The sequence below is a fragment of the Acinetobacter sp. YH12069 genome (assembly GCF_013419675.1).
Lineage (GTDB): Bacteria > Pseudomonadota > Gammaproteobacteria > Pseudomonadales > Moraxellaceae > Acinetobacter > Acinetobacter amyesii.
In genome coordinates, this window is record NZ_VOZS01000008.1 from 1 (window position 1) to 57,671 (window position 57,671).

General features: G+C 41.4%; 55 protein-coding genes, 1 tRNA gene, 6 pseudogenes and 1 other annotated feature. Of the genes and pseudogenes, 45 read left to right on the forward strand and 17 right to left on the reverse strand.

Features of this window, described 5'->3' with window-relative positions; translation table 11 throughout:
- Window positions 1-128 precede the first annotated feature (128 nt).
- The 3 genes and pseudogenes from FTU16_RS07105 to FTU16_RS07115 form a co-directional block, all read left to right on the forward strand.
- Window positions 129-614: pseudogene (locus tag FTU16_RS07105) on the forward strand (IS3 family transposase); the annotation flags it as partial.
- A 135-nt stretch (window positions 615-749) separates the two neighbouring features.
- Window positions 750-1,415, forward strand: coding sequence for a flagellar biosynthesis protein (locus FTU16_RS07110; RefSeq protein WP_180003145.1), 666 nt, complete (start codon window positions 750-752; stop codon window positions 1,413-1,415).
- Between the two features lie 163 nt (window positions 1,416-1,578).
- Window positions 1,579-1,961: pseudogene (locus FTU16_RS07115) on the forward strand (transposase); the annotation flags it as partial.
- On the opposite strand, the pseudogene FTU16_RS07120 reads toward FTU16_RS07115, so the two are convergent.
- Window positions 1,960-2,823: pseudogene (locus tag FTU16_RS07120) on the reverse strand (IS3 family transposase); the annotation flags it as partial. The pseudogenes FTU16_RS07115 and FTU16_RS07120 overlap by 2 nt on opposite strands.
- A 205-nt stretch (window positions 2,824-3,028) precedes the next feature.
- Here FTU16_RS07120 and FTU16_RS07125 point away from each other — a divergent pair.
- The 22 genes and pseudogenes from FTU16_RS07125 to FTU16_RS07230 form a co-directional block, all read left to right on the forward strand.
- The gene (locus FTU16_RS07125; RefSeq protein ID WP_180007391.1) at window positions 3,029-3,649 is read left to right on the forward strand and encodes a beta-ketoacyl synthase chain length factor; all 621 of its coding nucleotides are present in this window, start codon (window positions 3,029-3,031) and stop codon (window positions 3,647-3,649) included.
- Complete coding sequence (locus FTU16_RS07130) at window positions 3,643-4,455, forward strand: 1-acyl-sn-glycerol-3-phosphate acyltransferase (RefSeq protein WP_005090856.1); 813 nt, start codon at window positions 3,643-3,645, stop codon at window positions 4,453-4,455. The genes FTU16_RS07125 and FTU16_RS07130 overlap by 7 nt, the downstream gene beginning before the upstream one ends.
- Window positions 4,439-4,699 carry a phosphopantetheine-binding protein gene (locus tag FTU16_RS07135; protein WP_005090854.1) on the forward strand — a complete coding sequence of 87 codons (261 nt, stop codon included), beginning with the start codon at window positions 4,439-4,441 and terminating at the stop codon, window positions 4,697-4,699. Before FTU16_RS07130 ends, FTU16_RS07135 begins: the two co-directional genes overlap by 17 nt.
- 9 nt (window positions 4,700-4,708) lie before the next feature.
- The gene (locus FTU16_RS07140) at window positions 4,709-4,957 is read left to right on the forward strand and encodes an acyl carrier protein (RefSeq protein ID WP_005090852.1); all 249 of its coding nucleotides are present in this window, start codon (window positions 4,709-4,711) and stop codon (window positions 4,955-4,957) included.
- Entirely contained in the window at window positions 4,954-5,508 is a 555-nt protein-coding gene (locus FTU16_RS07145; RefSeq protein WP_005090850.1) for a septation protein IspZ, read from the forward strand. The genes FTU16_RS07140 and FTU16_RS07145 overlap by 4 nt, the downstream gene beginning before the upstream one ends.
- A 78-nt stretch (window positions 5,509-5,586) precedes the next feature.
- The gene (locus tag FTU16_RS07150; RefSeq protein WP_180007370.1) at window positions 5,587-7,248 is read left to right on the forward strand and encodes an AMP-binding protein; all 1,662 of its coding nucleotides are present in this window, start codon (window positions 5,587-5,589) and stop codon (window positions 7,246-7,248) included.
- A gap of 14 nt (window positions 7,249-7,262) precedes the next feature.
- A complete protein-coding gene (locus FTU16_RS07155; RefSeq protein ID WP_168369547.1) occupies window positions 7,263-7,997 on the forward strand; it encodes a glycosyltransferase family 2 protein in 735 nt (244 codons plus the stop codon).
- Between the two features lie 17 nt (window positions 7,998-8,014).
- The gene (locus tag FTU16_RS07160) at window positions 8,015-8,929 is read left to right on the forward strand and encodes an acyltransferase (protein WP_168369546.1); all 915 of its coding nucleotides are present in this window, start codon (window positions 8,015-8,017) and stop codon (window positions 8,927-8,929) included.
- Between the two features lie 5 nt (window positions 8,930-8,934).
- The gene (hutH, locus tag FTU16_RS07165) at window positions 8,935-10,467 is read left to right on the forward strand and encodes a histidine ammonia-lyase (RefSeq protein WP_168369545.1); all 1,533 of its coding nucleotides are present in this window, start codon (window positions 8,935-8,937) and stop codon (window positions 10,465-10,467) included.
- Between the two features lie 9 nt (window positions 10,468-10,476).
- Window positions 10,477-10,896: a thioesterase family protein gene (locus tag FTU16_RS07170; protein WP_005012597.1), complete on the forward strand. Its 420-nt coding sequence runs from the start codon at window positions 10,477-10,479 to the stop codon at window positions 10,894-10,896.
- 7 nt (window positions 10,897-10,903) lie between these two features.
- Entirely contained in the window at window positions 10,904-11,545 is a 642-nt protein-coding gene (locus tag FTU16_RS07175) for an outer membrane lipoprotein carrier protein LolA (protein ID WP_168369544.1), read from the forward strand.
- Complete coding sequence (locus FTU16_RS07180; protein ID WP_180003140.1) at window positions 11,520-13,844, forward strand: MMPL family transporter; 2,325 nt, start codon at window positions 11,520-11,522, stop codon at window positions 13,842-13,844. The genes FTU16_RS07175 and FTU16_RS07180 overlap by 26 nt, the downstream gene beginning before the upstream one ends.
- A gap of 18 nt (window positions 13,845-13,862) precedes the next feature.
- Complete coding sequence (locus tag FTU16_RS07185; protein WP_168369542.1) at window positions 13,863-15,164, forward strand: NAD(P)/FAD-dependent oxidoreductase; 1,302 nt, start codon at window positions 13,863-13,865, stop codon at window positions 15,162-15,164.
- Window positions 15,154-15,711: a DUF3261 domain-containing protein gene (locus FTU16_RS07190; RefSeq protein WP_168369541.1), complete on the forward strand. Its 558-nt coding sequence runs from the start codon at window positions 15,154-15,156 to the stop codon at window positions 15,709-15,711. The genes FTU16_RS07185 and FTU16_RS07190 overlap by 11 nt, the downstream gene beginning before the upstream one ends.
- Complete coding sequence (locus tag FTU16_RS07195; protein WP_168369540.1) at window positions 15,704-16,900, forward strand: beta-ketoacyl-[acyl-carrier-protein] synthase family protein; 1,197 nt, start codon at window positions 15,704-15,706, stop codon at window positions 16,898-16,900. The genes FTU16_RS07190 and FTU16_RS07195 overlap by 8 nt, the downstream gene beginning before the upstream one ends.
- The gene (locus tag FTU16_RS07200) at window positions 16,897-17,334 is read left to right on the forward strand and encodes a 3-hydroxylacyl-ACP dehydratase (protein ID WP_180003139.1); all 438 of its coding nucleotides are present in this window, start codon (window positions 16,897-16,899) and stop codon (window positions 17,332-17,334) included. Before FTU16_RS07195 ends, FTU16_RS07200 begins: the two co-directional genes overlap by 4 nt.
- On the forward strand, window positions 17,331-18,056 hold the full coding sequence (locus FTU16_RS07205; protein WP_180003138.1) for a 3-ketoacyl-ACP reductase FabG2: 726 nt from the start codon (window positions 17,331-17,333) through the stop codon (window positions 18,054-18,056). Before FTU16_RS07200 ends, FTU16_RS07205 begins: the two co-directional genes overlap by 4 nt.
- Entirely contained in the window at window positions 18,056-19,288 is a 1,233-nt protein-coding gene (locus FTU16_RS07210) for a beta-ketoacyl-ACP synthase (RefSeq protein WP_180003137.1), read from the forward strand. The genes FTU16_RS07205 and FTU16_RS07210 overlap by 1 nt, the downstream gene beginning before the upstream one ends.
- A gap of 57 nt (window positions 19,289-19,345) precedes the next feature.
- The gene (locus tag FTU16_RS07215; RefSeq protein WP_227515218.1) at window positions 19,346-19,708 is read left to right on the forward strand and encodes a hypothetical protein; all 363 of its coding nucleotides are present in this window, start codon (window positions 19,346-19,348) and stop codon (window positions 19,706-19,708) included.
- A 17-nt stretch (window positions 19,709-19,725) separates the two neighbouring features.
- A complete protein-coding gene (locus FTU16_RS07220; protein ID WP_005090826.1) occupies window positions 19,726-20,160 on the forward strand; it encodes a hypothetical protein in 435 nt (144 codons plus the stop codon).
- Between the two features lie 34 nt (window positions 20,161-20,194).
- Window positions 20,195-20,320: pseudogene (locus FTU16_RS07225) on the forward strand (transposase); the annotation flags it as partial.
- Window positions 20,321-20,406: 86 nt separating this feature from the next.
- Window positions 20,407-20,814, forward strand: a pseudogene (locus FTU16_RS07230) (helix-turn-helix domain-containing protein); the annotation flags it as partial.
- Between the two features lie 38 nt (window positions 20,815-20,852).
- Here FTU16_RS07230 and FTU16_RS07235 read toward each other — a convergent pair.
- From FTU16_RS07235 to FTU16_RS07245, 3 genes and pseudogenes are all read right to left on the reverse strand, one after another.
- Window positions 20,853-21,639: pseudogene (locus FTU16_RS07235) on the reverse strand (integrase core domain-containing protein).
- Window positions 21,251-21,364 (reverse strand) — a sequence feature (AL1L pseudoknot). (Overlaps the previous pseudogene by 114 nt.)
- Complete coding sequence (locus FTU16_RS07240) at window positions 21,608-21,928, reverse strand: hypothetical protein (protein WP_180003135.1); 321 nt, start codon at window positions 21,926-21,928, stop codon at window positions 21,608-21,610. Before FTU16_RS07240 ends, FTU16_RS07235 begins: the two are co-directional and overlap by 32 nt.
- A 596-nt stretch (window positions 21,929-22,524) precedes the next feature.
- A tRNA-Ile gene (locus FTU16_RS07245) sits at window positions 22,525-22,601 on the reverse strand.
- A 368-nt stretch (window positions 22,602-22,969) separates the two neighbouring features.
- On the opposite strand from FTU16_RS07245, the gene FTU16_RS07250 reads away from it, so the two are divergent.
- Both FTU16_RS07250 and FTU16_RS07255 read left to right on the forward strand, forming a co-directional pair.
- Window positions 22,970-25,174: an OsmC domain/YcaO domain-containing protein gene (locus tag FTU16_RS07250; RefSeq protein WP_180162993.1), complete on the forward strand. Its 2,205-nt coding sequence runs from the start codon at window positions 22,970-22,972 to the stop codon at window positions 25,172-25,174.
- 536 nt (window positions 25,175-25,710) lie between these two features.
- Window positions 25,711-25,935 carry a hypothetical protein gene (locus FTU16_RS07255; protein ID WP_168379636.1) on the forward strand — a complete coding sequence of 75 codons (225 nt, stop codon included), beginning with the start codon at window positions 25,711-25,713 and terminating at the stop codon, window positions 25,933-25,935.
- A gap of 125 nt (window positions 25,936-26,060) precedes the next feature.
- Here the strand turns inward: FTU16_RS07255 and bioB are convergent, their stop codons facing one another.
- Both bioB and queG read right to left on the reverse strand, forming a co-directional pair.
- Complete coding sequence (gene bioB / locus FTU16_RS07260) at window positions 26,061-27,053, reverse strand: biotin synthase BioB (RefSeq protein ID WP_180162994.1); 993 nt, start codon at window positions 27,051-27,053, stop codon at window positions 26,061-26,063.
- Window positions 27,054-27,330: 277 nt separating this feature from the next.
- Window positions 27,331-28,425: a tRNA epoxyqueuosine(34) reductase QueG gene (gene queG / locus FTU16_RS07265; protein ID WP_180162995.1), complete on the reverse strand. Its 1,095-nt coding sequence runs from the start codon at window positions 28,423-28,425 to the stop codon at window positions 27,331-27,333.
- Between the two features lie 20 nt (window positions 28,426-28,445).
- On the opposite strand from queG, the gene FTU16_RS07270 reads away from it, so the two are divergent.
- Entirely contained in the window at window positions 28,446-29,933 is a 1,488-nt protein-coding gene (locus FTU16_RS07270; protein ID WP_180162996.1) for an NAD(P)H-hydrate dehydratase, read from the forward strand.
- Window position 29,934: 1 nt separating this feature from the next.
- Window positions 29,935-30,210 carry an acylphosphatase gene (locus FTU16_RS07275; protein ID WP_180012138.1) on the forward strand — a complete coding sequence of 92 codons (276 nt, stop codon included), beginning with the start codon at window positions 29,935-29,937 and terminating at the stop codon, window positions 30,208-30,210.
- 70 nt (window positions 30,211-30,280) lie between these two features.
- Here FTU16_RS07275 and ruvC read toward each other — a convergent pair whose 3' ends face one another.
- On the reverse strand, window positions 30,281-30,826 hold the full coding sequence (gene ruvC, locus FTU16_RS07280) for a crossover junction endodeoxyribonuclease RuvC (RefSeq protein ID WP_078189034.1): 546 nt from the start codon (window positions 30,824-30,826) through the stop codon (window positions 30,281-30,283).
- Between the two features lie 131 nt (window positions 30,827-30,957).
- Here ruvC and FTU16_RS07285 point away from each other — a divergent pair, with 131 nt between their 5' ends.
- Window positions 30,958-31,530 carry an FxsA family protein gene (locus FTU16_RS07285; protein WP_078192890.1) on the forward strand — a complete coding sequence of 191 codons (573 nt, stop codon included), beginning with the start codon at window positions 30,958-30,960 and terminating at the stop codon, window positions 31,528-31,530.
- A 145-nt stretch (window positions 31,531-31,675) separates the two neighbouring features.
- Window positions 31,676-32,323 (forward strand): LysE family transporter, encoded by a 648-nt coding sequence (locus FTU16_RS07290; RefSeq protein WP_180003124.1) that lies wholly within the window; start codon window positions 31,676-31,678, stop codon window positions 32,321-32,323.
- Between the two features lie 69 nt (window positions 32,324-32,392).
- On the opposite strand, the gene FTU16_RS07295 is transcribed toward FTU16_RS07290, so the two are convergent.
- From FTU16_RS07295 to ahpF, 3 genes are all read right to left on the reverse strand, one after another.
- Window positions 32,393-32,587, reverse strand: a complete 195-nt coding sequence (locus tag FTU16_RS07295) for a hypothetical protein (RefSeq protein ID WP_180162997.1) — start codon at window positions 32,585-32,587, stop codon at window positions 32,393-32,395.
- A gap of 236 nt (window positions 32,588-32,823) precedes the next feature.
- Complete coding sequence (locus FTU16_RS07300; protein WP_078192893.1) at window positions 32,824-33,066, reverse strand: hypothetical protein; 243 nt, start codon at window positions 33,064-33,066, stop codon at window positions 32,824-32,826.
- 266 nt (window positions 33,067-33,332) lie between these two features.
- Window positions 33,333-34,898: an alkyl hydroperoxide reductase subunit F gene (gene ahpF, locus FTU16_RS07305; protein WP_180162998.1), complete on the reverse strand. Its 1,566-nt coding sequence runs from the start codon at window positions 34,896-34,898 to the stop codon at window positions 33,333-33,335.
- 283 nt (window positions 34,899-35,181) lie between these two features.
- Here ahpF and FTU16_RS07310 point away from each other — a divergent pair, with 283 nt between their 5' ends.
- Together FTU16_RS07310 and FTU16_RS07315 are read left to right on the forward strand one after the other, a co-directional pair.
- Complete coding sequence (locus FTU16_RS07310; protein ID WP_180155291.1) at window positions 35,182-35,400, forward strand: DUF1653 domain-containing protein; 219 nt, start codon at window positions 35,182-35,184, stop codon at window positions 35,398-35,400.
- Window positions 35,401-35,457: 57 nt separating this feature from the next.
- Entirely contained in the window at window positions 35,458-36,051 is a 594-nt protein-coding gene (locus tag FTU16_RS07315; protein WP_180162999.1) for an O-methyltransferase, read from the forward strand.
- A gap of 86 nt (window positions 36,052-36,137) precedes the next feature.
- On the opposite strand, the gene FTU16_RS07320 is transcribed toward FTU16_RS07315, so the two are convergent.
- The 3 genes from FTU16_RS07320 to ahpC all read right to left on the reverse strand — a co-directional run bounded on the left by FTU16_RS07320 (window position 36,138) and on the right by ahpC (window position 37,893).
- Window positions 36,138-36,344 (reverse strand): KTSC domain-containing protein, encoded by a 207-nt coding sequence (locus tag FTU16_RS07320; RefSeq protein WP_078189026.1) that lies wholly within the window; start codon window positions 36,342-36,344, stop codon window positions 36,138-36,140.
- A 217-nt stretch (window positions 36,345-36,561) separates the two neighbouring features.
- A complete protein-coding gene (locus FTU16_RS07325; RefSeq protein ID WP_180163000.1) occupies window positions 36,562-37,038 on the reverse strand; it encodes a hypothetical protein in 477 nt (158 codons plus the stop codon).
- Window positions 37,039-37,329: 291 nt separating this feature from the next.
- Window positions 37,330-37,893: an alkyl hydroperoxide reductase subunit C gene (gene ahpC / locus FTU16_RS07330; protein WP_078193727.1), complete on the reverse strand. Its 564-nt coding sequence runs from the start codon at window positions 37,891-37,893 to the stop codon at window positions 37,330-37,332.
- Between the two features lie 356 nt (window positions 37,894-38,249).
- On the opposite strand from ahpC, the gene FTU16_RS07335 reads away from it, so the two are divergent.
- The 11 genes from FTU16_RS07335 to FTU16_RS07385 all read left to right on the forward strand — a co-directional run bounded on the left by FTU16_RS07335 (window position 38,250) and on the right by FTU16_RS07385 (window position 54,197).
- Window positions 38,250-38,693, forward strand: a complete 444-nt coding sequence (locus tag FTU16_RS07335) for a hypothetical protein (protein ID WP_180163001.1) — start codon at window positions 38,250-38,252, stop codon at window positions 38,691-38,693.
- Between the two features lie 535 nt (window positions 38,694-39,228).
- Entirely contained in the window at window positions 39,229-43,116 is a 3,888-nt protein-coding gene (gene hrpA / locus FTU16_RS07340) for an ATP-dependent RNA helicase HrpA (protein WP_218955630.1), read from the forward strand.
- A 30-nt stretch (window positions 43,117-43,146) separates the two neighbouring features.
- Window positions 43,147-44,262 carry a beta-ketoacyl-ACP synthase III gene (locus tag FTU16_RS07345; RefSeq protein ID WP_078189024.1) on the forward strand — a complete coding sequence of 372 codons (1,116 nt, stop codon included), beginning with the start codon at window positions 43,147-43,149 and terminating at the stop codon, window positions 44,260-44,262.
- Window positions 44,263-44,273: 11 nt separating this feature from the next.
- Entirely contained in the window at window positions 44,274-45,041 is a 768-nt protein-coding gene (locus tag FTU16_RS07350; RefSeq protein WP_180163003.1) for a 1-acyl-sn-glycerol-3-phosphate acyltransferase, read from the forward strand.
- A gap of 211 nt (window positions 45,042-45,252) precedes the next feature.
- A complete protein-coding gene (locus tag FTU16_RS07355) occupies window positions 45,253-47,268 on the forward strand; it encodes a hypothetical protein (RefSeq protein WP_180163004.1) in 2,016 nt (671 codons plus the stop codon).
- 96 nt (window positions 47,269-47,364) lie between these two features.
- Entirely contained in the window at window positions 47,365-49,080 is a 1,716-nt protein-coding gene (locus FTU16_RS07360) for an AAA family ATPase (RefSeq protein WP_180163005.1), read from the forward strand.
- A 148-nt stretch (window positions 49,081-49,228) separates the two neighbouring features.
- Window positions 49,229-50,215: an ion transporter gene (locus FTU16_RS07365; protein WP_180007353.1), complete on the forward strand. Its 987-nt coding sequence runs from the start codon at window positions 49,229-49,231 to the stop codon at window positions 50,213-50,215.
- A 181-nt stretch (window positions 50,216-50,396) separates the two neighbouring features.
- Window positions 50,397-51,317: a LysR family transcriptional regulator gene (locus tag FTU16_RS07370; protein WP_078189020.1), complete on the forward strand. Its 921-nt coding sequence runs from the start codon at window positions 50,397-50,399 to the stop codon at window positions 51,315-51,317.
- Window positions 51,318-51,326: 9 nt separating this feature from the next.
- Window positions 51,327-51,653, forward strand: a complete 327-nt coding sequence (locus FTU16_RS07375; RefSeq protein WP_180022512.1) for a gamma-glutamylcyclotransferase — start codon at window positions 51,327-51,329, stop codon at window positions 51,651-51,653.
- Between the two features lie 254 nt (window positions 51,654-51,907).
- A complete protein-coding gene (locus FTU16_RS07380; protein WP_180163006.1) occupies window positions 51,908-52,918 on the forward strand; it encodes a sensor domain-containing diguanylate cyclase in 1,011 nt (336 codons plus the stop codon).
- Between the two features lie 103 nt (window positions 52,919-53,021).
- Entirely contained in the window at window positions 53,022-54,197 is a 1,176-nt protein-coding gene (locus FTU16_RS07385) for a CynX/NimT family MFS transporter (RefSeq protein ID WP_257227103.1), read from the forward strand.
- Between the two features lie 32 nt (window positions 54,198-54,229).
- Here the strand turns inward: FTU16_RS07385 and FTU16_RS07390 are convergent, their stop codons facing one another.
- Entirely contained in the window at window positions 54,230-54,685 is a 456-nt protein-coding gene (locus FTU16_RS07390) for a DUF441 domain-containing protein (protein WP_180163008.1), read from the reverse strand.
- Window positions 54,686-54,836: 151 nt separating this feature from the next.
- Between FTU16_RS07390 and FTU16_RS07395 the strand changes: the two genes are divergently transcribed.
- Complete coding sequence (locus FTU16_RS07395) at window positions 54,837-55,556, forward strand: pseudouridine synthase (RefSeq protein WP_180163009.1); 720 nt, start codon at window positions 54,837-54,839, stop codon at window positions 55,554-55,556.
- 137 nt (window positions 55,557-55,693) lie between these two features.
- Here the strand turns inward: FTU16_RS07395 and FTU16_RS07400 are convergent, their stop codons facing one another.
- From FTU16_RS07400 to FTU16_RS07410, 3 genes are all read right to left on the reverse strand, one after another.
- Window positions 55,694-56,137, reverse strand: a complete 444-nt coding sequence (locus FTU16_RS07400) for a GNAT family N-acetyltransferase (RefSeq protein ID WP_168378877.1) — start codon at window positions 56,135-56,137, stop codon at window positions 55,694-55,696.
- A 98-nt stretch (window positions 56,138-56,235) separates the two neighbouring features.
- Entirely contained in the window at window positions 56,236-56,583 is a 348-nt protein-coding gene (locus tag FTU16_RS07405; RefSeq protein WP_180163010.1) for a type II toxin-antitoxin system RelB/DinJ family antitoxin, read from the reverse strand.
- 112 nt (window positions 56,584-56,695) lie between these two features.
- Complete coding sequence (locus FTU16_RS07410; protein ID WP_180040217.1) at window positions 56,696-57,601, reverse strand: pseudouridine synthase; 906 nt, start codon at window positions 57,599-57,601, stop codon at window positions 56,696-56,698.
- Window positions 57,602-57,671 lie beyond the last annotated feature (70 nt).

Sequence of the window (57,671 nt, forward strand, 5' to 3'; positions counted from 1 at the left end):
AAATGCCTTTGTGCACTGGAAAATGGGATGTTTACCATCGGTTGGATAATGGGAGCCGGATGAGCTGAGAGGTTCACGTCCGGTTCTGCGAGGGGCTAAGGGTGAGATTCCTTTGGTCTACTCACCCCTATAGTCAAACAAATTCAGGCTGGGTCTATACTGCCTTTATTATTGATGTGTTCTCACGAGCAATTGTTGGATGGAAAGTATCTACACGGATGAATACAGATATGGTACTCGATGCACTTGAGCAAGCATTGCACGATCGAGGCATGCCAAAGAATGTGATTCATCATTCCGATAGAGGTGTTCAATATCTTTCCATTCGCTATACCAATCGTTTAGAAGCTGCAAATTTACGAGCATCAGTCGGTACAACTGGTGATTCATACGATAATGCTCTGGCTGAAACGGTGAATGGCTTATACAAAACAGAGGTGATTGAATATTTAAAAGCAGATTGGCAAGGTTTAGCAGATGTACAACTTGCGACACTAAACTGGGTAGATTGGTTCAATAAAAAGCGTGTACACAGTGCACTGGGTTATGTATCACCTTTTGAGTTTGAAGCAATGTACTATGATAAGATTAACCCGTTAGGTCAGGTGGCCTAACTTAAATAAAACAGTCTCCGACAAACCCGGTACGGTTCACTTTCCCACTAATACGAATAATTATCTTTCAATCTTTGCGCTATTTCTTTATATTTATGAAGTTTTACCTAACTATATAAATATTGAGGGATTTTTGTGAAACATTTTTTTCTTATACTAACTTTTGGGTTGTTAATCACTACACTTTCAGGATGTGCAACATCTCGTGGACTTATCCAAGTTCCAACCTCTAATCAAGTTTCTACACAAGAGGCCAGTAATTCTAAAAAAGTGATTATTGCACTTGTTGAAGATGAAAGGTCTTTTCAAGATAAACCACCAACTGCTGATATCCCATCTTTAAAAGGTGGTTTAGCAAAGGCTACGGCTGAAGAAAAAGCAAAAGCTGTAGCTCGAAAGCGTAACGGTTATGGAAAAGCTTTAGGTGATATTCTTTTAGAGAAAGAAACGGTTTCTGAATTATTAAAGAAACGTACAACTCTAGCACTTAAGAAATCAGGCTATGAAGTTCTTGAAGATAATGCTGCCAATCGGGCGAATGCAGACCTAGTTTTGAATATTAAAATTAATAAATTCTGGTCTTGGTTCCAGCCAGGATTTGCATCTATTAAAATCCATTCTGAAATTGATACCGATATCTTCAATACGAAGAAATCGCCAGCTGAACCTATTCACGTTTACAGCAAAGTTGTTAGATCAGCACAGGTAGCCAATGGTACAAAATGGATTGAAAATATTGATAATGTTTTGAATGACTATGAAGCTAAATTAATTTTATCTTTGCCTAGAGTTACCCCCTAATAAATCATTTTAGATCCAAATTATAGACTCTTAGAATAAAGCTCTTTTAGAAGAGCTTTATCATTTTATCTATCTGTTAGATTTCCCAGTCTACATTCAACTTCACATAGGCTTTGTTGCACAAACCTATCTGTAAAGGCTTTTTCAGCAATATAATTTTCAAATGAAGAAGCTTACATACAAAATCTACCGCACAACCAATTGGTCAGCATATAACCAAGCACTCTTTAATCGTGGGAATATTGACATTTGGTTCGATCCAAAAACACAATGGCATGCAGAACCGCAAGGCAAATAAGGTCTAAGTAAAACTTACTCCGACATAGCGATTCAATGTATTTGATGATCAAATCTCTATTTAGACTCACTTTACACAGGGTTACTGGCTTTGTTCAAAACTTAATTAAACTTTGCGGATTGGATTGGACAGCACCAGATTACAGTATGCTTTGTAGAAGACAAAAGCATATTGATATTGCAATTAGTTATCAGAAAAACAGTGATGGGCTTCATCTACTCGTAGACTCTACAGGCATGAAGTTTGTGAATGTACAATGAGGTCCTTAGCTGGTTTTTGATTGTGAATAGCCATATTCGATGCATCACAAACAAGCTTGGCTGTCATACGCTCATTTAAGCTGTAGCCAACCACTTGTTTCGTGTAAACGTCTTTTACAACTATTAAGTACAACAAGCCTTCAGTCGTCCATATATACGTAATATCACTCAATCACGCTTGGTTTGGTTTAATCATTGAGAATTGTTGCTCAAGCAAATTTGGATAGATCGCTCAGTTATGGTCACTGTTCGTCGTTCTTTTGAAACGTTTGTGGTACTTACAATGCAGCTGATTTAACTTTTTTATCTGACATACTGCATATGTACTAATTTTTACGACCTGAGCCTGTAAATGCTTGGTTAAGCGAATATAGTCATAGCTCTGTTTCGTTTATTTGTGCGCTATTTTGACCAAATTTGTTTGTTGATTTCGCTGAACTAATCGTTTATTCACACCTCGTTTTAGCCAATTATAAAAGTGTGAAACTAATACATGAAGTAATCGTGCCATCAAAATAATCGGCAATCAGTGTTTTTGCGATTTCATATAGGCGTACCTTACTGACGTACTTTGGCAAAGTACGCTGCTGCCTTTTTTAGAAATTTACGTTCCATTTCAGCGGATTTAAGCTGTTTGTTTAAGTTGCTTATTTTCTTCGAGCAAAGCGTTTAGGTCAGGTGAATACTGTTTAGTACCAGCTAAAGTCCCTGCCTTTGCCTTATTGTTCCAATGCGAAAGGGTCTGCATGGAAATGCCGAGTTCTCTAACTGTTTCGGATACATTGCCTTGATTGGCTTCTAATGCTTTGATGGCTTCAGATTTAAGTTCTACCGTATACGTCTTGTGTTTCTAGCTCATGGTAAACTCCTGATGAGTATGTATAGTTTACCAAGTTAAAACCTCCTGTTTTTTCAGCATACAGCAATTGATAATTGAATGGATTTCACAGTTTTATTTTTGAAAACAACATGGTTTTGTTATTTTTTGTGAAAAATTTAACTCGGTGTTATAATTACACACCTGATAATTGTCAATTTTTTAATTACTGATCATGATGATGCAACTCCACGTGTCCCACTTAAATCTAAGTTCGATTGATCAAGTGTTATCAGCTATACAACACATTCCTGCGATGCAACGCCGGCGCTTATCGCGCCTAGCAAAGCTGGCTATGAATAGTGCAATACAGACTTTAAATACACACAAAGTCGATTATATTGTTTGGGTGTCGCAATATGGTGATGAAGCCAAAACGCTGAATATATTAGAAGATGTCTTGAGAGGGCAAACGCCTTCACCGACTCAATTTTCAACCTCGGTACATAATGCAATTTCAGGCTTATATTCTATTTTATGTCAGGATGCGACACCTGCGACCAGTTTGGCAGGTTCGTGGAATGATGGGTTGATTGAAGCTTATGCATGGTTAAAAACAAGGCCAGAAGCCTGTCAGGTTTTGCTGGTGTATTATGATGAAGCCTTGCCTGAAATGTATATCGAGCATCAGCCATTTTCTGCTTTTGCGATGGCAGCGATGATTTCATTAGCGCCTGCAAATTTGATATTGATGCCAAAGCATACGAATGCAACGCCAGCCTATCAGCAAGCTTTAGCATTTAACACGTTTTGGACTAATCCTGAGCAAACTGAATCTGAAGCGTGGACGAAATGCTGAAATTAAATCGAATCAAGCAAAAAGCCAACTATGCATGGCGGGTTGGGGCGACAGGATTTAGCTTTGCCAGCTTTGGCTTAGGCGGTGTGGCGATTGGCGGTTTGGTTGCCCCTCTGGTTAAGCTGAGTTCGTCTGATCTGGATGTCCGAAAACAGCGCACTCAAAAGGTGATTAAACACAGTTTTAAAGGTTTCACCGAAATGATGGTGAAACTGGGCATTATGACTTATACGGTTGAAGGTTTAGAGAAATTAAAAAACAGTCAACAGGAGTTGGTGATTGCCAATCATCCGACACTGATTGACGTGGTGGTTTTAATTGGTTTAATGGAGCAAGCAAACTGTGTCGTTAAGCAGGCACTGTGGTCAAATCCATTTACCAAAGGTCCTGTGCAAAGTGCGGGCTATATTTTAAATGCGGGTTCTGAACAATTTATTCAGGACTGTGTACACAAATTGCAGCAGGATCATGCCGCGTCCTTGTTGATCTTTCCTGAGGGAACAAGAACAGCAAAAGGTGAGCAGTTGAACGAGTTTCAGCGCGGCGCAGCCAATATTGCACTAAGGGCAGGGGTACCGATTCGGCCTGTGCTAATTAGCTGTACGCCCTCGACACTCACCAAAAACGAAAAATGGTATCACATTCCAGAACAGCCTTTTCATATCCATGTAAAAGTCTTGGATGCGATCCAAGTGGAAGACGTATTGGATGACGTAACGGTTAATCCAAAAAATGTACGTCAATTAAATCAACAATTACAATGGTTTTTTAACCAAGAGTTATCCCTAAATGACGAATCTTGCTGATGAATTAAAGCAAATGATTATTGATGTCCTTGCCCTTGAAGACATCAGTATTGAAGACATTGATACAGACGCGCCTTTGTTTGGCGATGGTCTAGGTTTGGACTCGATTGATGCCCTTGAATTAGGCTTGGCATTGAAAAAACGTTATGGCATTCATTTGAATGCAGAGTCTGCAGAAACCAAAGAACATTTTAAATCAATTCAAAGCTTAGTGGCTTTGGTTGAAGCACAGAAAACAGCATAAGAGGTTGCTATGCTTGCACAAGAAACCGTGTTAGAAAAATTACGTGAATGGATGGAAGAGTTGTTTGAAATTGCGCCTGAAGATGTGCAATTAGAGTCAAACCTAGCTTCAGACCTCGATGTTGACAGTATTGATGCCATTGATTTGGTGGTAAAAATTAAAGAGTTGACAGGCAAACAAGTCAACCCTGAAGATTTTAAAAATGTGCGCACCATTCAAGATGTGGTGGTCGTGATTCAGAATATGTCAGTTGCATGAACAACATCTTAAAAGGGGTAGCAGGGATCGGTTTGATCCTCTATCCTTTTTTTGTCGCTTATGCTTTGGCACATGGACAGTATGTCTGGGTCAGTGCGGTATTGATTGTACTGGGCATTTTACGTCTCTTGAGTAAGGGCAATGCCCTGCTGTGGCCATTGACAGGTTTTGCCATTTTATGTGGCGGGCTGAGTTTGATTTTAAAAGATCATGCGTGGCTTAAACTCTATCCTGTCTTTATGAGTCTTGGGGCGCTGTTTATTTTTGCCAGCACCTTGATTCGACCGCCTTCAATGATTGAGCGTTTTGCACGTTTGGCAGAGCCTAATCTGCCAGAAGAAGGAGTCGAATGGACCCGTCAAGTGACCAAAGTTTGGTGTGGTTTTTTTTGCATCAATGCGGTCATTGCCCTGATCACTGTTTTCTTTGCACCGATGAAAATTTGGGTGATGTATAACGGCTTGATCTCTTATGTCTTGATGGGTGGACTGTTACTGGGTGAGTTTGTGTTGCGTAAACGCCAGCAACGACTGCATCAGGCACAGAAATAACAGCATTTCCGTCAGGGCAACTGAAACAGTGGCCTCGAACTATAGCGATTAGAAATACGGTTTTTAAAAACAAATTTTATGTCTTGTCATTTTCAACACCATCTCCATTCATCGCGTCCCTTGTGTATTCAGGCGGACTCAAGTTTTGTGTCCTTTCACACTTTTTGGTTGGATGTAGCTGAGCAGGCTACGCAAATTCAGCAGTTGGAACAGCCAGTATGGGCGCTTTGGGAACAAGACAGTTATGAGTTTTTGGTATTGTTGTTTGCAGCCTTGCAAGCAGCTAAGCAAGTGCTGTTGCCGCCGCATCGGGTCAGCGACTTAGAAAAAGAATTGGCTGAACAGCAGATTTATTTTTTAAAACGTTTGCCGTCGACAGCCGCGTCAACCTTTGAGCTTCAATTTGATGCTGCCTTTCTCAATCAGGCACAGCTGTATTTCTATACTTCGGGTTCAACAGGGCAGCCGAAAAAGATTCCGCGCACCTTGCAACAATTGTTCAATGAAGTCTGTGGTTTGGAAGCCAGTTTTGATTTGCCTGAGCGGGCAGTTGCGATTGCCACGGTGAGTCATCAACATATTTATGGTTTGTTGTTTAAGTTGTTGTGGCCCTTAGCCAGTGGACGCAGTTTCTATCAAAAACAACAGGCTTTCCCTGAAGATGTGGTCGATCTTCAAAAGAAAATTGCCCATCTGCAACTGCCCAATTACCTGATTTCAAGTCCTGCATTGTTGAAGCGCTGGACCACAGATGTAGTGTTGCAAGACTGCCATCGGGTCTATTCCTCTGGTGGAAAGTTGGATGCAGGCGTGCGTCCTTTGCTGAACCGTCCGATTACTGAAGTGTTTGGTAGTTCTGAAACAGGCGGGATTGCTCACCGTCAGGCGGATGATGCACTATGGACACCCTTTGCCAATGTCGAAATTAACTGCGCCGAGCAGCAAGAGTTAGCCGTTAAAACCAACCATGCCTATAGCGAGGATTGGATTCTGACGGGAGATAAAGTGCAGGTTATGGATGCAGATAATCCCAAAAGTTCGTTTCAGTTGTTGGGGCGTTTGGACCGCATTGTCAAACTCGAAGAAAAGCGGTTAAGTCTCGATGCGATTGAAGCAAAAATCGCTGAGTTGGCAGAAATACAGCAGTGCCATGTTTTAATTCATGAAAAAGAACAGCGTCAGATGTTGGCGGTGGTGGCAGTGTTAACGGATGATGCAAGGGCGCTGCTCATTGAAAAGGGTAAAGCTGCCTTTACCGCACAGCTGAAAAAACACTTACAACTGAAATTGGAAAGTATCGCGATTCCGCGGCAGTGGCGGTTTTTAACGCAAATGCCACAAAATGCACAATCGAAGCTGAACAAACAGTATTTAAAATCACTCTTTCAGCCGATGACTCTGCCTGTGGTATTGACACAGCAGTCACAGGATATGCAGATCACTTATGCTTTGGAGTTTGTGCCTGAGCTGGAATGCTTTAAAGGGCATTTTCCGAACTTCCCGATTTATCCGGGCGTAGGGCAAATTGGATTTATTCAACATTTTGCCAAACAAAACTGGGCAGATTTACTGTGGTGCAATGGTTTTGAGCAGTTAAAATTTCAAGGACTGATCCAACCCTATCAAACGCTGGAACTGGTGCTCAGCCGTAAAGCACATAAGATCAGTTTTGAGCTGAAAAATCATGACAAAATATTGGCATCAGGACGTTTGCTGTTTGCTGTCCCTGTAGACGTTTAAGCCGAGAGACAAAAATGAAACACTGCTTTGTGATTCCTGTGTATAACCATCCGCATTATTTGGCTGCGTTACTGTCACATTTAAGCGCTTTTGAGTTACCCATTATTATGGTGAATGATGGCAGTGATGCTGATTGTACAACAGTGTTACATCAGCTTGAGCAGGACTACCCAAGGGTCGATTTGGTTGAACATACCCACAATCAAGGGAAGGGGCAGGCGGTGATCACGGGTCTCAAGCATGCCTTTCAATGTGGCTATAGCCATGCTTTGCAACTGGATGCGGATGGACAACATGATTGGCAGGATGTGCAACGCTTTTTAGACACCTCTATCCAGCATCCCGAAGCCATGATTATTGGTCAGCCGATCTTTGATGCGACTGTTCCAAAAAAACGTCTCTATGGACGTTATGCAACCCATATTTGGGTGTGGATTAACAGTCTGTCTTTTGACATTAAAGACAGCATGTGTGGCTTTCGTGTTTATCCTTTGGCGCAGACGGTGAACATTCTAAATACAGCCAAGTTTCAACCGCGGATGGGCTTTGACTCGGAAATTTTGGTGCGTTTGAAATGGGATAATGTGCCGTTTATCAATTTGCCCACGCATGTCGTTTACCCTGAAGGTGGCATTTCACATTTTGATGTTTGGCGTGACAATTTGGGCATGGCGCGCGCGCATAGTCGCTTGTTAGGTGGCATGCTGCTGCGGTTCCCCAAACTGATTTATCAGAAAGTTAAAGGCTAAGGCGGTCAGAGAAGCATATGCAGAAATGGAGCGCCGTGAAAGAGCGGGGCGGGATGTTGCCGCTGATGCTGATGCTGGGTTTCTACCGTTTGGGTGGGCGCTGGCTGTGTCGGGTCATCTTGTACTTTGTGATTTTATGGTACTGGCTCTTTTCCAATACCGCGCGTCAGGCTTCTCTGTTGTACTTAAAAAAACTGCATCATTTTGCAGGTGCACAGTCACCGTTTCAGGCTGAGCCGCAGCTTTGGCATAGCTATACGCATTTGATGCAATTTGGCGAATGTATTTTAGATAAAATTGAGGGCTGGCTCGGGCATATTCCTGAGCAGAACTTAAAGCTGCATGGTCATGCGCATTTTCGTTCGCACTATCAAAAAGGTGCGGTGATTGTGGTGTCACACTTTGGCAATATTGAATTGCTTCGTGCCGTCAAAGCAGAGCATCCGCAGAGAATTAATGTGTTGGTCTATCAAAAACATGCCACCAAATTCAATGAGTTTTTAAAAAAGCTGAATGAACATGCCGATGTCAATTTGGTTTCGGTGGATGAGTTGGGAATTGAAACAGCACTGATTTTACAGGATAGGTTGGATCAAGGTGAATGGGTGATTGTGGCTGCAGACCGCGTACCTGTGCAGTCAGATCGGGTACAATCGGTTGCGTTTTTAGGTGAGCAGGCGCTGTGGCCACAAGGTGCATGGATTTTGGCCAGTTTGTTGAAAGCTCCTGTGCTGGCAGTGTTTTGCTATCGAGTTGATACACATTTTGAAGTGCATATTCACCCAGTGGCGGAGCAGTTAAATTGGCCACGTAAAGAGCGTTTACAGGCCATGCAGCAGACCACACGACAGTATGTGGAACTTTTGGAACAGCATTGCATACGCGCGCCCTTTCAATGGTTTAATTTTTATAATTTTTGGAATAAAGGATAAGTCTTGTGTTAATTGTTGGGGAAACTCCGCTCAGTATTGAAGATGTTGTGGCTGTAGCGCGTAAAGAAAAACAGGTGGCATTGCCTGCCTCTGCTGAATGGACAGCATTGATTCAACGTGGCGCAGATTTCCTCGATCAGCTGTTGCAAGACGAAGGCGTCATTTATGGCGTGACCACGGGCTATGGAGACTCGTGCTTGGTTGAAATTCCGGCCCATCAAGTGCATGAGCTACCACTACATTTGTCGCGTTTTCATGGCTGTGGCATGGGACAAAACTTAGACTTAATTACCGCACGTGCTGTCGTGGTGGTGCGTTTATGTTCATTGGCGCGCGGCTATTCGGGTGTTTCGCATGCCTTGTTACAGCGTTTGGTCTGGATGCTGAATGAAGATGTCATTCCGGTGATTCCCTCAGAAGGTTCGGTGGGTGCCAGTGGTGACTTGACGCCTTTGTCTTATATTGCTGGGGCCTTGGTCGGTGAGCGCGATGTGTACTATCAAGACCAGATCGTACCGATTGCACAAGTGTATGCCGAAAAAGGTTTGGAGCCTTTGGTGATGCGTCCTAAAGAAGGTTTAGCCCTGATGAATGGTACAGCGGTTATGACCGCGATTGCCTGTTTGAATTATAAAAAAGCCGAACAGATTTCTTTTGCCAGTACTTTGATTACCGCCCTGAATGTTTTGGCTTTAGAAGGGAATCCAAGCCATTTTGATGAAGTCTTGTTTGCGCAGAAACCACATCCGGGACAACAACATATTGCAGCTCAGTTACGTGACTGGTTAAACAGTGACGTGCAGACCGAACACCAAAGTTCGCGCCTGCAAGACCGTTATTCACTGCGCTGTGCACCGCATGTGATTGGGGTGTTTGAAGATTCTAAAGTCTGGCTGCGTCAGTTTATTGAAAATGAGCTGAATTCAAGTAACGACAACCCATTGATTGACCCAGTGAACCTGCGGGTACTGCATGGTGGACATTTCTATGGCGGACATATTGCCCAAGCCATGGACAGCCTGAAAATTATGATCGCGAATATTGCTGACTTGATGGATCGTCAGTTTGCGCAGTTGGTCGACTATAAAATGAACAATGGTTTGCCGCGCAATTTAACCGGTTCAAGCCCTGAGCGTTTGCCGTTGAATCATGGCTTTAAAGCGGTGCAAATTGGGGTTTCGGCATGGACAGCAGAAGCCTTGAAACAAACCCTCGCTGCGTCGATTTTCTCACGCTCAACCGAATGTCATAATCAAGACAAAGTCAGTATGGGTACCATTGCTGCGCGTGATGCCAGTCGAGTGATTACCCTGACTGAACAAGTGATTGCGGCACTCAGCTGTGCAGCGGTTCAGGCGGTCAAACTCAAAGGGGTAGATACAGAACTCAGCCCTGTTTTAACAGCATTTCAACACTGGGTGCTTCAGAGCTTCACCTATGTAGTGGAAGATCGTCCTTTGCAACAAGAGCTTCAGGCATTGGTTCATCGCTTTGAGGATTTAGAACTGTTAGACAGCATTGCTGTTCAATATTCATAGGAAATGAGCATGCATGCTGATGTAATCATTGAAGTGCCTTTTCATGATGTCGACACCATGAATGTGGTGTGGCACGGGCATTATTTAAAATATTTTGAAATTGCACGCTGCAAATTGCTGGATCAATTTCACTATAACTATAACCAAATGCGTGACTCGGGCTATGCATGGCCAGTGATTGAAAGTCATGTGCGTTATGTACAAGGCATTGAGTTTGAGCAAAAAATTCGTGTGCGCGCCGTTTTGAAAGAATGGGAAAATCGCTTAAAAATCGAATATCTGATTTTCGATGCAGTTTCAGGCAGAAAGCTGACCAAGGGTTATACCTCGCAAGTGGCGGTACATATTGAAAAACGTGAAATGTGCTTCCAGTCACCACAGGTGTTGCTGGACTGTTTAAATGCATGGCCTGAATTTAAAGCGGAGTAATGCAAGCATGATTCGATACAAATTTTTTAAGCCGATTTTGGTTGCGTGTACAGCCAGTATGATGACTGTGCTTGCTCCCGCAGTGAATGCACAAAATACTGAATTGAAACAGGTGTTTGCTCAGCTCGGTGCAACGCCTGTGGTGCGTGCCCAATTTGAGCAGCAGAAAAAACTGGCCGCTCTGAATAAAACCTATGTGTCCAAAGGCACGGTGCTGTTCAGCAAAAACCAAGGGGTGCTGTGGCAGATTCAAAGTCCAGTCAAAGCCGATTTGGTGGTGACACCGCGTAAGCTGGTACAAAAGACGCAGCGCACGTCCAGTCAAATTGAAGTCGATAAGACTCCTTATGGCTCTGTAGCGACGATGTTTTTGCAGTTGATGTCGGGCAATGAAGCGGCACTCGCTAAAAACTTTAACGTGGTGTCTGCCAATTACAGTCCGACGCAGTGGAATGTCAGCTTAACGCCGAAAAGCAGTCTATTTAAAAAGCTTTTTGTCCAAGTCGATGCGCAAGGTCAGCGTTATGTGGACCGTATTACGATTTTGGAACAAGCCAATAATCGCACCATCATTCGTTTTAGCCAGCAAACGGCTCAACCTCAAACTTTAACGGCTGCGGAAAATGCGCTTTTCCAATTGGCAAAATAAATTTAGCGCCCTGTGGTTGTTGCTGTTGTGTGTCATTGCTTTGGCACTGGGCGTGGCTTGGCTGAATAAAGGCATTAAGATTGAGACCAATATTTTTGCTTTGTTGCCTGAGGCCCATCAAGATGCTCATCTGGAACAAGCACAGCAATATGTCAGTCGGCAGTTAAATGACAAAGTTTTTGTGGTGTTGGATGCCAAAACAGATCAGCAATTAGAACAGGCAACGCAAGTACTCAAAACCCAAGCCGACCAAAGTCAGCTGTTTTTACCCGTTCGTCCGCAGCTTGATCCTGATCAATTTGCCCAAGCGCTGTATCAACATAAGGCGGGGTTGTTATCCAAGACAGATCAACAGATTGTGCAGAAGCAGGATGATGTCGCACTGACAGAGCAAGGCTTATTACAACTGATGAGTCCGGGCATGCCAATCACGGCTGAAATTCTCAAGCAAGATCCCTTGCTGCTGTTTCCCCGTTATGCAGTGGGTTTAAGTGCCTTACAAAATAATGCCGATATCAATTTAGAGCAGGGCTTTGCGACCATTCGTGATGAGCAGGGCATCTCGCGCCTGATGGTGCTTCAGCTCAATAGCAGTCCCTATAACATTGCCTACCAAGAGCAGACTGCTGCATTTATTCAGAATATCAATCGGCAGCTCAACCAGTTGCAGGTTAAACCGCACTGGACAGGCACGTTATTGTTTGCACAGTTTGGCACCAATTCTGCCAAAGAGGAAATCTCGACTATTGGCGTGGGTTCGACCATCGGAATATTACTACTGGTCTGGTTTGGCTTCCGTTCGATACGCCCGATGCTGACGGAAATGGTTGCAGTAGGTACCGGCAGTCTGGTGGCCTTTGCGGTGACGTATTGGGTTTTCGGTGAAATTCACCTGATGACACTGGTCTTTGGCGCCAGTCTGATAGGGGTTTGTGTCGATTTTTCATTTTACTTTATGGCCATGCAGTCTCAGCACCGACAGGTGGATGGATTTGCAGTTTTAAAACCATTATTGCCAAGCCTATTTGTGGGTTTGATGACTACATTGTTGGCTTATGTAGTGCTGAGTTTTACCCCATTTCCGGGTTTTAAGCAGATTGCGGTCTTTTCCATGGTTGGACTGAGCGCCGCATGGGTGACCAGTATTTTATTGTTGCCACGTTTGCCTGCGCTGAATGCGGAACCTGCGATACGTGCTTTGGGCTTTATTGGCAAAGCACGCAGTTATGTGCAGAGTCGAAATACGCTGCGTTATGGCATGATTGCACTGATTCTACTGGTGATGGGTAGTAGTCTCGCCTTGCTGAAAAGCAATGATGACATCCGTAATTTACAAAGTATGGATGCCACCTTAAAGCAGGAAGATCAATATATTCGTTCGCGTTTTATGCAACAGCAAAGCAGTGAATACTTTGTGGTACAGGGCAGAACCCCAGCAGAGTTGGAGCAGCGCGAACAGCAACTACTGGCAGAGCTTGCGCCCTTACAACAGGCTGGCAAGTTGGATGCTGTACAAGCTTTAGGGCAGTGGATTCCCTCGCTTGAGCAGCAGAAGCACAATATCGCGATGTTGCAGGCGATTCCCAAGCCAGCTTTAGTGAAATATGCGCAAGCGCTACAGCTCAACGCAGCGGATGTTTTAAACTGGCAAGCCCATTTAAAAGACCAACCGTTGTTGACCGAAGCAGTCATTAAAGATCATCCTCTGCATTTTCTGCAGATGAGTCCGACACAACGTTTGGTGATGCTGCAAAATGTGCATGATGTCAAAGCCGTACAGCAGCTTGAGAATGCTGATGTACAACTGTTACGTCCCGTTCATCAACTGTCTGAATTGTTTAAACAGCACCGTGAGCAGGCACAGTGGCTATTACTCAGCGCTTTGGTGATTTTAGCCATTGGCTTAGGGACACTATATGGCAAAAAATCCATTCTGCCTTTGGTGTTGCCTGTCAGCATGGCCTTAATGACCACGTTTGCGATTCAAGCATGGCTGGGTGTCGAGATTAATTTATTCAGCATTATGGGTACCTTCCTAATCATTGGGATTGGGGTGGACTATGCGATTTTCTACCGCCACGGACATGATCATCCGCAGGTGGTGGGGATGGCTTTATTCCTGTGCATGATGTCGACGTTTTTTAGTTTTGGTTTGCTGTCCTTTAGTCATACCTATGCCATTCACAGTTTTGGCTTAACAGTGTTGCTGGGCGTTATTTTTTCATTTATTTATGCCACACTTTTTACATCCTCCGATGCAAAACATGTGGTGGTTCAACAATATCAGCCAAAGAGCTGAGTCAAAGGGTACAGTGCAATGAGCACCATGCAACAGACAGATGTTTTAATTATTGGGGCGGGACCATCAGGCAGCTCGGCTGCAGCTTTGTTGCGCCAAAAAGGTTACCAAGTCACGGTCATTGAAAAGCAATATTTTCCGCGTTTTTCCATCGGCGAGTCTTTATTGCCGCAGTGTATGGTGTTTTTAGAAGAAGCGGGTTTATTGGAAACGGTGCGTGCACATGCCGACGAATATGCCTTTCAGTTTAAAAATGGCGCGGCTTTTTTAAGAGGCAGACAGCGTAGTTTTTATGACTTTACCCAAAAATTTAGTGAAGGCCCAGGCACTACATGGCAGGTCCGACGTGCCAACTTTGACCAGCTTTTGGCACAGCAAGCCGAAAAAATGGGCGCGGACATCCGTTTTGGCCATGAAGTCTTGGCCGTCGATGTCACATCCACACAGCCGATTTTGACGGTCAAAGATGAGCAAGGCAACAGCTACCAAATTCAAGGCAAGTTCCTGTTAGATGCCAGTGGTTTTGGCCGTATTTTGCCGAAGTTTCTCGACTTAGAAAGCCCGTCGGACTTTCCTGTGCGCCGTGCAGTCTTTACCCATATTGAAGATGGTTTGTTGGATGACCCTGAGTTTGACCGTGAGAAAATTTTAATTACTGTGCATGAAAAAGATCATCGTGCGTGGTATTGGCTGATTCCCTTTGCTGATGGGCGCTCTTCATTTGGCATCGTGGCGGAGCAAGATTTCTTTGAAAAATATGGTTATGACGGCAGTGCAGATTATGACCTTGAGGCCTTGCAGAAACGTATTTTAGCCGATGATGCCAGTTTGTCACATGTACTGCGTCACGCCAAACATGATACTTCTGTCCGTACTTTGGTGGGCTACTCTGCCGATGTGAAACATTTGGCTTCCAACAACTATGCACTACTGGGCAATGCCGGTGAGTTCCTTGATCCTGTCTTTTCTTCGGGAGTGACTATTGCTTTGAAATCGTCCAGTCTAGCCGTACCATTGGTCGAGCAAGTGCTGCAAGGTCAGGCAGTAGACTGGATGGAGCAATATGAAAAGCCACTACGTAAAGGCATTCAAGTATTTCGTGCCTATGTCGAGTCATGGTATTCGGGGGAGTTTCAGGATGTGGTGTTCTCCACTCATCAGGATGAAAAAATCCGCCGTATGATTGCTTCCTTACTGGCAGGTTATGCGTGGGATGCAAGCAACCCGATTCATCGTAATGCCAAGCAACGCTTGAGCACTTTGGCCGAATATTGCCGAGAAGAACAACCGCAAAAAGAGTCGTTGACTGATGAAACTTAAGCTGCGTTTGAAAACCGTCAGTTGGGTTTTAGCCAGTGCTCTGCTCTGTAGTGCCTGCCAAAGCTGGATTCCCAAGGCGCAGGGACTCGCGACCCCGCAGTGGGCTGCGCAAAATTATCAACGTCAAGATCAAATCGAAGTGCAGTGGAAAACCCAGAGTTTCAGCTTTTTACTGTATCAGCAACAACGGGGGCAGTCGCTTGATATGTTAGCGCTCAGCCTCACAGGGCAACAGTTGTTTAAACTCAGTTTTGATGGTCAAAAGGTCGAAGTTGAACAGCGGATTGATCCAATGAAACGGTTGCCTTTTGATTATGTGGTGCGTGATATTCTGTATGCCACTTATCCAAATTTTGCTGCCTTACATACTGCTCAAAATGCTGTCGTGCAGAAAGACGATACCATTTATATACAGCAGCAACCCGTGTTGAAAATTCAGCAAAATGAAGGAGCAATTGAACTGGATAATCTGCAAGTGCCTTATCAAATGGTGATCAGCACGGTGAGCAATACTTTAGAAGATGATCAAGGTGACCATCATGACTAAAAATCTACAGCATGTTTCAGCCATGGGTATTCAGTTCAGTGTGGCGCTGTCGGCTTTGGGGCAAAATGCCACTGAGCTTCAGCATGCCTTAACAAGCACAGAAAATACTTTGTCACAACGAGAGGATTTGATCGCGGGGCGTTCGGTCTGGGTCGGTGCATCGGATCAAGCCTTGGTTCAAGCAGTGCCTGAAAGCTTGAGCAGTGCAGATTCACGGAATCTACGCTTTGCCCTGACGGCTTTGGCGCACATTGAAACTGAAATTCATGCTTATACAGCACAGTTTGCTAAACAACGTCTTGCTGTGATTATCGGCACGTCAACCTCAGGCATCGCAGATAATGAGCCTGTCTTAAAAGTCCAGTTTCAACAGTCTGTACCGCAGTCTGTACAGCACCAAAAGCAAGAAATGGGCAGTTTAGCGAAAGCCTTACAACAGTATTTGGGCTGGGAAGGGCCTGCCTATACCATTTCTACCGCTTGCTCCTCGGCAGCTAAAGCGCTGGCGGCGGGGCAACGTCTGCTGAATGCAGATCTGGCCGATGCTGTCTTAGTCGGTGGAGTCGATACCTTGTGCAAGCTGACTTTAAATGGTTTTGATAGTTTAGAAAGCTTATCGAGCGGAATTTGTCAGCCCTGTGGTGCCAACCGTGACGGCATCAATATTGGCGAAGCTGCAGGACTATTTTTACTGTCCAAAGCACCTGCAGCTGTGATGTTGCTGTCGAGTGGTGAGTCAATGGATGCATGGCATATTTCAGCACCGCATCCAGAAGGACGAGGGGCTGCGGAGGCGATGCAAAAAGCTTTAGATATGGCACAGCTTGAAGCAGGCGATATTGGGTATTTAAATTTGCATGGGACTTCTACACCGCAAAATGATGTGATGGAGATTAAGGCGGTGCAGACTGTTTTTGCAGATTATCCAGTTGCACTTAGTAGCACCAAACATAAAACGGGACATTGTCTGGGGGCGGCGGGTGCAATCGAAGCCTTTATTTGCCAGCAGGTTTTATTAGATCAATCTTGGTTGCCGCTGCATCATGCAGGTGAATTGGACGATGCTTTGGCTGGGCAAAATTATGTGTTTACACCGCATTTAGCTGCACCGATTCGCTATGCGATGAGTAATTCTTTTGCTTTTGGTGGGAGCAACATCAGTTTAATTTTCGGGACGGTTTTGTCATGATGGACGCAGTACAGTTTATTCCACATGCGAAACCGATGGTTTTCGTGAGTCATTTGATTGAAGCCAATGATACATTTGCGATTGCAGAACTTCATATCACAGCTGATTTGATGTTTTGTGAGCCAAATGGCTTGCCCACATGGAGCAGTATTGAGCTGATGGCGCAGACCATTAGTGCCTATGCAGGCTATAAAGGGCAAACCAAGGGTTGGCCACCGAAAATTGGCTTTTTATTGGGAACGCGTAAAATGCAGTTGCCTTGTGCCTATTTTAGTTTGGGCACAACCGTGCGGATTCGAGTAGAACAAAGTTATCTGCACGAGGGTTTGGGGCAGTTTCATTGTGAAATTGAATATCAAGAACATCGGTTCAGCGCCATGTTGAGCGTATTTGAGCCTGAAAATATGAATGAAATCATCGGAAAATTAGTGTGAACAGAAGAATTTTAGTCACGGGTTCGAGTCGTGGGATAGGTAAAGCGATTGCTTTGGAGTTGGCAAAGGCAGGCTTTGATGTCACGGTCCATGCCCGTTCAAGACAGTCTGAGGCCGAAGCGGTGGCTCAGGAAATTCAAGCGCTTGGACAGGCCAGTCATGTACTGATGTTCGATGTGAATGAGCGTGAAAAAATTGCCGCTATTTTAGAGCAAGATATAGCACAGCATGGTCCTTTTTACGGTGCAGTGCTGAATGCAGGATTAACCCGTGATGGTGCTTTCCCCGCACTGACTGATGAAGACTGGGATGATGTGGTCTCGACCTCTCTGAACGGTTTTTATAATGTGTTGAAACCATTGATGATGCCAATGATCCGCTTTAAAAAGGGTGGACGTATTGTGACATTATCTTCAGTGTCTGGAATTATGGGGAACCGTGGTCAGGTCAATTATAGTGCTGCCAAAGCAGGCTTAATTGGTGCGACCAAAGCATTGGCACTAGAGTTGGCAAAACGCAAAATTACGGTGAACTGTGTGGCTCCGGGCTTGATAGAAACCGAAATGGTCACAGAGGAAGTCAAAGAACATGCCTTGAAAATGATTCCGATGCAACGTATGGGGCAGGTGGAAGAAGTCGCTAAAGCGGTAAAGTTTTTATGTAGTGATGATGCCAGTTATATCACCCGCCAAGTGCTTTCAATTAATGGAGGCCTGATCTAATGAAACGTGTTGTTGTAACAGGCATGTCTGGGATTACTTCTTTGGGTGAAACCGCAGAGCAAATTTTTGAGCAGTTTACACTCGGTAAAAGTGGCATTCGCTATATGCCCGATTGGGAGATCTATCCTGATTTACGTAGTAAATTAGCTGGTCCAGTTGAGTCATTTACTGTACCGAAGCATTTTAACCGTAAAGTTACTCGTGGTATGGGGCGTGTTGCCTTAATGTCCACGGTATGTGCTGAAAAAGCATTGGAAGACGCAGGTTTACTCCATGCTGATATCTTAAGAAGTGGCGATGCAGGCGTGGCTTTTGGTTCTTCTGCGGGCAGTGTGGATGCTGTGCGTGAGTTTGGTACCATGTTGCTTGAGCATGATATGAGTCAACTCAATGCCACGACCTACATTCGTATGATGTCACATACCAGCGCGGTCAATATGACGGTGTATTTTGGGCTAAAAGGTTTAACGCTGCCGACCTCAAGTGCGTGTACTTCCGGTTCGATGGCCATTGGACAAGCTTATGAAGCGATTAAATACGGCAAGCAAACTGTGATGATTGCAGGTGGAGCAGAAGAGCTCAGCGCTGCGGGTTCAGCTGTGTTTGATGTACTGTTAGCGACCAGCGTTCAAAATGATCATCCAGAGAAAACTCCGCGTCCCTTTGATGCAAATCGGGATGGTTTGGTTGTTGGTGAAGGTGCAGGCTGTTTGATTTTAGAAGAATATGAACATGCTCAAGCACGTGGAGCGACTATTTATGCTGAGATCATCGGTTATGGTAGCAATACTGATGGTCAGCATGTGACGCGACCTGATTCTGAGATGATGGGACGCTGTATGCAATTGGCACTGAAAGATGCACAGCTTACTGCTGCGGATATTGATTATGTTAATGCACATGGCACTTCGACTGATCAGGGTGATATTGCTGAATCACAAGCAACTGTGCGTATATTGGGTCAAAAGCCAATCAGTTCATTAAAAAGCTATTTTGGTCATACTTTAGGTGCATGTGGTGCAATTGAAGCATGGCTCAGCATTGAAATGATGCAACGTAATCAATTCGTGCCAACTTTAAACTTAGATAACATTGACCCTGCGTGTGCGGAATTAGATTATATTTGTGGTGATATTCGCCCGATGTCAGCAAAAATTATTATGACGAATAATTTTGCCTTTGGTGGCATTAATACATCATTAATTTTCAAAAATAATATAGACCATAACTGAAACAGAGGGTAAAAAATGGGGTTTAAAAAAACACTATCTATCTTATCAGCAGTGAGTATGCTGGGATTAACAGCTTGTAGTACTGTAAAAATTTCTGATTATCCGCAGCGGCAATTAATGACAGCAAAATATGCGACTGCGGCTGATATTGTGAACAATATTCGACTTGGTGTTGGGCAAAATGCGCGCACTGGTTGGGTAGTTGAACAGGCAGATCAGACAAAGGTAGTTGCGGGTTTAACCCGTCGTAGCCATTATTTACAAGTAACCTATCTCATCTCAGGTAATCAAGTCAGTTCACAAATTACAGGTAGCCGTAATCTCGATCAACGTGGTAATAAAATTCATAAAAATGCGATGGCATGGAAGGCACGTTTAGATAATTCGGTATTTACACAACTTTCAAAAACGTTAAATTAAATAAGAGAGCAATTACTATGAATATTAAGCAATTTGGCTTCACAGCTATTCTGGGGCTAGCTGCATTTACATCAGCACATGCAGCTGACCAAATGCATGATTTCAATTTCCAAGAAGCTGTAAGCCGTGCTGTTGCTGATGGGGTTTTGGATGGTTCAGTAAAATTTTATTTGGCGGGAACCAAGTCGGGCGGTAAGGTGATTGAAAAAGGCTTAGTGACCAATAAAAAGACCAATGGTTTTGCCAAATCTGCGGAAAGTTCATGTGATCATGTACTTCGTTCGGCATTGATTCAATTTCAAAATACAGCCAAAGCCAAAGGCGCCAATGCGGTGACCAATCTGGTGAGTTTCTATAAGTCCAATGAAACACGTAGCACCACGACTTACCAATGTGCGAAAGGTACGGCATTAGCAGGGGTGGCATTAAAAGGTGACTTAGTAAAGTTCTAATATGGTCTGATAGCATGGTCTTTCTAGAAACAAGAGAAAGACCTTATCTGACTGGATTGGTCGCTGCGGTGTGGAACTGGAACCTTTGGCCAATGCTTTAAAAGAGGTGGTGCTGCAACAGCAGGTGCTGCATGCCGATCAAGCGCCGGTCACCATTGTTAGCGGCAGTGTAAAAATGACCCCCTAATGGCATTTAAAAACTGCCCCCCCCTTGGTTAATATAGCGGTCATTTTGGACTGCTCAACATGTTAACTTTGGAGCAAGCAGTGACAATCCAAATACTTCATCAGCAAGGTAAATCTATTAAAGCTATTACTCGTGAACTGGGGGTGTCCAGAAATACCGTACGTAAATATTTACGGCAAAACACCACACCTCAGTATCAGCGTATACAGCCTAGAATAAGTATCCTTGACCCATATAAAGCCTATTTACTCCAACGTGTAAACGCAGCTCATCCTGAATGGATTCCTGCTGTTGTGCTCTACCAGGAAATTTTAGGGTTGGGATATCCAGGAAAGATCAGGATCTTGAGGGAATATCTTGCAACATTAAAACCAGCTGCTCAACCGGAACCGATCATTCGTTTTCAAACCCAACCTGGCCAACAAATGCAGGTAGATTTCACGACAATTCGACGCAACAACACGACTGAACCGTACTGGGTTTGTCGGAGACTTTTTTATTTAAGTTAGGCCACCTGACCTAACGTGTTAACCTTATCATAGTACATTGCTTCAAACTCAAAAGGCGATACATAACCTAGTGCACTATGTACACGCTCTTTATTGAACCAATCTACCCAATTTAGTGTCGCAAGTTGTACATGTGCTAAACCTTGCCAATCTGCTTTTAGATATTCAATCACCTCTGTTTTGTATAAGCCATTCACCGTTTCAGCCAAAGCATTATCGTATGAATCACCCGTTGTACCGACTGATGCTCGTAAATTTGCTGCTTCAAAACGATTGGTATAGCGAATAGAAAGATATTGAACACTTCTATCGGAATGATGAATCACATTCTTTGGCATGCCTCGATCGTGCAATGCTTCTCATCACAGAGATCTAGAGTCCGATAATAGGTTGAAGGGGCGATCGGTAAAATTCTACAAATCGCCTCGACTCCGTACAGCTCTTTATTATGGATAAAATCCACCATTATTTGTGAGGGCGGTCGAGCTCCGCCTGGGCGAAAAAAGCGGCTGCTTTGCGTAGAATTTCATTGGCACGCTTTAATTCTTTAATTTCACGTTCCATTTGCTTCATTTTTTCTTGGTCAGATATCTGTTGTACTTTGGCAGGATTTAGTTGATCCATATGCTTTAAATACCAAACACGCAATGTTTCAGGAGTACAACCGATTTTAGGAGCAATAGCTGTGATTGCTGCCCAAGTAGAAGGATAATCTTTTTCAGATTCAATTAGTAATTGAACCGCTCTTTCTCTAATTTCGGGGGTATAGTTTGGTTTTTTCATCGGAATAGTCTCTCAGAATATTGAGTCTCCGACAAACCCGGTACGGTTCATTTTCAATTCCAAACATATCATGTTCTTCATGACCACTTGGAAGATCAAGAATTTCGATTTCCTTGTTAAAAATTTCTTTGAGGCTTTGCATTAAAAGCTCTGTTTTACCAGACTGCATCATAAAATCTGTACTAAGTATTGTAATTTTCTCAATATCGCTTTTATTTTCTAGAAAATAACGTGCAGATTCTAAATTTGCTTCAGGATGTCCCGTTGTGCTTAGTAAAAGTATGCTCATATCGATTTTTATAATAAAAATAATGCATTGAGTATGGTAAAGGATTGCAGCACAAGTTAGAAGCTTTAATAGAAGAAGGAGTGTGCTGTGATGCTTTATCTCAACATGCTAGCTCATATTGCTTCCTTTTAGTAATTTAATCTCTGTTGCACTTCATTTGAGAATCTAAGAGTTTAAAAAATATCTTGATGAAAAAACCTTATCTTAATGTGACATTAGTCGAGACGCTTAAAAAATGGTGGAGTTCTAAAAGTTATGCTGGCTTCAGTTGTCAATAAAATTATAGAAAATATTCTGATGGAAAACATCTTATTTTCAAGGCTTCACGACATTTGATTGGTAATTAAAATAGCATCAGCATACTTTTTGAAACACTACCAAAAAATTGAGCCATTTTTATTCAGTGGTAGAAAGGCTTTGTTGTACAAAGATTTAAAAATTAAAGTTTTAACTACGCTATCCAAATTTAAGATACAGCTAGGGGGTACCTAAATTTGTTCTCTAATAAAGTTGATTGATTTCGCTTACCATTTGCTTACCAGAATCAAGAAACAAAAAACCCCTCACGATTAATGCACGTAAGGGGTTGTTTTATATGGTGGGCCCACACAGACTTGAACTGTGGACCAACGGATTATGAGTCCGCTGCTCTAACCAACTGAGCTATAGGCCCTATATTCTGAATGTGTTATTTATCAACAAGTTCAGACGCAAAGCATACTAGCGAAGATTTTTTTAAAAGACAAGCCTTTTTCTTCACGGCTGCACACTAACACAACAAATTGGCTGTAGTTGCAGCAGTTGAGCTTGGATTAGACCAAAATGCACAAAGTGCCGAATCCTATCGTGATGTAAATCACGACAAAAGTTATCAAACAGTCAAAATAACCTTATAATAATGCCCATTCTTGTCAGTACCGTGCTCAACAGCGCATAGATTGGTACTGGCCTCACATTTTTAAGTCAATGTCCTACAGTTATTCGGCTTATGTTTTCATTTTTATGTGTTGCACTGACACATAAGAATATTTAGGTGCCCACATGGAAATTAAGGTTAATTATCTCGATAACCTTCGACAAGAAGCCAAATTTGATGACTTCACGGTAATTGCCGACCAACCTATTCGCTATAAAGGCGATGGCTCTGCTCCCGGACCATTCGACTATTTTTTAGCTTCATCAGCATTATGTGCAGCTTATTTTGTAAAAGTGTATTGTGCAGCACGAGACATTCCGACAGATAATATTCGTTTATCTCAAAATAATATTGTTGATCCTGAAAACCGCTACAAGCAAATTTTCAAAATCCAAGTTGAACTGCCTGCGGATATTTCTGAAAAGGACCGTCAAGGCATTTTTCGTTCAATTGACCGCTGTACGGTTAAAAAAGTGATTCAGACGGGTCCTGAGTTTGTCATTGAAGAAGTTGAAAGCATTGATGCAGATGCACAAGCTTTACTTATGCCAAATTTAGCGTCAGAAAGTACCACGTTTATTCCGGGTAAAGATCTGCCATTAGAAGAAACTATTGCCAATATGTCAGGTATTTTGGCTGGTTTAGGCATGAAGATCGAAATCGCATCATGGCGTAATATCGTACCGAATGTTTGGTCACTACATATTCGTGATGCACAATCGCCAATGTGTTTTACCAATGGTAAAGGTTCTACTAAAGAAAGTGCCTTAGCTTCGGCTTTGGGTGAATTTATTGAACGTCTCAATTGCAACTTCTTCTATAACGACCAGTTCTGGGGTGAAGAGATTGCCAATGCTGACTTTGTGCATTATCCAGATGAAAAATGGTTCCAACCCGGCCCAGAAGGCGAGTTACCTACTGAAATCTTAGATGACTACACACGTGAAATTTATAACCCAGAAAATGAGTTATTAGGTACACATCTATATGACACCAATTCAGGAAATATAGCACGCGGTATTTGCTCTCTTCCATTTGTCCGTCAGTCCGACGGTGAAACAGTGTATTTCCCATCAAACTTGATTGAAAATTTATACTTGTCAAACGGGATGAGTGCAGGGAATACCTTGGCTGAGGCTCAAGTGCAATGCTTATCTGAAATCTTTGAGCGTGCAGTAAAACGTGAGATTTTAGAAGGTGAATTGGCTTTACCAGATGTCCCTGAAGAGGTTTTAGCCAAATATCCAAGTATTGTTGCAGGTATTCAAGGCTTAGAAGAACAAGGTTTTCCTGTATTGGTAAAAGATGCTTCACTTGGTGGTCAGTACCCTGTGATGTGTGTAACCTTAATGAACCCACGTACAGGTGGGGTATTTGCATCTTTTGGTGCGCACCCTAAACTCGAAGTGGCTTTAGAGCGTAGCTTAACCGAACTTTTACAAGGCCGTAGCTTTGAAGGTCTAAACGATCTACCAAAACCAACGTTTAGCTCAAATGCAGTCACTGAGCCAAATAACTTTGTAGAACACTTTATTGACTCAAGTGGTTTGGTGTCTTGGAAATTCTTTAGCGCACAATCAGACTATGATTTTGTAGAGTGGGATTTCACAGCAAAAGGTGAAAATGCCAATGCGGAAGAAGCTGCAGCGATGTTTGCGATTCTAGAAGACATGGGCAAAGAAGCGTATATGGCGGTCTATCAGCATCTTGGTGCTACGGCATGTCGTATTTTAGTTCCGGGTTATTCTGAAGTATATTTGGTTGAAGACTTGGTTTGGGATAACACCAACAAAGCTTTGGACTTCCGTGAAGATATTTTAAACATTCATCGTCTAGATGAAGACGAGTTAGTGTCACTGGTTGAGCGCTTAGAAGAGCTTGAAGTGGATGACTACACGGATATTGTGACGCTCATCGGGATTGAGTTTGATGACAATACCGTATGGGGTCAATTAACGGTTCTTGAGCTCAAACTACTGATCTATATTGCGCTACAAGAGTTTGAAGAAGCAAAAGAGTTGGTCGAAACCTTCCTTCAATACAACACCAATACGGTCGAACGTGGTTTGTTCTATCAATGTATGAATGTGGTTTTAGAAGTTGAATTGGACGATGACTTAGATCTCAATGACTATGAACATAATTTCCGTCGTATGTTTGGTGACGAACGTATGGATGCAGTGATTGGTTCAATGGATGGCAGTCTTCGCTTCTACGGTTTAACTGAAACCAATATGCAACTTGAAGGTTTAGATCGTCATTTACGTCTGATTGATAGCTATAAAAAATTGCATGCTGCACGTGCGAAGTTTGCCAGTCAGAACGTTTAAATCTGGGCTTGTGAATAACGTTACTCATGTGATCATCTATTTGAAAAAACTCTCCTAAGGGGGAGTTTTTTTGTGCGAAATTTGCTGAAAATTAATCTATATCTGTGATGTTGATATTAATAAAAATCCTTATAACTCAGGTGAATATAAGGGAGGCTTAAAAATAACCGATTATCCGAAATTGTGTCATTTTAAAGTAAAGATATTTGACTCATTGGAAAAATATGATAATAAATTAGCTATGGCGTGTTTAGGCATGTTCATAATATTTCAGGACGAAATATTCAGAAGCACATTAATAAATAAATGGGAGTTTTAACAACATGCTTCAATTATTCAGAAAACTATTTTGCATGCATATTTACGAATACGAGCAAATGGAAGAAATCGGTTCGCACAAGGAATGTCGTAAGTGCGGTGTGACAAAGTAATGCAGAGTCTAAGCCGAAAAAAAAGTGAGCGAAAGCTCACTTTTTTAATGCCGGTCAATATTGAAATCATTAAAATAGAATCACATCCACAGTTTTCATGCAGATATGAGTAAAGATTTTCAAGCCGAGCGTTATACCGTCGATGCCAATATGGCAGATACCATTGCATGGTTATTACAACATCAGGATTGCTTTGAATCTTTTCATTATGATGCGATTCAGCAGCAATTGGTGGTTCAACATGCTAATGGTCAAGACGTCATCCGTGAAGGGGATTATTTAAATGCAGGCTATGGCATTTTAATAACAGCACATAACTTCGCTAAGTAAACGATATATTTTCCCTACTCATGGTGATTTAGCCATTTCATTAATTCGCACCGTCTCTTGCATTGCACATTGAAACCTATCACTGATCATTCAATTGAACTAAGCCCCGAACTTCGGGGCTTATTTTAAGCCATTTGCATGGCATCAGTTGAAAGCTGTGCAGCATTTGGTTTGGGCTGTTCAGCCACTAAACGGAGTTTGCTAAATAAAAGCTGATCTTTGCCTTCGCCTGCATTTGGCGTGGTCAGTAGTTTTTCACCAGAAAAGAGTGAATTTGCACCTGCCATAAATGCCAAAGCTTGTTCTGAATCACTCAGGGATTCACGACCTGCAGAGAGTCGAATATAGCTTTTTGGCATAATGATCCGTGCGACTGCAATGGTGCGAATCCATTCGATCACATCAAGTTTCTCAACCTCTGCAAGTGGGGTACCTTGAATAGGGACAAGGAGATTAATCGGCACGGATTCAGGATGAATCGGCAGCGTTGCCAACTCCATCAAAAAGGCGATACGGTCATCACGGCTTTCACCTAAGCCCACAATTCCGCCGCTACAGATTTTCATTCCAGATTGGCGAACATAGTCTAGCGTCGTTAAACGGTCATCATAGCTACGCGTGCTAATGACATTGGGATAATACTCACGAGAGGTATCGAGGTTATGGTTGTAATAATCTAAGCCTGCCTCATGTAGGCGCTCTGCTTGAGACTGATTCAGCATGCCAAGGGTCATACAGGTTTCAAGTCCCAGTGCTTTGATTTCACGCACCATTTCTAGCACATAGGGCATGTCCCGTTCATGTGGATTGCGCCATGCAGCGCCCATACAAAAACGCGAAGAACCTGAGGCAAGCGCAGCTTTCGCTTCATTGATGACTTTTTCCACAGCCAGACGTTTTTCAGCTTCTAATCCAGAGTCATAATGTGCAGACTGAGAGCAATATTTACAGTTTTCAGGGCACTTACCGGTTTTAATCGAAAGTAAGGTGCTGACTTGAATATGATTGGCTTGGAAATATTCACGGTGAATGGTCTGTGCTTGGAATAATAAATCCATCAATGGTTGTTGATACAACTCTTGTATTTCTGGATGTGTCCAGTCATTTCGGTAGCTCATAAATGATCCATATTTTCTGCCTAATGCAGATCATCATACGTAAAATTTGCAGACTTCCAAGACTATTTTGTAACATTGAAAGTTGGCTAAAGTACATTGAAATGACTTTTTCAAAGAACTTTTGATATTTAAGATGCTTGCAAAGTTATGCTAAATGACAGCACAATCGCTGCAATGTTTATTTTGAGCTAAAAAATTAATTTTCTTGGATTACGTCACTAAGTTTTAGCTTAAATGAAAACTTTGTAAGGATCTGGAAAATAGAGAATAAAAGTCCTTAAAGCATTTTTGAGTTTTGTTCTGCAATTGCCCAATCAATATGAACTTGCACAATCGCGTCATGTTTTTCGCGAGAATTTTTTAATGATTGCACAATATTTGAACTGTATGGTGCATTGCCTAAGCCAATGGCGATATTTCGCATAAAGCTTTGATAGCCTGTTCGTCGGATAGGACTGCCTTCAGTACAGCTTAAAAAAGTGGCCTCATCCCATTGCCAAAGATCTAATAAACTCACTTGGTCGAGGCCATGACGTGGATAAAAGTCCTCAATTTGAGTTTTATGCGCAAAGCTATTCCATGGACAGATAAGTTGACAGTCATCACAGCCAAACACACGGTTGCCAATGCCACGGCGTAATTCCTCAGGAATAATACCTTTGTATTCGATGGTTAAGTAGGCAATGCATTTACGTGCATCTAACATATAGGGCTCAACGATGGCCTGAGTTGGACAGATATCAATACAGGCTGTGCATGAACCACAATGTTTGGTTGCCGGCGAATCAAAAGGCAAATCGAGTGATGTAAACAGCTCACCTAATACAAAAAATGAGCCTGATTTTTTATGGATCAGTAAGGTGTGTTTGCCTGTCCAGCCCATGCCTGCATTTTCAGCTAAGGATTTTTCAAACACTGGTGCAGAGTCGGCAAAGGGTCTAGATTCAAAATCTCCGATTTTTTCACGGATAATATTCGACAAGGTTTTTAAACGACCGCGCATGACTTTGTGGTAGTCACGACCTCGTGCATAGCGTGCAATGATGGCTGAGTTTGGTTCATCTGGAACATAACGTGGTTTTGGTGTCTCGACCAAATAGTCCATGCGAACACAGATAATACTGCGGGTGCCGGGGACTAAAAGTGCTGGATTGGCACGTTTTTCAAGGTTTTCCTCTAGGAATTTCATATCGCCGTGATAACCACGTTCTAAATATTCTTTAAAACGAGGGAGTTCCTCTTGAGCATCTGGCTTTGCGATGACACAATCAGAAAAACCTAAATTTAAGGCTTGTGCTTTAATCCATGCTGTTAGGGTTTCTGGATCATATTGATCGACAGGAATTTTTTGTGCAGGAGTTGAAGCGGCCATAATCATAACAAGGAAAAACAATGCGTCTGCAAGTTTACCATAGCCCTGTTTATCTTAGCCAAAGTATTCAAGCTTGGGAGCAGCGTTGGTTTGCTCAGCACAATAGCAGTTATGGTCTGATGCAGCAGGTCGCATGGTCGATTGCTCAGCAACTCATTCCAATGTTAACGCAGCAAAATTTAAAAAATATTGCTGTATGTTGTGGACAGGGCAATAACGCAGGCGATGGCTATCTTACAGCGCAATACCTACAGCAAGCAGGCTTTCAAGTCGATATTTATGCTGCTGAAATTGGAGCATCGAAAGATTTACATTCTGCTGTACAAGAAGCGATAGATCACAAGCTCAAGATCTATACACATTTTGATTTTCAGCGAGATTATGACGTCTACATCGACGCATTATTTGGTATAGGGCTCAATCGTGAACTTTCTAGCGAATGGCAAGCCATTATTCAACGATTGAATGCATGCACGGGACTCAAAGTTGCTATTGATATTCCAAGCGGTTTACATGCCAATACAGGGCAGCCTTTACCCATCGCATTTCAAGCCGATTATACCTTTACGGCATTGGGTCTAAAAGCAGGGCTATTTACAGGTCAAGCGAAGGAATATGCAGGTGAAGTTTCGGTGATAGCATGCATACCGACTGATGCTGAGCTTGAACCACTTGCGTATTTGTCGCCACAGAAAATCACTTTACCTGCACGTCAAGCTTTTGGTCATAAAGGCAGTTATGGCCATGTTTTGGTTGTTGGAGGGCGTGCTGAAATGGGTGGGGCGGTGATTATGGCTGCTGAGGCTGCATTCCATGCAGGTGCAGGTAAGGTTACGGTTGTTTGTGATGCACGACATCACACCGCTATTTTGGCGCGCGCACCGAATATTATGCTACGCGATATCAATGCATTAAATGTAAAAGCGATTCAGCAACTGATCGATCAAGTCGATGCGATTAGCTTTGGCATGGGGCTTGGTCGTGACGATTGGGCACAACAGCAGTTTCAGTCATGGTTTCCATTGATTCAGCAGTCAACCTTGGAAATTGTTTTGGATGCAGATGCCTTATGGTTTATAGCTGAAGCACCTAAAAATTTGAATGCACGAACCTATGCAACGCCACATCCGGGTGAGGCTGCAAAATTATTGGGTCTATCTACTGCTGAAGTTGAAGCAGATCGTATACAAGCAATTCAACATTTAAAAGAAAAATTTCAAGGTCAATGGGTGCTTAAAGGGGCAGGCAGCTTAATACTTGAAGATCAGCTTTGGATTTGCACCGCAGGTAATGCAGGAATGGGTACAGGCGGTATGGGAGATGTGCTTGCAGGGATGATTGCAAGTTTAAAAGCACAATTCCATCAGCAAATTCATCTGCACGAAATCGTAAGCTTGCATGCTTTAGCAGGTGATGTATTGGCGCAGTCGGGGATGCGTGGTTTGCAGGCACAGGATATGGCCCAAGCGGTTTATCATGTGGTCAATCATTCAGGAGTTGAAGACTAAAATGCATGCAGTTAAATTGCGAATTCAAGGTAAAGTGCAGGGCGTTGGCTATCGTCGTTGGTTTGAACAGCAAGCGATTGCACTTGGTTTAAATGGCTATGTGAAAAATCTAGCGACGGGCGAAGTTGAAGCACTGATTATTGGAACTGAAGACGCCATTCATAAAATACTGAAACACAGTCTGGTGGGGCCTTTACGAGCAGACGTAACTAAAATCGATCAGCAAGAAATTCCAATGCATGAATTAGACTATAGCAATTTTAAAATGATCCGCTAAATTTGATCACTAGATTGAGTGGGCTTTTGAAAACAATCTGAATTACTGAGCTATATGTTTTGACGATTATTTATCGACGTCGAGTGCTTACACGACTTCGACCACGAGCCATACCACCTAAGGCATTCAGTACAGCCATTTTACTCATACTACCAGACGCATGCGCATGACAAATTGCGGCAGCCAAAGCATCGGCTGCATCCTGCTGGGGTTTGATGCTTAGGTTCAGAATGCGCATAACCATCATTTGGACTTGTTCTTTATCAGCAGCCCCATAGCCGACCACAGATTGTTTGATTTGACGTGCAGTATATTCAGCGACTTGTAAATCTAAATTGGTTAAAGCGGCAATGGCAGCACCGCGTGCTTGACCTAATTTTAAGGCCGAGTCAGGGTTTTGAGCCATAAATACTTGTTCAACCGCAGCTTCAGTAGGCCCGTGAAACTTTACGATGCGATCAATACCAGCAAAAATACGTTTTAAGCGTTCAGGCATTTCTGTCGTTTCGGTACGAATGGTGCCAGCATCGACAAAACGTAGTTTAGAACCATCCTTTTCGATGATGCCGTAACCAGTTAAGCGCGACCCAGGGTCAATACCGATAATTAATGACATGTTTGCCTATTTGCCCTTTAAAAATAAAAATATGCCCATATTGTTACATAAGCGTGTCAAAAAAGCTTGATAGTGATTGAGCAGTTGAACGCAACACCTTAAATTAATTTACTTAGATTTGTTTAATTTTCATGAAATTATTTCTTCTGATTTTAGCAGGCTTGATCCTGGAAGTGTTTGTCTGGATCGGTGTGGGCGACCTCGTCGGCAGCATGTGGTATGTCTTTTTCTGGTTCGTGGCGGCCTTCTTTATAGGGATGAATATTATCCGTAAATATTCATCAGGTCTGATGCCTCAAATGCAGCAAATGCAAGCAGGTCAAATGAGTAATGATCCAGCTTTAACTGGAAATTTACCAAAAATTTTGGCTGGTTTCTTATTGCTGTTACCGGGTCTAATCTCAGATATTATGGCATTACTTATTTTGATTCCACCTGTACAAAATGCCATGAAAGCAGTCATGATGAAAACAATGATGAAGCGTCAGCAAGCCATGATGGAAAAAATGATGGGTGGCATGATGGGCGATATGGGAGGCATGGGCGGTGCTCAAGGTCAGAACCCATTTGCAGATATGATGCGTCAAATGCAAGATATGCAAAATCAGCAATCAGGTCGTGATTCATCCGTTATTGATGGTGAAGCTCGTGAAGTGACGCCAGATGCGAAACAAATTGAACTGAAAGATGTCAATAAAAAATAATTAACTCAGTATGAAAGGCCGAATGTGTATTCGGCTTTTTTTTGCGTAAATTTTGATACGGCCTAAAAATAAACCTTGTGTTGCCAACAAAAAAATTGAACAAGCGATATAATCTTCACGTTTTAATTCAAATGAATCAGCTTGCATGTCACTGTTATTCACCATCTGTGCGCTTCATTTTGTTGCGCAGTTGAGTCCTGGTCCAGATGTATTATTAATTGCTAAAAGTGCAGCATCAACAACGCGTGCAAATACCTTAAAAATTATTGCGGGGATCTCTGTCGGGATTGTGGTGTGGGTTGTTTTAACCTTATTGGGCTTTACGGTTCTGGTTGAGCAATTTCCATGGATACAACAAGTTTTAATGGCTGTTGGTGGATTTTTCTTGGCGAAAATGGGTTGGGCGATGTTTAGTGGTGGGCTTAAAAGTTTAAATCAAACAGCCAATTTAGAAGATGGGCAGGCCTTAAGTCAGCAGAATACTGAAAATTATTTCTTATTAGGTTTATTTACGAATTTAGCCAATCCGAAAACACTGATCTATTTTAGTAGTGTGTTCTCACTGGCGTTGAGTTCATCAGCCAGTAGTAACCTAAAAGCACAGCTTGCTGTCATCATTCCGATTCAAACTTTTATTGTGTTTAGTCTGTTTATGATGATTATGTCTTTGCCTAAAATTAAAGCACTCTACCAACGTTCGGGTAGTTATATTGATGTGGTTTCAGGGGCGTTATTTTTAATTTTTGCGATTTGGCTGTGGTTCGACGCAATTAGAATGTTCAATCTTCAATAGCTGCAAACATATTGCTGTCAGCAAAGCGAAAGCCAAGTATTAGAACTTGGCTTTTTTTATGTGCCAATTTTATTGCTCTGGATTGGTTTGATCTTGGTCTTTGGATGGTGCTGTATTTGATGGATCTTGTGCATCATCGGTAGTTTCAGCATGATCACGATAACGGTTCGGTTTGAGGGTGGTTTCGGTATTTTCAGAGCCTTTGTATGATCGGCTACGATTGGCGCGTTCACGCAAACCGCCTTTTTTGATTAACTGCACCATCGTCTAGAACCTCATTGCTATTGCCATAGTTTAAAGAATTTTCCTCGTGAAGATAAGTGAGCAGGGCGATGCTAGCGCATAAAAAAGCCTGAAATTATTCAGGCTTTCATCATTTTAATTTCTCGCTTTGAATGACTTTAACGCGACCCGATAACGGTGCTTAAATTCAGCTTAGCTAAAATTTTACACATTGCCAGCTTGTTCATACGGCTGTATTTGGCTGTTGTAAAAAAAGCTTAATTTTTACCATCCTGCTTGAGTACTTCAAAGATGTTGAGTTGGGTTGTCGCTTCAGTATCATGCTGTTGCAAATACACTTGAACACTCTTAAATAGAATGGCAACAGCCAAACAACTGAGTATGCAAAATATCCAAAAGCCATATGGGCTACGGATATTATGCGAGCCACATTCGGAACATTCTTTATCGCTTGAAGCCAATACTTTATTGCAACAAGCACAGTGATATTGATAGTGCATTGCGTTTCTCCATTTAGTCGAATTTGACCAACATTCTTGTTGTTATTGTCAACCATCAATCCGTGATGATTGTTTTATCTTAATGTGCAAATAAGCTGCTGTACAAGTTTTAAACGGTTTGTTTTGCTCATTATTGTGTAAGTGAAAAGCGTCAGAGAGTTAAATATTTGTTTTATTAATAATTTATAAATGAAACAAGACATGAATTTTCAGTCATAAAAAAAGCCAGTTCGAAAACTGGCTTTTGCTGTTCTGTTTAAACTGAATTATTGACCAGAACGGATGATGTAATCAAAAGCAGACAATGATGCTTTCGCGCCTTCACCTGTCGCAATGATGATTTGTTTGTACGGTACAGTTGTACAGTCACCTGCAGCAAATATACCTTTCACATTGGTTTCGTTACGCTCGTTAATTACGATCTCACCACGGTTTGAAAGTTCTACAGCTGTTTCTTTTAAGAAATCAGTGTTTGGTAACAAACCGATTTGTACAAAGATACCAGCCAATTCAATCGTTTTGATTTCATCTGTTGCACGGTCTTTGTAGTTCAATGCAGTCACTTGTGAACCATCACCAACCACTTCTGTAGATAATGCATTCATGATCACAGTCGTATTCGGTAAGCTGTTTAACTTGTCTTGAAGGACTTGGTCAGCACGAAGCTTAGTATCAAACTCAACTAGCGTTACATGTTCCACAATACCTGCAAGGTCAATCGCCGCTTCGACACCTGAGTTACCACCACCGATGACTGCAACACGTTTACCTTTAAACAATGGACCGTCACAGTGTGGGCAGTATGCAACACCACGAGTACGGTATTCTTGTTCACCCGGAACGTTCATTTCTCTCCAGCGTGCACCTGTTGAAAGAATCACTGTTTTAGATTCAAGTTTTGCACCATTCTCTAAAGTCACTTCAACCAAGCCATTGGCTGTTTCATCTGCACCTTTGATGTCAGATACACGTTGCAAGTTCATGATGTCCACACCGTACTCACGTACATGTGCTTCCATTTCAGCAGCAAACTTAGGACCTTGGGTCTTTTGAATCGACGTGAAGTTCTCAATGTCCATGGTATCCATAACCTGACCGCCCATGCGTTCAGCCACGATACCGGTTTTAATACCTTTACGTGCTGCATAGATTGCAGAAGTATTACCTGCAGGGCCACCACCAATCACAAGGACATCAAATGCTTCTTTGGCATTTAGCTTTTCAGCATCTTTTGCAGCAGAGTTGGTGTCTAATTTGGCAATGATTTCTTCCAAGGTCATACGACCTTGACCGATGTGATTGCCGTCTTGGAATACCATCGGTACAGCCATGATTTTGCGTTCTTCCACTTCGTCTTGGAAGAATGCACCATCAATCATGGTTGCAGTTGTACCTGGGTTGTAAATTGCGATCAAGTTAAGTGCTTGAACCACGTCAGGACAGTTATGGCAGCTTAAAGATACAAACACATCAAAGTCAGTTTTAAGACCTAGACCTTTGATAGTGTTCAGTACTTCGTCAGAAACTTTCGGTGCATAACCTGAAGTTTGTAGCAAAGCTAGAATCAAAGATGTGAATTCGTGGCCCATCGGTAGACCTGCGAAGAATACGCGTGGAGTTTCACCTGCTTTTGCAATACCAAAACTTGGCGCACGGCTGTTGTTACCGTCAAAACGTGCAGTCACTAAATCAGATAAGGCAGCAACTTCAGTTACCAATTCTTTAATTTTGTCTGATTTGTCCGTGCCGTTTAAAGTCGCGACGATTTCAATCGGGCCTTCAAGGCGTTCAAGTAAGGTTTTTAATTGAGCAGAAGTATTTTGATCTAACATTGCTAACGTCTCCAGAGGAGTAAATTTATTTGATGAGAGAATGATAGAACAAACCATTAAATAGATGAAACAGTTTGTTTTTATAAAATTAATCGGTTTTACAAATCAAATAGTTAAATTTCTTTCTAAATCATAAGAATATACCGATGTGAATGCAGTCAATATTGGGCCATTATCGAGAAATGCAAGTTAAATAGTGGAAAAATAAACGAATTCATCGCGCTTTAAGCAAGACAATGCTAGAGTCAACCCTATTGTATTGAGAACTTTTTAGGGAAATGGCATGCAGGTCAAGCAAGGGATTTATCAGCATTATAAAGGTCAGTTGTATCAAGTTTTTCATGTTGCAACACATAGTGAAACGCGTGAAAAAGTTGTGGTCTACCAGTGCTTGTATGATGACTATTCCATGTGGGTTAGACCCTTAGAGATGTTTATGGAAACCATTGAAATTGATGGTGAAGTAATTCCGCGTTTTAAACTGATCCAAGAAACCCACTGAGCAGATATTTAGTACTTTAATCTTTAAATATGAATGAAATAAAAAAAGGACAGAATCATGAGCATGGATGCAAATTTTAAAAACTATATGCAACAACTCTATGCAGACTTTAGTGCTCACGATGCTGCGCAAAATCACCGACTTGCGCGTTACCGAAATATTGAGCCTGAGTCTGCACTGTTTTTGGCTATGCAAATTCGCTTAAAACAAGCCAAACAGATATTGGAAATTGGAACATCTACAGGCTATTCCACGCTGTGGTTAACAGATGCTGCGCAGTCTACACAAGGGCGGGTCGAAACCATTGAAATTGATGCAGCGCGTATTGAGCAAGCTAAACAACATGCGGAAAATTTAGCTTTATCCGAATATATCCAGTTCCATCATGGCGATGCACTGCATTTTTTACAGCAGTCAAATCAGCATTATGACTTCATTTTATTGGATGCAGAACGTGATGCGTATATCGGGTATTGGCCATATTTAGCTGAATTGATACAAGTTCAAAGTGGCGTGTTAATCGTGGACAATGTGCTGTCACATGCTGATGAGGTCGCTGAATTTATCCAGCGTGTTGAAACGGATGATCGTTTTATCAGTACGACCTTAAATGTGGGCGCAGGGCTCTTTATGGTGACTTGGCGTAACTAAAAATCAGGGCATTCAGCCCTGATTTCATCGAAAATATTTTTTAATTAATAAAAATACTGTTGCTATAGCGCTAAACTTGTAGCGGTTTAACCCTGTAAGCTTACTCGTGAAAAATGTAGATCATATTCTAGATATTTGTGGACAAATGCCGTTTTATCACTACATCGAAGTAAATTATCATAAATAAAAGGTGAAACTGGATAAAAGAGATCCCCAGAACCATTCGCATAAAATATTTTTAAGTAACGTGAAGAAGAACTGTATTTCCAAGAAGTTACCACAGTTGTTGTCATAAGCCACCCCCTTATTGCGTTGTTATAGTCATACTGCAGTTAAAGGTTTATCTCATTTGAAATTAAGACAAATTTAGGGCGTGGAGTATTGCAGAATTGTTAAAAATAATGTTTTATCTCACATTTTTTTCATTTCTTTATCAACTAATTTGATAAAAATAATGCCAATTCAGAGAAATGCCATAAGCGTCATTATCGCTTGTTGGTGTCGAGAGAGTTAAAAACTACGGCATTGTTCTGATTTATTGCCTTTGACTTGGTTGTTGCTGCCATTAATTGAAAAAGCATTTTCAAGACAAATTAAATTACCTGCGATTTCGTTATTATTTAGCACAATATTGCCGTTATTTTTCTTTAATTTCAGGTCGCCTGAAATTTGGTTATTGAGGAGTTGGATGTTTTTCCCTGTCGTAAAATCGACATTGCCATTGATATTGTTATGATTGGCAATGATCTTGGTAAAATTTTTATTCGATTCAATATTGCCTTTGATGTGGTTGTCATGTAGTTCAACACTGGCGCCATTTTCTAAAATCACATTGCCATGAACAATTAAACCCTCAAGCTGACAATTTTTTTTGACTTTAATATCTTCACGAATACTTTGGTTTTTAATTTCACCTTCGCAGTTCATGGCAGCAAAAGTTGTAAACGAACATAAAATTAAACTGATCGAGACGAAATATTTTTTCATGGGCTTACATCTTCCTGAAATAAGCAATTGACCTAAAATTCATGTTAAAAATACTGAAATACTGGCAAAGATGTAAGCCTAGACAATCAAGTTTGCGGCGCATTTTTATTATATTTGTGTAAGTTCTAACTTGATGAATATCTACAGATATGTGGATAGTGCTAGTACGTTAAAGTTGTATGAATAAAGTGTGAACTGCGTAGGGTGTATAGAGGTATATACTCGCAGATAATAGGCATAAAAAAACCACGCTAAAAGCGTGGTTTTTAAATCAGTTCAATCTAATACAGATTAGATTTTACCAACTAGGTCGATTGAAGGAGCAAGAGTTGCGTCGCCTTCTTTCCATTTAGCTGGGCAAACTTCGCCTGGGTGAGCGTGTACGTATTGAGCTGCTTTAACTTTACGAAGAAGTTCTTGAGCATCACGACCGATACCACCAGCGTTGATTTCAACGATTTGGATTTTACCTTCTGGATCGATAACGAAAGTACCACGATCAGCAAGACCGTCAGCTTCGATTAATACGTCAAAGTTTTTAGCAAGAGTCCAGTTCGCATCACCAACCATTACGTATTGGATTTTTTTGATTTCTTCTGAAGAATCGTGCCAAGCTTTGTGAGTGAAATGAGTGTCAGTAGAAACTGAGTAGATTTCAACACCTAGTTTTTGGAATTCTGCATAGTTGTCAGCAAGGTCACCAAGTTCAGTTGGGCAAACGAAAGTGAAGTCAGCTGGGTAGAAGAATACAACAGACCATTTACCTTTAAGATCAGCTTCAGTTACTTCGATGAATTGACCATTTTGGAATGCTTGTGCTTTAAACGGTTTAACTTCAGTATTAATTAAGCTCATCATTGTCTCCATGATTGAGGTTTGTTTTTGATTTCCAATAGGGTACAGAAATTTTTCTTATTGCTGAAATAGTATTTTTACATAACTAATATCGGAAAATCCGAATTAGTACACTCCAGAACTATTTCAGCAATAACGATTATTTATCATTATTTCATTCGATATAAGCCATATCAATGCCATATAAAGTTGAAAGTAAAATGACAAAATCATCTTTTCAAAGTCTGTAACCAACATGATGCTTGTGGCATAAGATTTCAAGGGTGATCTCTAAAAAAGTTATAAAAAATATTTCAAATTATAGAATTTGTTCATATAAGATGGCATGAACATAAAATGATTCCAGATTTGATCAAGTGCTTAGTCAATTTTTTCGTATCATTGCCATTCTCAGTCTTGCACTTGCATCACTATGTATTCTTAAAGTTGAAGATATAGGTACAAATTTATGTATCTATGAATACTTACAACCTCAAAAAGCGACCTATTTTAATGAACTATTAGGAACTTCATCAGATGATCCTACGCTATTGAGTACCATGGGAATCGTTGGAATCTTCTTTTTTTTCCCACTGTTGCTATCATTTAGACGTGCTTGGTATGTGGTTATATTATGGCTATATGCGATTTTTCAATTCATCATCATTTTAATGATAGAAACTGCTTCAATTTCAAAAATTATCTATGACAGTATTGTTTATTGTCATAATGGTTGGTTGTTCGCATGGGTGATCGGGCAGAGCATATTTATTATTTTTAGTTTCGTTTACATTTTCTATGGCACTGAAACTAATGTATAAAGCTTTCAAATGGATTGGCTTGAGTTGCCTATTCTAGTCAGCATGTGGCTTTATTATTCTGTACTGGATGAATCAAGAATGTGCTTTCATTTCAAGGTGCTAGCCCGAATCAAATTAATTATTAGGCTGAAATGAATGGTTCTTCATCGGATGAACCTCTTTTATTTATTTTTATTGCGTTGATTTGCATTTTATTTTCAATTTTTTTTTGTGCTTAGCAAAATCTGTTCATCATTTCTTGATCATCACTTTCACTTTATTGATGTTTTTAATTGTGCCATTGAGTATATTCTATACAGTGTCATTTTATCAGCCATTACATGGCAGTATTGAAGCATGTGGCAATTATTGGTTATTGGCCGCAATTTTAGTTTTTTATCATTTTATTCTGTTCGGCTTTACCTATTGGTTTCAGGCACGCAAAAAATAGATTCATCTTTCACTATTTTTACATACAGCGTAAAATATTCGGTTCTATTTTAATTATTAGGATAATGCATCTGTGCCAAGTCAGTTAAATGTCGATCAATTGGTCATGGTTCGTGATCGCCATCGCTTAAGTCGGCTGAAAAAAGGCAAAGAGGCCAATCCTGAAAAATTTCAAGATTTGTTTGAAAAGTCGAATGCGAAAGTGCGCGAACGGATTGCCCGCATTCCCAATATTAAATTAAATCAAGACTTACCTGTTACGCAGTATGCGGACAAACTAATTGAAGCGATTCAAAAGCATCAAGTGATTATTGTGGCAGGTGAAACGGGTTCGGGTAAAACCACACAGTTGCCTCAAATTGCCATGCTTGCAGGTCGTGGTTTAACAGGTTTGATTGGCCATACTCAACCCCGTCGACTAGCAGCGCGTAGCGTTTCGCAACGTATTGCCGAAGAAGTGGGCGAAAAGCTAGGGGAGTCGATCTCCTTTAAAGTTCGTTTCAATGAACAAGGTTCACAAGATTCCATCGTGCGTTTGATGACTGACGGTATTTTATTGGCTGAACTGGCCAATGACCGATTCTTAAATAAATACGACACGATTATTATCGATGAAGCGCATGAACGTTCGCTAAATATCGACTTCATCATGGGCTATCTCAAACAGCTCTTGCCACGTCGTAAAGATCTCAAAGTCATTATTACTTCCGCGACATTAGACGTAAACCGCTTCTCTAATTACTTCAATGGGGCACCTATTTTTGAGGTGGAAGGTCGAAGCTTCCCTGTAGAGTTGCGTTATCGTCCGATTTCAGAGCTGAGCATTGTCGGCAGTGATGATGATGAATTTGACGATTTTGAAGAAAATTTACCCCGTGCCGTGGTTTCGGCAGTAGAAGAATGTTTTCAAGATGCGCAGGAAAAAGGTCATCCTGAACATGCCGACATTTTGATTTTTGCCAGCACTGAACAAGAAATTCGTGAGTTACAGGAAACACTGCAAAAGTTTGGGCCACGTCATACCGAAGTTTTACCTTTATATGCTCGATTGGCTTTGGCAGAACAGCAAAAGATCTTTAATCCATCGGGTGGTGGGCGACGTATTATTATTGCCACCAACGTGGCAGAAACGGCTTTAACCGTACCGAATATTCGCTACGTAATTGATAGTGGCTTTGCTCGGATATCCCGTTATAACTATCGCTCACGTGTACAGCGTCTACCGATTGAGGCTGTATCGCAGGCGGCAGCAAATCAGCGTAAAGGTCGTTGTGGTCGTATCGCACCGGGTGTCTGTATTCGACTATATTCAGAAGAAGACTTTATGAGTCGTCCTGAATTTACTGAGCCTGAGATTAAACGAACCAACTTGGCCTCGGTTATTTTGCAAATGCAAAGTTTGGGCTTTGGTGAATTAGAAGACTTTGATTTTATTGAGCCGCCAGATCATCGTTTGGTGAATGATGGTCGTAAGCTGTTAATTGAATTAGGTGCTTTAAAAGAAAAATCGGCGTATGCATCGCCAGTTGCTTCGGATAGCCAAGCAAAACAAGGCACAAAACATGCGAATAATAAAAATGGTGCTTTAACCAAAATTGGTCAGCAAATGGCGAAAATGCCAATCGACCCGCGTCTTGCGCGGATGATTTTGGGTGGAGCGCATTTTGGCGTATTAAATGAAGTCTTGATTATTGTCGCTGCTTTAGCGGTACAAGACCCACGTGAACGTCCTGCGGATAAACAAATGCAGGCCGATCAGAAACATGCTTTGTTCCGTGAAGCTGACTCGGATTTCTTGTTCTATATCAAATTATGGGAAGCTTTGGTTGCTAACCGTGACATGAGTGAGAATAAGCGTCGAACCTTTGCACGCAACCATTTCCTTAGTTGGTTACGCCTCCGTGAGTGGAAAAAAACCCATGAGCAATTGGTGGATTTGGCTCAGGGCTTAAAACTGTCCTTTAATGAAAAGAAGGCCAATTATGAAAATCTGCACCGTGCGTTATTAACGGGTTTACTTTCATTTATTGCCAACAAAACCGATGAACGTAATGTGTTCATGGCAGTGCGTCAGCAAAAGGCACGCATTTTCCCTGCATCAACTTTGCATAAAACCAATACACCTTGGGTCATGGCTTTTGAGATGGTTGAGACCTCTCAGGTATATCTTCGTACATTGGCGAAAATTGAACCTGAATGGATTTTATTGGCTGCAGGCGATTTATTGAAGCATTATTATTTTGAGCCGCATTGGTCGAAAAAAGCTGGTGTGGTGAATGCTTATGATCAAATTTCTTTATTTGGTTTGATTATTGAGCCACGTCGTCAGATTAATTATGAAAAAGTGGATCATCCGGCGGCGCATGAAATTTTCCTACGCGATGCGTTGACGACGGGACATTTGGGTATTACGCCGCCGTTCTTAAAACACAATTTATTAAAACTCGAAGAAGTTGAGCGTGTTGAAGATAAACTGCGTCGTCGTGATTTGGTGGTGGATGAAGAAACCATCTACCAATTTTATGCTGCAAAAGTGCCTGAAGAGGTGGCAAGTCGTCGTAGTTTTGAAGACTGGCGTGCAACTGTAGAACCGAAAAATCCACGGCATTTATTTATCGATGATGATGCGCTTTGGATGAATGACCGTCCAACGACCCAGCAATTTCCAGACTACCTACGAAATGGTGAACTGCATTTGGCTGCAAGTTATCGTTTTGACCCAAGTCATGATGAAGATGGTGCAACGGTCAAAATTCCAGTTCAAGCTTTGCCGCAAGTGGATGAAAATATTTGGTCATGGGGTATACCTGGTTGGCGACAAGACCTGATTGAAGCCTTGCTTAAAGCATTGCCTAAGGATAAACGCCGTCACTTGGTGCCAATACCAGATACAGCGCGTAAATTAATGGATCGTGTCGATGCCGTGCATTTGCGCGAGCATATTTTTAGTTTCTTGGCGTTCCAACTACGTGGTGAGCAAATCACAGATAAGGACTTTTCTTGGGAGCGCGTTGAGCAATATCTGCTGCCTTTAATCAAAGTCATTGATGAAAAAGGCCGTGTGATTGAGCAAGGTCGTGATCTAGATGAACTCAAAGCACGCTGTCGTACGGAAACTCATAGCCCAGTCAAACAGTTAAAAGGTGAGTTTAAAACCTTCCCTGATAATTTTGTGTTCGAAGCATCACAAAAAGTCACGGGTGTGGTGGTGAAACAATACCAAGCGCTTGTTCCAGTCAAAGGCTTTGCAGAGTTGGATGCCAAAGATGAATCGGGTGTGGTGATTCAGACTTTCAATGACCAATTTGAAGCAGTCAAACAACACCGCGAAGGGATCATTCGTTTGGTTCATATGCAGTTGGGTGACTTAGTTCGTCAGTTGAAAAAACAGATATCTAAACCCTTGGCATTGGCTTATTCACCGCTAGGTGACAAAGCCAAACTAGAGCAAATGTTAGTTTATGCCACACTTCAGCTTGCAATAAATGAGCTACCTGTCAATGTGCAGGAGTACCAAAACCTGATTTTAAATGTAAAGAAATCTTTCTTAACCCATGGGCAACAAGCATTAGCCGTTTTAACTGAAACCTATATTCAATGGCAGGATATACGTCGGAAATTATTGGTTTTAGATGATTCTGTGTTTGGAAAGAATATTGATGACATTGAAGATCAGCTCGATTTGATGCAACTTTCAGATTTTGTTTATGGCAAAACTTCCGATGTGTGGCTCGAATTTCCAAGATATTTGAAGGCATTAGTCTTGCGTTTAGACCGCTTGCCAAATAACCTACAAAGGGACAATTCTGCCATTGATCAAGTTGACCCATGGATGGAAAAATTATTTAAGTTTAAAAATGACACTCGCCTTAAAGAATTGTATTTCATGGTTGAGGAGTTACGCATCTCTATTTTCTCTCAACCAATGAAGACCAAGATGCCAATTTCTCCATCCCGCTTGCAAAAAGTATGGGATAAGCTCGGAATCAGTTAAGATATAGGTAATTTCTAAAAGGAGTTTTACATGGGCATCCGCATTACGGGTACAGGTCTTTATCATCCAGAAGACGTAATTACTAACGAAGAGTTAGTTGAAGCTTTAAATGCTTATGTGGAACAGTACAACAGCGACAATGCTGAAAAAATTGAAGCCGGTGAGCTAGAAGCGCGCCGTGGTTCAAGTGCAGAATTTATCGAAAAAGCGTCTGGCGTGAAAGCACGTTATGTTGCTGAAAAAAGCGGTATTTTAGATCCAAAACGTTTACGCCCAGTGCTACATGAACGTCCAAATGATGAAATTTCGCTACAAGCGGAATGGGGTGTTGCTGCGGCTAAACAAGCGATGGAAAATGCAGGCGTGACTGCAGAAGACATCGATGTAGTGATTTTGTCTTGTTCAAATATTCAACGTGCTTATCCTGCTGTAGCGATTGAAATCCAAACTGCATTGGGTATTCAGGGCTATGCATATGACATGAACGTTGCATGTTCAGCTGCAACTTTTGGTATTAAGCAAGCCTATGACGCGATCAAATCAGGTGCTCGTCGCGTGTTATTGGTGAACGTTGAGATCACGTCTGGTCATACAGATTTCCGTATGCGTGACTGCCACTTCATCTTTGGTGACGTTGCAACGGCTTCGATCATTGAAGAAACTGAAACCAAAGCTGGTTTTGAAGTGTTGGATATTGACCTGTTTACACAGTTCTCAAACAACATTCGTAACAACTTCGGTTACTTGAATATGAGTGAAGTCGATGCTGACATCGACAACAACCGTTTCCGTCAAGACGGTCGTAAAGTATTTAAAGAAGTGTGTCCATTAGTGGCGAAAATGATCACTAAGCAATTGGATGACAACAAAATTGCGGCAACAGATGTAAAACGCTTCTGGTTACACCAAGCAAATGCCAGCATGAATGAATTGATTCTGAAACTGGTTGTGGGCAAAGAACATGCTCAGCCAGACCTTGTGCCAATTATTCTTGATGAATTTGCCAATACTTCATCAGCAGGTGTCATTATTGCATTGCACCGGACTGCGAATGAAGTAAACCATGGCGAGTACGGTGTACTTTGCTCATTTGGTGCAGGCTATTCAGTAGGTTCTGTACTTGTTCAAAAACATGATGCTGCCTAAGGTCAGCTCATTTGCAGGTTGAACATGATGCAAAATGGATAAAGCGTTTAAGCGCTTTATCCCGCATGTATTTCACGCCAACGTTTTTGGGCGCTGAATATATCGATGCATCTAAACCTGCAATGTATGTAGGGAATCACACAATTTACGGTGTACTCGATTCACCTGTGATTATTGATTATCTCTACAATGAACATAAAGTGGCTGTAGTCAGTATTGCTGATCATAGCCATTTTTATTTGCCTGGTTGGCGTGGGATGGTCAAAAAGTTCGGTGCAGTCCAAGGTATTCAGGACTATGTCAGAACAGTGATGCAACAAGGTTATTCCATTTTGGTTTTTCCCGGTGGCGGTCGAGAGGTTTTGAAGCGAAAAGGCGAAGCCTATCAACTGATTTGGAAGCAACGTTATGGCTTTTTAAAACTGGCGCAAGAATTTAATTATGATATCGTGCCTTTTGCCGCTTTAGGTGGAGATGAAGTCTTTGAACTGGGTTTTGATGCCAGTGTGATTATTGAACATCGTTGGTTTAAACAACTATTAAAAATACAAAAACTCGATAAATTATTACGTCATGGTGATGTGATTCCGTCTTTACCCAAACGTATTATCCCCAAGCGCATTCCATTCTATTTTCAATTCTTACCCCGTCAAAGTTTGAGTCATATTCAGAGTGTAGAGGATTTAAAGCTCTATCGAGAGGCACTACAACAAGATATTTACACTGCAATAGAACAGCTTAAGAAAATCCGTTCAGAACAACATTCTACAGATCAATAATAGTGACTACTCTTCAACTTCATCCATTTTTATTCGTCACAGCTCAAAATCATGGTGAATTTTGTCACAACAATAGCTTTTAGATTTTTTATTGAACGCCTTTGTATTGACCTTTTGTACAGCTATTTGGCTGATTAATGGCAGTAGTCGGAGCATTAAACTTTGACTATAGTGAAGGTTGAAAAATAATCAACGATCGTTAGGGCGGAAGATGGAAAAGAAAAGCTTGCCCCCGCAGCTTGAGCATATTGCTCGGCAACTTATTCGAATATCTCCAAGTTTAAAGCAGTTGTATCAAGAGCAAATGGATCTTGCTACAGCACTCAATTCACAAAATATCTTTAAAATTGAGCAAGAGCAGCACCGCATTCAACTGTGTAATGGACTATGGACCTTACAGCTACAAAGTCGTGAATCAATTGGCTATCAGTTTCCTAGAAGTCCGTTTAGACCCATCAAAATTGCTGAATTGCATTCGACAGCGCCTTGTATTGAGGCAATAGAAGATTTCTTATTTCATGAATTATATTTTTTTACTGGGGACTTAAAGCCGCAACATTCACTCTTGCTCAGAGAAAAAGCACAGCAATTTAGACAATTGATCTTACAGTCGGTTTTTCAACATCTAAATGGGCCAGCGCGTGTTCAACAGTTTTTAGCACAGATGACAGCAGTTGAAGCGCAAATTTTTGATCAGCTGATGCAAGAGCAGCAGATTTATCAGACACCGCTATTACAAACGTATATCGAATGCCAAATCTGTCTACCACATTGGTTGATGCAAAAGATTGAGCAGATGTTTGCGCTTCATTCACTTACAGAAGCTGAAATATTGCCGATACAGCTCTTGATGGATAGTTTGGACGAGATTTGTTTTGCTACAGCACAATTTTTAGATCCAACGATTTACCGGATCATGAGTTTGAGTTATGAAGATCGGTTCAATTTACAAGAATTAAATGAACATATAGAAGATATTATTTTGTTGCTCGACCATGCATATGAGCGTCCCAATTTGTTGGGTTTTATTCGTTTGATGCATCGGGATGTTTGGGCAGAGCAGGACATATTAAGCCACAGTAATTTTGTGCAAGCTACAGCAATTTGGCAAAAAAAATGTGGAAAACTCCCTTTACTCGACAACAACCGTGCAGTGCGATGGATGTTCAAGCAGTCAGCCGAAGTGTTGGATTGGCTGAGTCGTAATTTTCAACACAGTAATGTACGAGTGGCTGTGACGGCATTAAGTTTTGTCGATACGCAGCATATTCATCCCGCATTGATTCTTGCGACCTTACAACATTTTCAATTTATTGCAGCGCGTTTATTTATTCAAAATTGCCATGCGATTGCGCATGAACATGACTGGTTTAATCATGAAAAAAATCTGCAATTTGTTTTGCAGCGAAAATATCAGCAGCATGATGATCACCGCGTTGTGATCAGCCCATCGATTTTGTATTTAGATGAGTGGTTGATTTTAATGCGACAGGTGTTAGGCGCGGAGGATCAGGCCATAAAAAAAGTCTATCTGCCCTTGAGTCGTATTATGCAGGCCTATCTGCAGCATTTAATGCGTTGCACGCAGCATTTACCACAGGTTTTGATGGATTATATTCGTCCGGAAACCCAAGAAAATCGCCAATTTTTAAATGTTTTACGACAGCATAAAATTCAATTGCAGGATTTTCGCAATTTATTTTATTTAAAGCATGCCAATTTAAGAGTATCTGTATTTGATGCCTATGTGCGTGACTATGTCAGTGCGAATTATTCTACAGGTTATGCAGTGCCTAAAAATATTACGTGGAATGGGGTCTTTCATCAGGCAGTGCATTGGCATGCCAAGCAACAAAAGCAGGAAGTGTTAACTCAATTAAAGCGTCAATTTGCGACAACGGTTTGGCAGTCGGTTACAACTGAAGACAAAATCTATTTTCAAGATTGGGTCTTTGAGGAATTAAAAACCATCGATCGAATTATTGATGAATCTATTCACTTTAAACATTGTTTGGCATCAAGTTATAGTGCCAGCATCATGGCAGGGGCGTATGTGGCTTTTCATATGTACCATCCTATTTTGCATATATCGATGACTTTGGGTTGTCATGTGCAAAACCAGATTTTGGTTTTTGATCAACTCGAGTATTCAAATAATACCCAAGCAGAAATAGAAAAAGTAAATATCGCCAAAGAATTTTTAAATGGCTTCAATAGCTTAAAGTAAGATTGACGAAATACGGATTTAGTAAACTGTGTTGTGCGCTTAACTTTTGAGTCAAAAATCGTTAGGCTATAGCCGTTCTTTTACGGTATAGGTCTTATGAAACAAGAAACTGCACTCAAGCTGCTCAAAGCAGGCGAAAATGTGTTTTTAACAGGTTCGGCTGGTGCAGGTAAAACTTATACTTTAAATCAATACATTAATTATCTGAAAGCGCGCAAAGTGCCGGTGGCAATTACGGCTTCTACAGGGATTGCTGCAACCCATATGAATGGCATGACAATTCATACATGGGCAGGGATTGGGATTAAAGATGCGATTTCCGAAGATGAGTTAAAGCGCTTAAAAGAACGTAAATATTTAAAAGAGCATTTGGAAAATGCCCAAGTTTTAATTATCGATGAAATTTCGATGTTGCATGCCAAGCAATTAAACTTGGTGAATAAAGTTTTAAAATTTTTTAAAGACAGTGAAGATGCTTTTGGGGGGATTCAAGTCATTGTTGCAGGTGACTTCTTCCAGTTACCCCCTGTGGGACGCAAAGGTGAATTAAACCGTGATAAGTTTTGCTTTATGTCTGAGGCATGGGTAGAAGCGAAGTTTCGCGTGTGTTATTTGACCGAACAACATCGTCAGGGTAATGACTATCTCAATGATATTCTAAATGCGATTCGTGCTCAGCAAATTACTGGCGATCATTTGCATGCTTTAAGGCAGACAAGTTCACAAAATATAGGTGAAACCTTTACGCGCTTGTATACCCATAATATGGATGTAGATAGTATTAACTATAAACATCTAAATGAAATTGAGCAAGAATCTCGCCAGTTTGAAGCCCAATGTGATGGTAATGATAAACTGATCGAAACCTTAAAATCTTCAGTGCGTGCGCCGGAAACTTTGACCTTAAAGAAAAATGCCAAAGTGATGTTTGTAAAAAACAACTTTGACGTGGGCTATATCAATGGCAGCCTCGGTGAAGTGATAGGTTTTGAAGAAGATGATGAATATGGCATCTTGCCTAAAGTAAAACTTACGGACGGCACGACCTTGGTGGTAGAACCTGAAACATGGTCTGTCGATAATGATGATGGTAAAACCATTGCCAGTTTCCAACAAATTCCACTGCGTTTGGCCTGGGCGATCACCATTCACAAATCTCAAGGGATGACCCTTGCAGCGGCTGAAATTAACTTGACGCATACTTTTGAGAAAGGTCAGGGTTATGTGGCATTGTCGCGTTTAAAAACATTAGATGGTTTGCGTTTACTTGGTTTTAATGAACAAGCCTTAGAACTCGACAGTTTGGCGATTAAAGCCGATCGACGTTTTCAGGAGCTCTCTGACGAAGCGGAAACCAATTTTGCAGAGGCCGATTTAACCGTACAACATAAAGCCTTTATTCGTCACTGTGGCGGAACGCTGAATGAAGTGGAAATCGAGCGCAATGAAAAGAAAATTGCCAAAACTGGTGTGAAACAAAGCTTTGCCACAGCGACTTTAGATCAAACTCGTGAGTTGTTTGAGGAAGGTTATGAAATTCAAGATATTGCTGTGGAGCGTGGTTTAACACCAGCTACGATTATTAATCATTTGGCTCGTCTGCAAAAAGAGCAAGGTTTGGATATCTCGGTGGCACATCCGGGAGAAGATGTGGTTGAGCAGGTGCGTAAAATCTATAAACGTTTGGCGAAACGACAAGACCCAGCACATTATAATGATGATGGCACGGTTAAGTTGCGTCCAATTGTGGAGTTAACCAGTCCACGCATGGGATATGACCAAGTTCGTTTGGCTTTATTATTTGTGGAATAATGGATATATGGTGCATACGAAAAATACTGATGAATAAAGTGTGGTTAATATCGTTCAATAGATTTAACAGTAGACTGTCTAAAGGATTCGTATTTTTCCTAAGCGATGGTTTACACTGTAGCAAGTTAATTTGCTAACGATTTGAATTATGACTTTTAGTGCATGGTATTCACTGCGTAAATTTGTCTATAACAATTTACATAATGATGATTATGAAACTAAATTTAGTCATTTTCTCAACTATGCTTTGATATTGCTGATTTTAGGTAATGCTGCTGCGGTTTTACTCGAATCGGTCAATGATATTTATTTGTCTTATCAAGTTTACTTTGATTTTTTTGAAAATTTTTCAATCATTGTATTTAGTGTTGAATACGTATTGAGGCTTTGGTCGATTGCAGATAAAGACCCATTTTACTCCGCTTGGCGTAATCGTTTGAATTGGGTAAAAAGTGGTGGCGCAATTATTGATTTATTGGCAATTTTACCTGCATATCTAAATTTCTTTGTCCATTTTGATTTGCGTTTTTTACGTATTTTACGATTACTGCGTTTATTAAAATTAACTCGATATTTTGTGTCGTTGCAAATTTTGTTACGTGTCATTGAACGTGAAAAAGGTTCATTTCAAGCTGTTGTTTTTATTTTATTTATTATGATTATTATGGCCGCAGCTGGGGTGTATTTAGTTGAGAGTAAAGCACAGCCAGAGGTCTTTAGTTCTATTCCTGCGTCCATGTGGTGGGCTGTTGTTACTTTAACGACGGTCGGTTATGGCGATGTAACACCGATAACCCCTGTTGGGCGGATATTAGGTGCAATGATTACGATATTAGGGGTTGGCTTGGCAGCATTGCCAGCAGGTATTTTAGCCAATGGTTTGGCACATGAATTGGAGCAACGCAAACAACAATTAGAACTCAGTTTTCGTGAGTTGATTCAAAATCGTGAAATTGATTTTGTACTTGAGCCTGAAAAAATCGAAGAAATCCGAAAAACAGTGGGTTTAACCCGTGAGCAAACACAGGATATTATTTGGCAATTGTTACGTGAGCAAAAAGAGGAATCATTAAAGCAGGAGCGTGAGCAGTATGCATATTGCCCGCATTGTGGAAAAAAATTACCTGATTTGTAATGTGAAAAAAACACATTAGCTAAAGATGATTCAGTAAAACTTGATGAAGTATATTCATGTGAATAAAAAATAGTTAAATAAAATTTATGATGAATATGATTCATAAATATCATGATATGATAAATATAATTTAAAAATACTGATTTTCAGCTCATTCAGTATGTCGTTTGTGGAACTCATTATGTTGGAATTACGCCATCTCAAAACATTATTGGCACTCAGAGAACATGGTTCTTTGGTCGCTGCATCTAATGATCTGTGTTTAACGCCTTCTGCGCTTTCACATCAGTTGAAAGAGCTTGATCATTGGTATGGGGTAGAGGTGGTGAACCGACGGACACGTCCTGTGACCTTTTCGAATGTTGGGCAACGTTTACTACGCCTTGCCGATGACATTTTGCCGCAAGTTCAAATTGCGCAATCGGACATTACACGTATTGTGCATGGTCAAACCGGCCGAATTATTTTTTCTTCTGAATGTCATAGTTGCTTTGACTGGCTCATGCCGTTATTGAATGTCTACCGTCAACAATACCCCGATGTAGATTTAGACTTTGCCTCTGGCTTTGAAGCCAATCCGCATGAACTATTACAAACGGGCGAGTTTGATCTTCTGATTACGGCAGATCCGATCAATTTAAAAGGTGTGGAATATTTCCCTATCTTTGAATATGAGTCTCGTTTGGTACTGTCAAATACGCATCCATTGGTTCGTGCAACAAATGTGACTGTTCAAGAATTAGCAGAAGAAACGCTTATTACCTATCCGGTCGATAAACATCGTTTAGATATCATGGCGAAATTATTTTTACCGGCCAATATTCAGCCTAAACACGTCCGTACGACTGATTTGACTCAGATGCTGATTCAGTTGGTTGCAAGTGGTCGTGGTATCGCGGCATTACCTGATTGGGTGGTAAATGAATATGAACAAAAAGGTTGGGTGACATCTCGACGCTTAGATTGTGTTTCACCTGAAGGTTTAAGACGGACTTTGTACGCCGGTTATCGTACCGAAGAGGCTGAAAAAAGCTACTTTGAAGGCTTCCTAAAACAGTTGGCGAAATTCTCACAAAAACGCAATCAATATTATTCCAACTAAGGGGGATCTATGACACAGAGTCTTTTTGTATACGGGACATTACGTCTAGGTCAGCCCAATGCTCATGTGATGGAGCACATAGGTAGCGAGTGGAAGAAAGGTGTGGTTTGGGGTGAGTTAGAACATAAAGGCTGGGGTGCGGCGATGGGCAGTCCGGGCATCCGTTTATCGAAGGCAGGTCAAGCCATTGAAGGCTATGTTTTTATCTCTGAAAACTTAGCAGCTCATTGGGCTGCTTTAGATGAATTTGAAGGTACTGAATATCAACGTGTTGCTGTCGATGTACAACTGGAAGGCGGAGAATGGATGCAGAGTGAAATTTATGCCTTGAAATAATATCGTGAGGGAGAGTCGTAAAATACGTGGGCCATCCATACATCATGACTTTCACCAACCTTCGATATGTGTATCGATGATTCTGCATGCTCTGTTGTTTCCTTGAGTGCATTTTCTTTCGAAGAGCAGTATTTGAAAGAGTTGTATCTAAAGTGCTTGAATGCGCAGAAATTACTTTAAGATTGCTATACAAGTGGATGAATAATTTTTAGAATTGAGCTGTATCTCACATTGAACCCTGTTTGAACTCAATCATGCCCAATTCTATAGAACCCTCACCAACTCAACTCATGTCTGTGATTCAAACGCAGACAGCTATTGCCAAACTGGGTTTAGATCTAAATGCAGTGATGACCGTAGTGGCAGAACAGGCGCAGCAGATTACACATGCTAAAGGTGCAGTTGTAGAGTTGGCTGAAGATGGTGATATGGTCTATCGTGCAGTGTCTGGTGGGGCGAGTCATTTACTGGGTTTAAGACTTCATATTGAAAATAGTTTATCGGGTCTATGTATAGCGCAAAAACAAACACTGTATTGCCAAGATTCGGAAACAGATGCACGGGTAGATCGCGTGGCATGTCAACGTGTTGGATTGCGTTCGATGGCAGTAGTGCCATTGATTCACTGTGATGAAGGTGTCGGTGTTTTAAAGATTTACTCTGACCAAGTCGATGCCTTTCAGGAAGCCGATTTACATATATTGAGTTTGATGTCTGAGTTGATCGCTGCGGCGATGTACCATGCAACACGTTTCGGTGCGACAGAGTTATATAAATTGGCGACTCAAGATAGCTTAACCGGCTTAGCCAATCGGGCTTTGTTTGTCGACTTTTTACGTCAAGGGATAGAAAAAGCACGCGCGCAGAAAAAAATACTGGGTATCTTGATGATTGATATGGATGGTCTGAAGCCGATTAATGATCAGTTTGGACATCGCATTGGGGATGCTGCACTGAAAGAAATTGCACAGCGCATTTTGCGTGAAACACGTCAAGATGACTTGGTCGCACGCTTGGGTGGCGATGAATTTGCTGTGATTTTAACCAATATTGCCAACTTAGAACGTGCGCAAACGGCGATGAATCGAATCGCAGAAAGTTGCGGACTGCCGTTTGCATTTGAGCAAATGAGCTTGAAAATTGGTGCCAGTATTGGCATGGCTTTATTTCCAGAGGATGCCGAATCCATCGATCAATTGGTCGAAATGGCAGATTTGAAAATGTACGCCAATAAGCGTGAGCGGAAACAAGTTAATATTGAATAACTAATTGAAAATTAATCTAACGTTATTTGTTTTTTGACTGATTTGAATATTTTGAATGGTTATGCTGAGCCCTATTGCATGGCGAAAAGAGCATGACAATTCAATGAAAGGGATGTCAAAAGATTTATTCATTATTGCGGCAGGTTTTATTGCTGCAATGCATATCGGGAAACTACCGCCCGCAATACCTGTATTACAACAGCAACTCGGCATTAGCTTTATTCAATCTGGTTTATTGCTCTCACTGGTACAAGGCGCAGGCATGTGCTTTGCATTGTTGATTGGCAGTTATATCCAAAAAATTGGATTTAAGCTGTGTATTTTACTGGGCTTAAGTTTATTAACGATAGCAAGTGCATGGGGGAGCTTTGCACAAAGCTTTGATGTCTTGTTGCTACTGCGTGTCATAGAAGGATTTGGCTTCTTATTGGTGACACTCACAGGGCCTGCATTTATCCGTCAGCTTGTACCGCTACAGCACATCAGCGCAAAGATGGGACTGTGGAGTGCTTATATGGGCGGAGGTATGGGGATTGCCTTATTGGTCGCGCCATTTCTAATTGCTCAATATGGCTGGAGCGTAGTTTGGCTCAGTTTCGCTATGATCACTGCGGCATTACTGCTCTGTATTGCGATGTTTATTCCTCAGCCTAATGTGGCGCTGAATACAACACCTATTATTGGTCTCATTCGGGATACTCTGAAACATCCTGCAGCATGGCTTTTGGCGCTCATTTTTGGGACATATGCAGGGCAGTGGTTTGCATTGGTGGGTTTCTTACCGATGATTTATGCACAAAACCAAATTTCAGCTGAATTGGCAGGCGCTTTAACAGCCAGTGTTGCCGTTGCGAATGCAGTGGGCACATGGGGGTGTGGACTGCTATTACAGCGTGGTTTTCAAGCTAAAACTTTAGTCCAACTGGGTTTTGCCGTCTTGATCATTTGCTCCTTAGGATTTTATCTCTTTAAAGACGCGTTACCGTTTTTATTGCAATATTTAACAGTGTTTAGTTTTTCGCTATTTGGTGGCTTAGTTGCTGCGACGGTCTTTGCGCAAGCACTGCATTTTGCACCTTATCCTGCGGCAATTAGTACGACGATCGGCATGATTTTACAATGTTCTGCCATTTCACAATTTGTTCTGCCTCCCGTGATTGCCACCGTAGTTTCACAGACTGGAGCGTGGTTTTGGGCGGGTATCTTGATGTCAGCGTTGTCATTCGTTGGAATTATGCTTAGTCGACGTTTATTTCAAATGCAGCATGGCTCAAATTAACATTTTGTTAAACCGCTATGTCAGCAACGGCCTTATTGCTTAATCCCAATCAGTAAAGACAAGATGCCTGCTGCAATGAGTGGGCCGACAGGTACACCACGCAGCATGGCAACACCTGCGACTGTCCCAATCAGTAGTCCGGCAACCACATCTGGCTGATTGGACATCAGTTTGACACCGCGACCGCCTAACCATGCGACAAAGACGCCAATGGCGATTGCGACGAGGGATTTCCAACTTAAAAAGGATTTTAAAATTGAATCGCCGGGTATTTTCCCGCTAGCGATCGGTGTGAGTACGCCAATGGTTAAAATAATAATGCCAATGTTTAAGCCATATTGTTGCAGATAGGGGAAAAATTCATTCAAAGGCGTGATGCGGAAAATAATCAAGACACCTGCTGCTATGGTGATCGCTGTATTGTGGCTAAAGATACCACAAGCCAATAACACCAATAACACGATCAGATTTAAATCCAACTGAGACATAGGATATTCGTGAGAAACTTCAATAAATAATCAATAGTGTAGCGCAGAAACATTAATAACTGGCGTTCAAGATCATTTCCGCTATTTTTCCTGCAAGTTGAGTCACTGTTCAGTATAAAATAGCAATATATGGTGTTTATTAGGTTGTTCTATGTTTTTGGATAAAATGCTGCAATCACAAGGTTTTGGTTCGCGTAAATATTGCCAACAGTTGATTAAAAATGGTGCGGTCGAAATACACGGTGAGATTGTAGATAATCCAAAGCAAAAACTGGACTTGAATGATTTAAGCTACAGTGTGAATGGTCAGGACTATGTCTATCGTGAGCATATCTATATTGCGTTAAATAAACCCCAAGGTTATGAATGTTCGCATCAGGCAACCCATCATTTTAGTGTTTTTGAATTATTTGATGATGTGCTGTTAAATCGTGGTCTGCAATGCGTCGGGCGACTGGATCAAGACACCACTGGACTGTTGCTGCTCACGGATGATGGTCAATATCTACAAGCACTGACACACCCTAAAAAGCATGTTGCCAAAGTGTATTCGATGCATACCGCAGATCCTGTGACGCCTGAGCAAATGCAACAATTGCAACAAGGCGTGGAGCTGCGAAACGAAAAAGGCATTTTCGCTGCAACCGATGTGCAGCTATTGGCTTCACAGCAATTACAAATGACTGTCCATCAAGGGGTATATCATCAAGTGAAGCGGATGTTGGCGGCTGTGGGCAATAAAGTTGAAACTTTACATCGTGCTCAAATAGGACAATTAAAGCTTGAAGATATTGCTGAAGGTGAATGGATCTATTTGAATGCAGTGCAAATTGAACAATCGAAATTTCGTGAAAATCTAAATCCACAGTAATAGGTACAGGGCTTTGATACTTCATTATTCAAAGGATGAATGTGCGGTATTAAAGCCCCTAAATATGTCTGCTAATTATTGATTTAAAGATGCGTTTCTAATATGCGTTGATTGTGTATTTAACGTCGAGCAAGGCATTAACGAATAAAGTAATGATAGGTTTGAAATTCATCATCTTTAATGAAGCCCATCGATTCATAGAGCTGATGCGAGTGATAGTTATTTTTTTGAGTTTCGAGGCTGATTCGAAGCGCACCTTCATGTTGTGCAAAGAGAACAGCGGTATCGATCAATTGTTTGGCTGAACCCTGACGACGATATACAGGGCTGACATAGACATCATCTAAAATATAGTAGGTTGAACAAGCCACAGATGAAAAGCCCAAATACAGTAAGATAAACCCAGTAATCACATCATCTTTTAAGCAAATAAAAATTACACTTTCATTATTTTCAAAACGTTGTCTTAGAAATTTATATGAGATATCAAGATTAGAAGAGGTGCCATAAAATTGGCGATATTCATCAAATAAAACGGCAAGTGGATGAAGGTCTGCTTCTGTTGCGCGTCGAACGATCATTTTTTTCTATACTCCATGCTATTTTTATCAGTCTTGCATGAAGCATATCGAATTTTCGAAATTGGTTGATTTATAAATTGTTTATAAATGCGACAGTGTTAAGTTTTGTCACCTTCACCCAAAATTGCATTGAGCTCTTCAAACAAGTCGAGATGATCATCATCTAATAATGGATCATTATTTAAAATTTCTAATTCCGCAGGGTTAATTTCAGTGGTTGAAATGGCTTGAGCTTCTTGTTGTTTTAATTTGCGTAACTTAATCAATTGTTCAATATTGATATTTTGGTTTTCAATAGAGAAGGGGATTGATTTGGTTAAAACAACTTGTTTAAAGAATAGACGTACAGCCTGTGCAGGTGTAATGCCTAATTGTTTAAACACGGCAAAGGCCTGTTTCTTTTCCTGTGAATCGAGGCGGATTTGGTAGACTTCAGTTTTTCTCATATTCTTAGAAAGCTTTAAAATACTTAACTTTTCGCATTTATTCTAATCAAAACTATCATAAATTCAAGAATGTTCGGCAGTATTTTATCAATTTAATGTAATGACAATCGATTTACAGTGTCAATTCATAGGCAGAACTGAATTGAAAAGCCTGCTCTGTCACAGGATCGATAAACTCAAGATGTTTCGCAAGTAGTTGTAAAGGTTGGCTGAAATCATCCTCTGCCTTATGTTGCACTACTGGATAAAAGGGGTCGTTTTGAATTGGAATGCCCAAAGCATTTAAATGCACACGGAGTTGGTGCTGCTTGCCGGTATGTGGCTTTAATTCATACTTAGCGCGGTTTCCATGCTGCTGGATCAGCTGAATGAAGGTTTCGCTGTTAGGTTCACCATCTACTATTTGCATTGTATAAAAAGGTTGACCTTTTTCCATGCGATAGCGAGTTGTGATTGGGAAATTTAATTCATCTCGATAAGCTGCAATGGCATGATAGGTTTTTTGAACGTTTCGAGTGGCAAACATTTGTTGATACAGCCCACGGCTTTCGACACATTTGGAAAACAGCACCACACCTGCAGTTTCACGGTCTAAACGATGAATCGGTGTTAGCTGTTCAAGCTGCGTTTGTTTTTTGAGTCGAACCAATAAGGTTTCTTGTACATACTGACCGGTTGGACTCATGGTGAGAAAATGTGGTTTATCGACCACAATGAAATGATCATTTTCAAACAAAATCTGATGCTCAAAAGGAACATGGATTTCATGCGCTAAGAATCGATAATAATAAACATGACGATTGGCTTCAAAAGGACTGTCTATCGTTAAAACGTCACCATTTGCGGCATAGACCAATCCATCCTTAAATCGTTGTTGCCACTCTGCTGCTTGGATATGAGGAAATTGTTCACACAAATATGCATAGACGGTAGAGGCTTGCGTGTGTTGACCGTCTAGGAAGACTTTGCTGGCACTGACACCATTGATCATCGGGGGAGTAAATTCAAAACTGTGCATGAAGAAAGATCTAAAAACTGAGCAAATGAAGCAGAGAACACATCATGAAAAATGCTCAATCTATAGTGTG

What these genes read in the sequence shown, in the direction of transcription:
- FTU16_RS07275 (WP_180012138.1), top strand. Translation starts at nt 29,935, where the DNA reads ATGCATGCAGTTAAATTGCGAATTCAAGGTAAAGTGCAGGGCGTTGGC.
- FTU16_RS07360 (WP_180163005.1), top strand. Translation starts at nt 47,365, where the DNA reads ATGAAACAAGAAACTGCACTCAAGCTGCTCAAAGCAGGCGAAAATGTG.
- FTU16_RS07310 (WP_180155291.1), top strand. Translation starts at nt 35,182, where the DNA reads ATGCAGGTCAAGCAAGGGATTTATCAGCATTATAAAGGTCAGTTGTAT.
- FTU16_RS07145 (WP_005090850.1), top strand. Translation starts at nt 4,954, where the DNA reads ATGAACAACATCTTAAAAGGGGTAGCAGGGATCGGTTTGATCCTCTAT.
- FTU16_RS07250 (WP_180162993.1), top strand. Translation starts at nt 22,970, where the DNA reads ATGGAAATTAAGGTTAATTATCTCGATAACCTTCGACAAGAAGCCAAA.
- FTU16_RS07220 (WP_005090826.1), top strand. Translation starts at nt 19,726, where the DNA reads ATGAATATTAAGCAATTTGGCTTCACAGCTATTCTGGGGCTAGCTGCA.
- hrpA (WP_218955630.1), top strand. Translation starts at nt 39,229, where the DNA reads ATGGTTCGTGATCGCCATCGCTTAAGTCGGCTGAAAAAAGGCAAAGAG.
- FTU16_RS07365 (WP_180007353.1), top strand. Translation starts at nt 49,229, where the DNA reads ATGACTTTTAGTGCATGGTATTCACTGCGTAAATTTGTCTATAACAAT.
- FTU16_RS07200 (WP_180003139.1), top strand. Translation starts at nt 16,897, where the DNA reads ATGATGGACGCAGTACAGTTTATTCCACATGCGAAACCGATGGTTTTC.
- FTU16_RS07130 (WP_005090856.1), top strand. Translation starts at nt 3,643, where the DNA reads ATGCTGAAATTAAATCGAATCAAGCAAAAAGCCAACTATGCATGGCGG.
- FTU16_RS07270 (WP_180162996.1), top strand. Translation starts at nt 28,446, where the DNA reads ATGCGTCTGCAAGTTTACCATAGCCCTGTTTATCTTAGCCAAAGTATT.
- FTU16_RS07375 (WP_180022512.1), top strand. Translation starts at nt 51,327, where the DNA reads ATGACACAGAGTCTTTTTGTATACGGGACATTACGTCTAGGTCAGCCC.
- FTU16_RS07290 (WP_180003124.1), top strand. Translation starts at nt 31,676, where the DNA reads ATGTCACTGTTATTCACCATCTGTGCGCTTCATTTTGTTGCGCAGTTG.
- FTU16_RS07390 (WP_180163008.1), bottom strand. Translation starts at nt 54,685, where the DNA reads ATGTCTCAGTTGGATTTAAATCTGATCGTGTTATTGGTGTTATTGGCT.
- FTU16_RS07295 (WP_180162997.1), bottom strand. Translation starts at nt 32,587, where the DNA reads ATGGTGCAGTTAATCAAAAAAGGCGGTTTGCGTGAACGCGCCAATCGT.
- queG (WP_180162995.1), bottom strand. Translation starts at nt 28,425, where the DNA reads ATGGCCGCTTCAACTCCTGCACAAAAAATTCCTGTCGATCAATATGAT.
- ruvC (WP_078189034.1), bottom strand. Translation starts at nt 30,826, where the DNA reads ATGTCATTAATTATCGGTATTGACCCTGGGTCGCGCTTAACTGGTTAC.
- FTU16_RS07325 (WP_180163000.1), bottom strand. Translation starts at nt 37,038, where the DNA reads ATGAAAAAATATTTCGTCTCGATCAGTTTAATTTTATGTTCGTTTACA.
- FTU16_RS07400 (WP_168378877.1), bottom strand. Translation starts at nt 56,137, where the DNA reads ATGATCGTTCGACGCGCAACAGAAGCAGACCTTCATCCACTTGCCGTT.
- FTU16_RS07255 (WP_168379636.1), top strand. Translation starts at nt 25,711, where the DNA reads ATGAGTAAAGATTTTCAAGCCGAGCGTTATACCGTCGATGCCAATATG.
- FTU16_RS07135 (WP_005090854.1), top strand. Translation starts at nt 4,439, where the DNA reads ATGACGAATCTTGCTGATGAATTAAAGCAAATGATTATTGATGTCCTT.
- FTU16_RS07355 (WP_180163004.1), top strand. Translation starts at nt 45,253, where the DNA reads ATGGAAAAGAAAAGCTTGCCCCCGCAGCTTGAGCATATTGCTCGGCAA.
- FTU16_RS07240 (WP_180003135.1), bottom strand. Translation starts at nt 21,928, where the DNA reads ATGAGCATACTTTTACTAAGCACAACGGGACATCCTGAAGCAAATTTA.
- FTU16_RS07370 (WP_078189020.1), top strand. Translation starts at nt 50,397, where the DNA reads ATGTTGGAATTACGCCATCTCAAAACATTATTGGCACTCAGAGAACAT.
- FTU16_RS07180 (WP_180003140.1), top strand. Translation starts at nt 11,520, where the DNA reads ATGCGCTTTTCCAATTGGCAAAATAAATTTAGCGCCCTGTGGTTGTTG.
- FTU16_RS07140 (WP_005090852.1), top strand. Translation starts at nt 4,709, where the DNA reads ATGCTTGCACAAGAAACCGTGTTAGAAAAATTACGTGAATGGATGGAA.
- ahpC (WP_078193727.1), bottom strand. Translation starts at nt 37,893, where the DNA reads ATGAGCTTAATTAATACTGAAGTTAAACCGTTTAAAGCACAAGCATTC.
- ahpF (WP_180162998.1), bottom strand. Translation starts at nt 34,898, where the DNA reads ATGTTAGATCAAAATACTTCTGCTCAATTAAAAACCTTACTTGAACGC.
- FTU16_RS07285 (WP_078192890.1), top strand. Translation starts at nt 30,958, where the DNA reads ATGAAATTATTTCTTCTGATTTTAGCAGGCTTGATCCTGGAAGTGTTT.
- FTU16_RS07210 (WP_180003137.1), top strand. Translation starts at nt 18,056, where the DNA reads ATGAAACGTGTTGTTGTAACAGGCATGTCTGGGATTACTTCTTTGGGT.
- FTU16_RS07380 (WP_180163006.1), top strand. Translation starts at nt 51,908, where the DNA reads ATGCCCAATTCTATAGAACCCTCACCAACTCAACTCATGTCTGTGATT.
- FTU16_RS07315 (WP_180162999.1), top strand. Translation starts at nt 35,458, where the DNA reads ATGAGCATGGATGCAAATTTTAAAAACTATATGCAACAACTCTATGCA.
- FTU16_RS07215 (WP_227515218.1), top strand. Translation starts at nt 19,346, where the DNA reads ATGCTGGGATTAACAGCTTGTAGTACTGTAAAAATTTCTGATTATCCG.
- FTU16_RS07190 (WP_168369541.1), top strand. Translation starts at nt 15,154, where the DNA reads ATGAAACTTAAGCTGCGTTTGAAAACCGTCAGTTGGGTTTTAGCCAGT.
- FTU16_RS07155 (WP_168369547.1), top strand. Translation starts at nt 7,263, where the DNA reads ATGAAACACTGCTTTGTGATTCCTGTGTATAACCATCCGCATTATTTG.
- FTU16_RS07410 (WP_180040217.1), bottom strand. Translation starts at nt 57,601, where the DNA reads ATGCACAGTTTTGAATTTACTCCCCCGATGATCAATGGTGTCAGTGCC.
- FTU16_RS07185 (WP_168369542.1), top strand. Translation starts at nt 13,863, where the DNA reads ATGAGCACCATGCAACAGACAGATGTTTTAATTATTGGGGCGGGACCA.
- bioB (WP_180162994.1), bottom strand. Translation starts at nt 27,053, where the DNA reads ATGAGCTACCGAAATGACTGGACACATCCAGAAATACAAGAGTTGTAT.
- FTU16_RS07395 (WP_180163009.1), top strand. Translation starts at nt 54,837, where the DNA reads ATGTTTTTGGATAAAATGCTGCAATCACAAGGTTTTGGTTCGCGTAAA.
- FTU16_RS07125 (WP_180007391.1), top strand. Translation starts at nt 3,029, where the DNA reads ATGATGCAACTCCACGTGTCCCACTTAAATCTAAGTTCGATTGATCAA.
- FTU16_RS07385 (WP_257227103.1), top strand. Translation starts at nt 53,022, where the DNA reads ATGAAAGGGATGTCAAAAGATTTATTCATTATTGCGGCAGGTTTTATT.
- FTU16_RS07150 (WP_180007370.1), top strand. Translation starts at nt 5,587, where the DNA reads ATGTCTTGTCATTTTCAACACCATCTCCATTCATCGCGTCCCTTGTGT.
- FTU16_RS07320 (WP_078189026.1), bottom strand. Translation starts at nt 36,344, where the DNA reads ATGACAACAACTGTGGTAACTTCTTGGAAATACAGTTCTTCTTCACGT.
- FTU16_RS07300 (WP_078192893.1), bottom strand. Translation starts at nt 33,066, where the DNA reads ATGCACTATCAATATCACTGTGCTTGTTGCAATAAAGTATTGGCTTCA.
- FTU16_RS07175 (WP_168369544.1), top strand. Translation starts at nt 10,904, where the DNA reads ATGATTCGATACAAATTTTTTAAGCCGATTTTGGTTGCGTGTACAGCC.
- FTU16_RS07160 (WP_168369546.1), top strand. Translation starts at nt 8,015, where the DNA reads ATGCAGAAATGGAGCGCCGTGAAAGAGCGGGGCGGGATGTTGCCGCTG.
- FTU16_RS07170 (WP_005012597.1), top strand. Translation starts at nt 10,477, where the DNA reads ATGCATGCTGATGTAATCATTGAAGTGCCTTTTCATGATGTCGACACC.
- FTU16_RS07405 (WP_180163010.1), bottom strand. Translation starts at nt 56,583, where the DNA reads ATGAGAAAAACTGAAGTCTACCAAATCCGCCTCGATTCACAGGAAAAG.
- FTU16_RS07195 (WP_168369540.1), top strand. Translation starts at nt 15,704, where the DNA reads ATGACTAAAAATCTACAGCATGTTTCAGCCATGGGTATTCAGTTCAGT.
- FTU16_RS07345 (WP_078189024.1), top strand. Translation starts at nt 43,147, where the DNA reads ATGGGCATCCGCATTACGGGTACAGGTCTTTATCATCCAGAAGACGTA.